This window comes from Virgibacillus sp. W0181, from assembly GCF_051846915.1.
Lineage (GTDB): Bacteria > Bacillota > Bacilli > Bacillales > Amphibacillaceae > JBPYCR01.
Map to the genome: position 1 here is coordinate 1 of NZ_JBPYCR010000001.1, position 57,671 is coordinate 57,671.

At 37.7% G+C, this 57,671-nt stretch carries 55 protein-coding genes and 1 rRNA gene (1 of these 56 running past the window's edge); 17 read left to right on the forward strand and 39 right to left on the reverse strand.

From position 1 onward, the window contains the following. Positions 1–351, reverse strand: a 16S ribosomal RNA gene (locus ACLIBG_RS00005); the annotation flags it as partial. Positions 352–1,352: 1,001 nt separating this feature from the next. On the opposite strand from ACLIBG_RS00005, the gene ACLIBG_RS00010 reads away from it, so the two are divergent. Beyond that, complete coding sequence (locus tag ACLIBG_RS00010; RefSeq protein ID WP_439310642.1) at positions 1,353–1,733, forward strand: YgzB family protein; 381 nt, start codon at positions 1,353–1,355, stop codon at positions 1,731–1,733. Positions 1,734–1,901: 168 nt separating this feature from the next. Beyond that, entirely contained in the window at positions 1,902–3,641 is a 1,740-nt protein-coding gene (locus ACLIBG_RS00015; protein WP_439310643.1) for a chorismate-binding protein, read from the forward strand. A gap of 169 nt (positions 3,642–3,810) precedes the next feature. Here ACLIBG_RS00015 and perR read toward each other — a convergent pair whose 3' ends face one another. From perR to mutY, 8 genes are all read right to left on the reverse strand, one after another. Next, on the reverse strand, positions 3,811–4,248 hold the full coding sequence (gene perR / locus ACLIBG_RS00020) for a peroxide-responsive transcriptional repressor PerR (RefSeq protein ID WP_439310644.1): 438 nt from the start codon (positions 4,246–4,248) through the stop codon (positions 3,811–3,813). Positions 4,249–4,413: 165 nt separating this feature from the next. Continuing rightward, positions 4,414–4,971: a cob(I)yrinic acid a,c-diamide adenosyltransferase gene (locus ACLIBG_RS00025; RefSeq protein ID WP_439310645.1), complete on the reverse strand. Its 558-nt coding sequence runs from the start codon at positions 4,969–4,971 to the stop codon at positions 4,414–4,416. 170 nt (positions 4,972–5,141) lie between these two features. Further along, positions 5,142–5,579 (reverse strand): ion channel, encoded by a 438-nt coding sequence (locus tag ACLIBG_RS00030; protein WP_439310646.1) that lies wholly within the window; start codon positions 5,577–5,579, stop codon positions 5,142–5,144. A gap of 518 nt (positions 5,580–6,097) precedes the next feature. After that, positions 6,098–7,072 carry a DNA/RNA non-specific endonuclease gene (locus ACLIBG_RS00035; RefSeq protein ID WP_439310647.1) on the reverse strand — a complete coding sequence of 325 codons (975 nt, stop codon included), beginning with the start codon at positions 7,070–7,072 and terminating at the stop codon, positions 6,098–6,100. A gap of 495 nt (positions 7,073–7,567) precedes the next feature. Next, positions 7,568–9,334 (reverse strand): ABC transporter ATP-binding protein, encoded by a 1,767-nt coding sequence (locus ACLIBG_RS00040; protein ID WP_439310648.1) that lies wholly within the window; start codon positions 9,332–9,334, stop codon positions 7,568–7,570. Between the two features lie 79 nt (positions 9,335–9,413). Beyond that, on the reverse strand, positions 9,414–9,941 hold the full coding sequence (locus tag ACLIBG_RS00045) for a DUF402 domain-containing protein (RefSeq protein ID WP_439310878.1): 528 nt from the start codon (positions 9,939–9,941) through the stop codon (positions 9,414–9,416). A gap of 320 nt (positions 9,942–10,261) precedes the next feature. Continuing rightward, the gene (locus tag ACLIBG_RS00050; protein WP_439310649.1) at positions 10,262–10,435 is read right to left on the reverse strand and encodes a gamma-type small acid-soluble spore protein; all 174 of its coding nucleotides are present in this window, start codon (positions 10,433–10,435) and stop codon (positions 10,262–10,264) included. Positions 10,436–10,538: 103 nt separating this feature from the next. Beyond that, complete coding sequence (gene mutY / locus ACLIBG_RS00055) at positions 10,539–11,606, reverse strand: A/G-specific adenine glycosylase (RefSeq protein ID WP_439310650.1); 1,068 nt, start codon at positions 11,604–11,606, stop codon at positions 10,539–10,541. Between the two features lie 97 nt (positions 11,607–11,703). Between mutY and ACLIBG_RS00060 the strand changes: the two genes are divergently transcribed. Further along, positions 11,704–12,690: a metal-dependent hydrolase gene (locus ACLIBG_RS00060; protein WP_439310651.1), complete on the forward strand. Its 987-nt coding sequence runs from the start codon at positions 11,704–11,706 to the stop codon at positions 12,688–12,690. A gap of 44 nt (positions 12,691–12,734) precedes the next feature. Here ACLIBG_RS00060 and ACLIBG_RS00065 read toward each other — a convergent pair whose 3' ends face one another. After that, positions 12,735–13,070, reverse strand: a complete 336-nt coding sequence (locus tag ACLIBG_RS00065; protein WP_439310652.1) for a YfhH family protein — start codon at positions 13,068–13,070, stop codon at positions 12,735–12,737. Between the two features lie 35 nt (positions 13,071–13,105). Further along, positions 13,106–13,915, reverse strand: coding sequence for a recombination regulator RecX (gene recX, locus ACLIBG_RS00070; protein WP_439310653.1), 810 nt, complete (start codon positions 13,913–13,915; stop codon positions 13,106–13,108). A 163-nt stretch (positions 13,916–14,078) separates the two neighbouring features. Here recX and ACLIBG_RS00075 point away from each other — a divergent pair, with 163 nt between their 5' ends. Together ACLIBG_RS00075 and ACLIBG_RS00080 are read left to right on the forward strand one after the other, a co-directional pair. After that, entirely contained in the window at positions 14,079–14,975 is an 897-nt protein-coding gene (locus tag ACLIBG_RS00075) for a TIGR01777 family oxidoreductase (RefSeq protein WP_439310654.1), read from the forward strand. A 305-nt stretch (positions 14,976–15,280) separates the two neighbouring features. After that, positions 15,281–15,838, forward strand: coding sequence for a GNAT family N-acetyltransferase (locus ACLIBG_RS00080; protein ID WP_439310655.1), 558 nt, complete (start codon positions 15,281–15,283; stop codon positions 15,836–15,838). A gap of 68 nt (positions 15,839–15,906) precedes the next feature. On the opposite strand, the gene ACLIBG_RS00085 is transcribed toward ACLIBG_RS00080, so the two are convergent. The 7 genes from ACLIBG_RS00085 to ACLIBG_RS00115 form a co-directional block, all read right to left on the reverse strand. Next, the gene (locus ACLIBG_RS00085) at positions 15,907–16,077 is read right to left on the reverse strand and encodes a hypothetical protein (protein ID WP_439310656.1); all 171 of its coding nucleotides are present in this window, start codon (positions 16,075–16,077) and stop codon (positions 15,907–15,909) included. A 315-nt stretch (positions 16,078–16,392) separates the two neighbouring features. Continuing rightward, entirely contained in the window at positions 16,393–17,139 is a 747-nt protein-coding gene (locus ACLIBG_RS00090; protein ID WP_439310657.1) for a hypothetical protein, read from the reverse strand. After that, a complete protein-coding gene (locus tag ACLIBG_RS00095; protein WP_439310658.1) occupies positions 17,140–17,994 on the reverse strand; it encodes an ABC transporter ATP-binding protein in 855 nt (284 codons plus the stop codon). Then, positions 17,991–18,359 carry a GntR family transcriptional regulator gene (locus tag ACLIBG_RS00100; RefSeq protein WP_439310659.1) on the reverse strand — a complete coding sequence of 123 codons (369 nt, stop codon included), beginning with the start codon at positions 18,357–18,359 and terminating at the stop codon, positions 17,991–17,993. Before ACLIBG_RS00100 ends, ACLIBG_RS00095 begins: the two co-directional genes overlap by 4 nt. A gap of 335 nt (positions 18,360–18,694) precedes the next feature. After that, positions 18,695–18,868, reverse strand: a complete 174-nt coding sequence (locus tag ACLIBG_RS00105) for a toxin-antitoxin system HicB family antitoxin (protein WP_439310660.1) — start codon at positions 18,866–18,868, stop codon at positions 18,695–18,697. A 30-nt stretch (positions 18,869–18,898) separates the two neighbouring features. Further along, positions 18,899–19,744, reverse strand: coding sequence for an SPFH domain-containing protein (locus ACLIBG_RS00110; protein ID WP_439310661.1), 846 nt, complete (start codon positions 19,742–19,744; stop codon positions 18,899–18,901). 95 nt (positions 19,745–19,839) lie between these two features. After that, positions 19,840–20,706 (reverse strand): ComEC/Rec2 family competence protein, encoded by an 867-nt coding sequence (locus ACLIBG_RS00115; RefSeq protein WP_439310662.1) that lies wholly within the window; start codon positions 20,704–20,706, stop codon positions 19,840–19,842. Between the two features lie 195 nt (positions 20,707–20,901). Here ACLIBG_RS00115 and ACLIBG_RS00120 point away from each other — a divergent pair, with 195 nt between their 5' ends. The 3 genes from ACLIBG_RS00120 (at position 20,902) to ACLIBG_RS00130 (ending at position 24,260) form a co-directional block, all read left to right on the forward strand. Continuing rightward, positions 20,902–22,779, forward strand: a complete 1,878-nt coding sequence (locus ACLIBG_RS00120) for an OPT family oligopeptide transporter (RefSeq protein ID WP_439310663.1) — start codon at positions 20,902–20,904, stop codon at positions 22,777–22,779. Between the two features lie 117 nt (positions 22,780–22,896). Next, positions 22,897–23,940: a beta-carotene 15,15'-monooxygenase gene (locus tag ACLIBG_RS00125; RefSeq protein WP_439310664.1), complete on the forward strand. Its 1,044-nt coding sequence runs from the start codon at positions 22,897–22,899 to the stop codon at positions 23,938–23,940. 188 nt (positions 23,941–24,128) lie between these two features. Next, positions 24,129–24,260, forward strand: coding sequence for a hypothetical protein (locus tag ACLIBG_RS00130; RefSeq protein ID WP_439310665.1), 132 nt, complete (start codon positions 24,129–24,131; stop codon positions 24,258–24,260). Positions 24,261–24,506: 246 nt separating this feature from the next. Here ACLIBG_RS00130 and ACLIBG_RS00135 read toward each other — a convergent pair whose 3' ends face one another. Beyond that, positions 24,507–26,630 carry an AAA family ATPase gene (locus tag ACLIBG_RS00135; protein WP_439310666.1) on the reverse strand — a complete coding sequence of 708 codons (2,124 nt, stop codon included), beginning with the start codon at positions 26,628–26,630 and terminating at the stop codon, positions 24,507–24,509. Positions 26,631–26,943: 313 nt separating this feature from the next. On the opposite strand from ACLIBG_RS00135, the gene ACLIBG_RS00140 reads away from it, so the two are divergent. From ACLIBG_RS00140 to ACLIBG_RS00150, 3 genes are all read left to right on the forward strand, one after another. Beyond that, positions 26,944–28,047: a Fe(3+) ABC transporter substrate-binding protein gene (locus ACLIBG_RS00140; RefSeq protein ID WP_439310667.1), complete on the forward strand. Its 1,104-nt coding sequence runs from the start codon at positions 26,944–26,946 to the stop codon at positions 28,045–28,047. A gap of 143 nt (positions 28,048–28,190) precedes the next feature. Further along, positions 28,191–29,831 (forward strand): ABC transporter permease, encoded by a 1,641-nt coding sequence (locus tag ACLIBG_RS00145; RefSeq protein WP_439310668.1) that lies wholly within the window; start codon positions 28,191–28,193, stop codon positions 29,829–29,831. Position 29,832: 1 nt separating this feature from the next. Then, positions 29,833–30,561, forward strand: coding sequence for an ABC transporter ATP-binding protein (locus ACLIBG_RS00150; RefSeq protein WP_439310669.1), 729 nt, complete (start codon positions 29,833–29,835; stop codon positions 30,559–30,561). A gap of 22 nt (positions 30,562–30,583) precedes the next feature. On the opposite strand, the gene ACLIBG_RS00155 is transcribed toward ACLIBG_RS00150, so the two are convergent. Together ACLIBG_RS00155 and pdaA are read right to left on the reverse strand one after the other, a co-directional pair. Beyond that, positions 30,584–31,153 carry a DUF4256 domain-containing protein gene (locus tag ACLIBG_RS00155; protein WP_439310670.1) on the reverse strand — a complete coding sequence of 190 codons (570 nt, stop codon included), beginning with the start codon at positions 31,151–31,153 and terminating at the stop codon, positions 30,584–30,586. Positions 31,154–31,258: 105 nt separating this feature from the next. Further along, entirely contained in the window at positions 31,259–32,056 is a 798-nt protein-coding gene (gene pdaA / locus ACLIBG_RS00160) for a delta-lactam-biosynthetic de-N-acetylase (RefSeq protein WP_439310671.1), read from the reverse strand. Positions 32,057–32,230: 174 nt separating this feature from the next. On the opposite strand from pdaA, the gene ACLIBG_RS00165 reads away from it, so the two are divergent. After that, positions 32,231–33,112 (forward strand): vanadium-dependent haloperoxidase, encoded by an 882-nt coding sequence (locus tag ACLIBG_RS00165; RefSeq protein WP_439310672.1) that lies wholly within the window; start codon positions 32,231–32,233, stop codon positions 33,110–33,112. Between the two features lie 62 nt (positions 33,113–33,174). On the opposite strand, the gene ACLIBG_RS00170 is transcribed toward ACLIBG_RS00165, so the two are convergent. The 3 genes from ACLIBG_RS00170 to speB all read right to left on the reverse strand — a co-directional run bounded on the left by ACLIBG_RS00170 (position 33,175) and on the right by speB (position 36,508). Then, positions 33,175–34,482, reverse strand: coding sequence for a Na+/H+ antiporter family protein (locus ACLIBG_RS00170; RefSeq protein ID WP_439310673.1), 1,308 nt, complete (start codon positions 34,480–34,482; stop codon positions 33,175–33,177). A gap of 144 nt (positions 34,483–34,626) precedes the next feature. Continuing rightward, positions 34,627–35,424, reverse strand: a complete 798-nt coding sequence (locus tag ACLIBG_RS00175) for a YfkD family protein (RefSeq protein ID WP_439310674.1) — start codon at positions 35,422–35,424, stop codon at positions 34,627–34,629. A gap of 133 nt (positions 35,425–35,557) precedes the next feature. Continuing rightward, a complete protein-coding gene (gene speB / locus ACLIBG_RS00180; RefSeq protein ID WP_439310675.1) occupies positions 35,558–36,508 on the reverse strand; it encodes an agmatinase in 951 nt (316 codons plus the stop codon). A gap of 264 nt (positions 36,509–36,772) precedes the next feature. Here speB and ACLIBG_RS00185 point away from each other — a divergent pair, with 264 nt between their 5' ends. Further along, positions 36,773–37,924 (forward strand): MFS transporter, encoded by a 1,152-nt coding sequence (locus ACLIBG_RS00185; RefSeq protein ID WP_439310676.1) that lies wholly within the window; start codon positions 36,773–36,775, stop codon positions 37,922–37,924. Positions 37,925–38,297: 373 nt separating this feature from the next. On the opposite strand, the gene ACLIBG_RS00190 is transcribed toward ACLIBG_RS00185, so the two are convergent. After that, complete coding sequence (locus tag ACLIBG_RS00190) at positions 38,298–38,990, reverse strand: amino acid ABC transporter permease (RefSeq protein ID WP_439310677.1); 693 nt, start codon at positions 38,988–38,990, stop codon at positions 38,298–38,300. Between the two features lie 12 nt (positions 38,991–39,002). Beyond that, positions 39,003–39,911 (reverse strand): transporter substrate-binding domain-containing protein, encoded by a 909-nt coding sequence (locus ACLIBG_RS00195; RefSeq protein ID WP_439310678.1) that lies wholly within the window; start codon positions 39,909–39,911, stop codon positions 39,003–39,005. A gap of 232 nt (positions 39,912–40,143) precedes the next feature. On the opposite strand from ACLIBG_RS00195, the gene ACLIBG_RS00200 reads away from it, so the two are divergent. Continuing rightward, positions 40,144–42,075: a heavy metal translocating P-type ATPase gene (locus tag ACLIBG_RS00200; RefSeq protein WP_439310679.1), complete on the forward strand. Its 1,932-nt coding sequence runs from the start codon at positions 40,144–40,146 to the stop codon at positions 42,073–42,075. 41 nt (positions 42,076–42,116) lie between these two features. Here ACLIBG_RS00200 and ACLIBG_RS00205 read toward each other — a convergent pair whose 3' ends face one another. From ACLIBG_RS00205 to ACLIBG_RS00235, 7 genes are all read right to left on the reverse strand, one after another. Beyond that, on the reverse strand, positions 42,117–42,929 hold the full coding sequence (locus ACLIBG_RS00205; RefSeq protein WP_439310680.1) for a YihY/virulence factor BrkB family protein: 813 nt from the start codon (positions 42,927–42,929) through the stop codon (positions 42,117–42,119). A gap of 20 nt (positions 42,930–42,949) precedes the next feature. Continuing rightward, positions 42,950–43,225, reverse strand: a complete 276-nt coding sequence (locus ACLIBG_RS00210) for a YtxH domain-containing protein (RefSeq protein WP_439310681.1) — start codon at positions 43,223–43,225, stop codon at positions 42,950–42,952. Positions 43,226–43,243: 18 nt separating this feature from the next. Continuing rightward, on the reverse strand, positions 43,244–43,714 hold the full coding sequence (locus tag ACLIBG_RS00215) for a low molecular weight protein-tyrosine-phosphatase (protein WP_439310682.1): 471 nt from the start codon (positions 43,712–43,714) through the stop codon (positions 43,244–43,246). Between the two features lie 65 nt (positions 43,715–43,779). Further along, positions 43,780–44,445, reverse strand: a complete 666-nt coding sequence (locus ACLIBG_RS00220) for an SOS response-associated peptidase (protein ID WP_439310683.1) — start codon at positions 44,443–44,445, stop codon at positions 43,780–43,782. Between the two features lie 198 nt (positions 44,446–44,643). Then, positions 44,644–45,144: an RDD family protein gene (locus ACLIBG_RS00225; protein ID WP_439310684.1), complete on the reverse strand. Its 501-nt coding sequence runs from the start codon at positions 45,142–45,144 to the stop codon at positions 44,644–44,646. 12 nt (positions 45,145–45,156) lie between these two features. Next, a complete protein-coding gene (gene sppA, locus ACLIBG_RS00230; protein WP_439310685.1) occupies positions 45,157–46,149 on the reverse strand; it encodes a signal peptide peptidase SppA in 993 nt (330 codons plus the stop codon). 426 nt (positions 46,150–46,575) lie between these two features. Continuing rightward, a complete protein-coding gene (locus ACLIBG_RS00235) occupies positions 46,576–47,352 on the reverse strand; it encodes a CAP domain-containing protein (protein WP_439310686.1) in 777 nt (258 codons plus the stop codon). Between the two features lie 491 nt (positions 47,353–47,843). On the opposite strand from ACLIBG_RS00235, the gene mreBH reads away from it, so the two are divergent. From mreBH to ACLIBG_RS00250, 3 genes are all read left to right on the forward strand, one after another. Further along, positions 47,844–48,851 (forward strand): rod-share determining protein MreBH, encoded by a 1,008-nt coding sequence (gene mreBH / locus ACLIBG_RS00240; protein ID WP_439310687.1) that lies wholly within the window; start codon positions 47,844–47,846, stop codon positions 48,849–48,851. Positions 48,852–49,315: 464 nt separating this feature from the next. After that, positions 49,316–50,482, forward strand: coding sequence for a CaiB/BaiF CoA transferase family protein (locus ACLIBG_RS00245; RefSeq protein ID WP_439310879.1), 1,167 nt, complete (start codon positions 49,316–49,318; stop codon positions 50,480–50,482). Beyond that, on the forward strand, positions 50,482–51,666 hold the full coding sequence (locus tag ACLIBG_RS00250; RefSeq protein ID WP_439310688.1) for an acyl-CoA dehydrogenase family protein: 1,185 nt from the start codon (positions 50,482–50,484) through the stop codon (positions 51,664–51,666). The genes ACLIBG_RS00245 and ACLIBG_RS00250 overlap by 1 nt, the downstream gene beginning before the upstream one ends. Before the next feature lie 101 nt (positions 51,667–51,767). On the opposite strand, the gene ACLIBG_RS00255 is transcribed toward ACLIBG_RS00250, so the two are convergent. The 6 genes from ACLIBG_RS00255 to ACLIBG_RS00280 all read right to left on the reverse strand — a co-directional run. Then, entirely contained in the window at positions 51,768–52,085 is a 318-nt protein-coding gene (locus ACLIBG_RS00255) for a DUF3870 domain-containing protein (RefSeq protein WP_439310689.1), read from the reverse strand. A 36-nt stretch (positions 52,086–52,121) separates the two neighbouring features. After that, entirely contained in the window at positions 52,122–52,895 is a 774-nt protein-coding gene (locus ACLIBG_RS00260; RefSeq protein WP_439310690.1) for an IclR family transcriptional regulator, read from the reverse strand. A 92-nt stretch (positions 52,896–52,987) separates the two neighbouring features. Then, on the reverse strand, positions 52,988–54,163 hold the full coding sequence (locus tag ACLIBG_RS00265) for a saccharopine dehydrogenase family protein (protein ID WP_439310691.1): 1,176 nt from the start codon (positions 54,161–54,163) through the stop codon (positions 52,988–52,990). A 91-nt stretch (positions 54,164–54,254) separates the two neighbouring features. Next, positions 54,255–55,751: an aldehyde dehydrogenase family protein gene (locus ACLIBG_RS00270; protein ID WP_439310692.1), complete on the reverse strand. Its 1,497-nt coding sequence runs from the start codon at positions 55,749–55,751 to the stop codon at positions 54,255–54,257. A 693-nt stretch (positions 55,752–56,444) separates the two neighbouring features. Continuing rightward, entirely contained in the window at positions 56,445–56,828 is a 384-nt protein-coding gene (locus ACLIBG_RS00275; RefSeq protein WP_439310693.1) for a hypothetical protein, read from the reverse strand. A 70-nt stretch (positions 56,829–56,898) separates the two neighbouring features. Further along, positions 56,899–57,671: the 3' portion of a DMT family transporter gene (locus ACLIBG_RS00280; RefSeq protein WP_439310694.1), read on the reverse strand. 160 nt of this gene lie beyond the right edge of the window; the window shows 773 of its 933 coding nt (coding positions 161–933); its start codon lies beyond the right edge, outside the window — the gene reads right to left on this strand; its stop codon occupies positions 56,899–56,901.

Here is a 57,671-nt window from a genome sequence, read left to right on the forward strand (position 1 = left end):
CGTGTCTCAGTCCCAGTGTGGCCGATCACCCTCTCAGGTCGGCTACGCATCGTTGCCTTGGTAGGCTGTTATCCTACCAACTAGCTAATGCGCCGCAGGCCCATCTGCAAGTGACAGCTAATGCCGCCTTTTACCGAGCAATCAGGAGATTACTCGGATCATCCGGTATTAGCTCGCGTTTCCGCGAGTTATCCCGGTCTTGCAGGCAGGTTGCCTACGTGTTACTCACCCATCCGCCGCTCGTTCCACAGGCTTCCTCCCGAAGGATTCCGCCTGCTTCCCGCGCTCGACTTGCATGTATTAGGCACGCCGCCAGCGTTCGTCCTGAGCCAAGATCAAACTCTCCATAAAAGTTTGTGCGATGATTAACACCGGTTAATCACCTTTATATCTTAGCTTGTTTCATTTATAGTCAGCTTCCTTAATAGAAAGATCTGACTTGTAGAGGAAAAACACGGAGGTGTTTTTCACTCTGACATACGAGTTGTTTTGTTCAGTTTTCAAGGAGCAAATTATGTCGACCACCAAAATGGCGACTTTTATAATATACCACAGCAATAAATAGAAAGTCAATCATTATTTCAGAAAAACTTTTTTCTTTTTTGCTGTGTACTTGGTTGTATTTTTACAACGCTAATAAATATAGCATGGCAAATAACTTAAGTCAACTGCAATTTTAAAAAGAACCGAAATATATCGACTTAATGTAGTGACTAAAACAGAGTATTGCTTTGTTTAACATTATTTATGCACACCATTTAAATAAGAGCATGTTCAACTAGGTGAATAAAAAACGAAAAGATATTTATGGGAGCGTACCACCAAAACATAATTTTATTCGATATATAATGTAACATGGTCTTTTTTAGCTGCTCCCTGTCTTAAAAAATACAAAAGTAACTTTGCTCACAGCTGTCCAGTTCGACGTAACAATTCTTCAAAACTTCCTTCAGCACTTTACAACAGCAATACGAATGCCGTATTTCCCCTTTTGATTATGATGAAGAGCCAGCTGATTACAGCCTTCCGACATATCCCCTTTTGCAAGTCTTTACCTTATGATGGCGGTAATCCGATATCTTTGGAAGAGTAAAAGCGCAATAATGAAACTCGATCAACATCATTTACCCAGTCACATCGAACATAAGAATTGTCCTTGCGTAGTCTTTATGAATCTAAATAAGGCGCTCGCTCCTTATTTTTAGAGAATTTATAGAATAGTTTAAGATAAGTACTTTTATCTTTTACGCTTTTTATTCTCATTTTTGAACTCGTACTTACTAGTATGCTTTTAATAAAATTCTATAAAAAGTTATGCTATAATACAATTGAATCTTTGGAGGAGGACAAGCATGGCACAATTAGTATACTCAAGTAAAATTAACAAAATCCGTGCATTCGCACTTATTTTAATATTTGCCGGCATTGCGATTATGTATCTAGGGCTTCTGTCCAAGAAAATTGAATGGTTAATGGTATTGTTTTTCATAATTGGGGTTTTATTCGTTCTAGCCAGTACAGTCGTTTACTTATGGATCGGGATGTTATCTGTCAAGGCCATCCCAATCATTTGTCCCAACTGTGAAAAACCAACGAAAATGCTAGGTCGTGTAGATGCATGTATGCACTGTAAACAACCGTTAACTATGGACAAAGATCTGGAAGGTAAAGATTTTGACGAGAAATACAATACCCGGAAATATAGAAAAGAAGCCAACAAAAATAAAATATAATAAAAATCCGTCTCTTAAGGACGGATTTTTTAAAACATGAAAAGAATCCTTCTTGTCTCTTATTATAAAACGCATTGCTAAACAATAGATTTATCTCGATATACAGTATAAAATTGTGCGGCCGATCCGATCATTTCAATCCCAATAACAATATAGAAGGAGTATACAATGGATACATTTGAAACAAACCCTTCACTTTATTTTAATTTTAAAAATCATTCAGGGAAAATTACTCCCCTTCTATTTAATAACGCTGAAAAAGTAATTACTGCCAATAAAGTAGAAGACGTTCTCCCCTGTCTCAAAAAGGTGCAGGAAGCAGTTAAGCAAGGATACTACGCCGCAGGATATGTCAGCTATGAAGCAGCACCTGCATTCGATGCAAACAATAAGGTTTTGCAAAACAATAAACTGCCTCTACTTTGGTTTGGCCTTTTCACGAAACCGTCTTCAGAAGTAATTGATCATAAAAAAACATTCCACCTTGACTCATGGGATCCATCGGTAACAAAGGAACATTATAATAAAAATGTTAATTGCATTTTGCAAGATATCGACTTAGGGAAAGCGACACAAGTTAACTATACTATCCCGTTTCATTCGGGATTGGAAGGGAGTGCCCTTGCTTATTACAAGCAACTCGAGAAGGCACAAGAGTCCAATTACTCCGCTTATTTAAATATTGGAGACTACTCAATACTGTCTGCATCCCCCGAACTTTTTTTTCATTCTTATAATGGAAAAATTACGTTAAAGCCGATGAAAGGAACAGTCGAACGAGGGAAAACATATGAACAAGACGTGACAAACAAACAATGGTTAAAAACTTCTCGAAAAAACCGCATGGAAAACAAGGTCATTGCAGATTTGATGTGTAAAGACTTGCAAAAAATTGCGAATGAACGTTCTATCCAGGTGGAAAATCCTTTCGAAATCGAAAAATATCCAACCGTGTTCCAAATGACCTCGACTGTTACAGGTGACCTTTTACCAGACGTGAATCTAATTGATATATTTCAATCACTATTTCCCAGCGGATCAATCACGGGGATGCCGAAAAAGGAGTCAATGGAAGTAATTCAAGCACTCGAAAATGAACCAAGAGAAGTGTATTGCGGAGCCATTGGCTATATTACACCCGATAATGAAGCAATATTTAATGTACCAATTCGTACTGTTCTTTTAGACAACAATACCGGAAAAGCTTCTTATCATGCTGGTGGTGGAATTACCGCTCACTCAAAAGTGGACGAAGAGTATAAAGAAGTTGTAGCTAAAGCAAAAATATTAAATAAAAAGCAAGTCGACTTCCAGCTTCTTGAATCGCTTTATTTAAATAATGGTGAGTATTTTATATTGAATCAACATTTTAAGCGTCTAAGTCAATCTGCCGAATATTTCAATTTCCAGCTCAATTTGGGAAAAGTCAGTGATGGTTTAAAAGATTTCGCCGCCAAAGCCGGCAGAAATAACAGAAAGGTTCGCTTGCTCGTTGATAAATCTGGTAAATACTCCATAGAATCCACTGAATTACAACCATTACAACCAAAATTAACTGTAACCTTATCCGACGAACCAATTAATAAAGAGAATGCGTTTTATTATCATAAAACGACAAAAAGAGAAATATATCATGCTCATCTTAATAATGAGACCTTTGATACGCTGATGTGGAATACAGACAATGAAATAACGGAATTCACCATTGGTAATATTGTTGTTGAATTACATAATGCCTTGCTCACACCTCCCGTTTATTCTGGCTTATTGGCAGGGACTTTTCGAGGGAAATTACTGGAGGATGGAGTAATAAAAGAACAAACCATTCATAAAAATGATTTGCAATCTTGTACGAACATTTGGCTTATAAATAGTGTAAGAGGTTGGGTTCCCGTTCACTTGATATAGGAAATTAAACGGACTTTTGAATCAAGTTCATGATTCTAAGACAAAATTATCCGCAGCTATTGCTAAAAAACGCCCGTTAATTAGGACATAAGAAAGCCCGGCCGGAGACATTCTCCATTGGCCGGGCTTACAGCTTATGATTATACACTTTTTACCACATAACAAAATCTTAATGACTCTTGACAGCCGTACAATCCGGGCAATTTCCATAAAGCTCCAACCGATGGTGACTTACGTTGAAGCCGGTTATCTGCTCAGCCAAGGACTCCACTTCATTAAGTGAAGGGTAGTCAAAGTCAACTATTTTTCCACATTCATTACAAATAATATGGTAATGGGCGTCTGTGTTACTATCAAATCGGCTGGAAGAATCTCCATAGGTTAGTTCCCGCACTAATCCGATTTCACGTAATATACGTAAATTATTATAAACAGTGGCTACACTCATATTCGGGAATTTACTTTCCAGCGCCTTATAAATTTCATCAGCTGTTGGATGGGTCATTGATGTTAAAAGATATTCAAGAACCGCATGACGTTGGGGCGTAATACGGACACCCGATTCCTTTAAAGTATCGATCGCCGATTCCAATCTATGATTCGACACCGTCATGCACCTCACTTTCACTATATTCAATCAAACATAAGTCATATTATTAAATTATAACCTTTATAATTAGTGTACCTGCTCCATATCGATTCTGTCAATGTTAGTATATTAAAGATGAACTGGCAATATGACTTTTATGGGAAAATCATTCATACATTTCATTTAAAGATCTGCATGTAATGTCTTTTCATCCCCACCAAGCTCATTGTTAATATAGCGCGATGCAACAAATAAAAAATCAGATAGGCGGTTTATATAAGTCAAGACGAGCGGGTTTATAGATTGTCTATCCAATCCAGCTGCAATACGTTCTGCCCGTCTTATGATCGTCCGTGCAACATGTAAAGCGCCGGAAACTTCATGACCCGAAGGTAGAATGAAATTTTGGAGCGCAGGCAGTTTTTCATCCCATTGATCAATTTGTTCTTCCAGTTCCTGAACATGCTCTTCTTTTAATTCCCATGCAACTTTACGATCTGTCGGTGTAGCAAGCTCGGAACCGACATGAAATAAAATCGTTTGCACTCGTTGCATTTTACTAATAAATACTTCTTTCTCATTCCAAGTCTCTTTTTGCAGTAAACCTATTGCAAAACCAATCATGGAATTTGCTTCATCACACGTGCCATATGCATCTACACGCAAATCATTTTTCGGAACACGTTGCCCATAAACAAGCGATGTCGTGCCTTTATCGCCGGACCTTGTATATATACGCATAAATAACCTCTTTTCATCGAATTGAATACTTTCATTTAAATACAAGTTTTTTTACTTTACACTTTATCGAATGACATTATTTGCATTTCTCCGTTTTAAAAAATAATAGAGCATCGTTCAATTTCATTTTACTTAACGCTGTTCATAGTTATAGTATAACAAAAAATCAGCTATTCTTCTTTTCTGTCTGTCGTCGTTTGTACAAGACGCAACACAAACGCTGTTGGTAAAATATATCCGATCAGTGCTTGTATCAATGCAATTAATCGTCCAATTCCAACCGGTGTGACATCTCCATAACCAATTGTTAATAAGGTAACCCCACTAAAATACAATGAATGGATTAATGTTCCGATGATACTTACATTTCTGAATTCACCATATTCAATAAGGACAACCCGGTGGAAGGACAGAATAAAGTAAATTAATCCAAAACCAATGATTACAATTGTATAAATAACAATTAACGTATAGAAAATTTCTATGGAAAAACGACTCTCTTTCATTTCCATTGTAAATTTAATTTTCCCACCTAATATAAATTCCATAATACTCTTTAAAATAATAAAGCAAATGATGCTTATAATAAGCGTCGATATGATATCCATGCCTATCCCCTGCCATTCATTTTTTTGCTATATTATTTATATGCTTATCCATTCATCCTTTAGTCTTTTTTCATGGCAGAAAAAACAAGCCGTATCGATTCGCCGTTTTATTTGTTATCTAACAAAAAATAAACTCACTCGCCGCATGATAACTGATTCGGTTTTGGAGTACAAAACAGTAAAAAGTGATAAACAGACACCCTTATTGGTTAGGTACCTACACTGTAAACGACACTGCCTTACGCATGTTTCTGTAAGTAGAGGGGGAAACAGTTTTATGGACGGAATCAATTCAAGTACCACTCCACGCTCCCGTTCGTATTCCTCAGGCCACCTCTATTAACCATTGTAAGGTCAATCAGAATTTATTTCTGATTGACCTTATAATACGATTGCGGCCGATTGTTTAATACCTAGTTATTCAATTTAGTCATTAAATATTTAGCATCTCTTCCAACACCACAAACAAGTGCAGAGCCACGTTTTCAACGAGGAATACGTTCTTTTGTTTATTGATTTTATTCCCCAACCATTCCATCTCCATCATTATCTCGCATAAAGGGGTATAACCAATGGTCGTCCCTTACAGGCATAGTGAAGCCTGCATCTTTCGCTTCTTTAATTGTTACTTGTCCATTACCATTAGCATCAACGCTAGAAACATCAGCTTTTTCATCAGAACTAGGAGATTTGTTACTACCTGTTAAACCTAACGACTCATTAACTTCGTCGGGATTTAAATTATCGAACGTATCTACAACTGCGTTACCGTTTATAGTATACGAATACTGATACTTTGATGGTATTTGTGTTTCCGTATCCGAGTAAGAAATGACTGCTTCAAAATTAGTAGCCCCACCTGCGTTACGTATTGCATCCACCATGTACGCTTGGTCACCATGCCGGTTAAGTGAGCTTTCTTGAGGTGTAATATTATAAGCATTTGATACCCCGCCTAAAGAGTCAGCGATAACATGACCTTCATCTAATACATCACTTTCGACACCCGGAACTTTAGCCTCGTCAGAGAAGTATCTACCCGACGATAGGACTGGTTCTGTACTATCATTTTGTAGAATAATTTCTTCAGTAACGACTTTCACTAACTGACCATACTCATTAGTGAATGCCCAGTATTCCCTGTCACCATATCCTATATCTACTACAACACTTGATTCTCGGTCTCCGCTTAAATCACCACCATCTACCTCAATTAGTTCGTATCCTGAAAAAAGGTCACCATTTGCTTCAGTTGGTGCTTCTTCTAACACTGGTTCATCAATAACTGTAGTGGTATCTTCTTCCTTTTCACTAATTGTATTAGATGTGTTTCCTTCTTGTGAACCTGTTTCATTATCCTTAGTAGAATTATCTGTAGTTACTTCTTGTAATTCTATTACTCCCTCGGTAATGCTTGCATCATCTATGTTGGTACAACCAACTATAAAGATAATCGATAAAAGTAAAGTTAAATAGTTCATTTTTTTGTTCATTTTAGGACTCTCCTACAAAAGTGTTATATTGTTCACTCTAAAAAATTTGAAATGTTAACTTATTGATACTTCCAATCACGTTACGAACATCGGGTTTATCAAATTTATCCTTTACTGCCAGCTAATAGATGATATAAACTTTTTCATTCTACTTTTATGCCGTTAGTTCTCGACAATTTTAGCGCTGACTTTAACAAGTATTTCATTCACCGGACAAATCAGCTCTATTGTTAGCAGATGTATTGATTAATAACATCGTCATCCTACTTATTCTAATGTCGTTTTGAATGCTAATACGTATGTAAATAATCGGTAAATGGTGTTGTAAAGGCAAAAGATAGAGGTCCAAACCATATGTGATTTAGACCTCTAACTTGTGTGTTATTTGACCTTTGCACCTCCAAAACCGAACCCGTTACGCGCATGAGTCTGTTCGTTTTTCTGAATGGCCTTGTTCCCGAAACGATTTTACTTTTTTTGCTTTCGCAAAGCTGTTTATATTTCTTTCACTAAAGCTCCGTCATCGAGATGCTGTACTTGATATAAATTATAATAGGTTCCTCTTTCCCTCATCAACTCTTCGTGAGAGCCGATTTCCACAACCTTCCCATGATCAATAACGACAATGCGATCGGCATGCGTAATCGTCGCCAGTCGATGCGCTACTATAAAAGTAGTCCGGTCATACGCCAGCTTCCCCATCGCTTCCTGTATATGATGTTCGCTTTCTAAGTCTAGGGAGGAAGTTGCCTCATCAAATATTAATATCGGCGGGTTCTTCAAAAACACACGTGCAATAGCTACACGCTGCTTTTGACCTCCTGACAGCTTCACTCCGCGTTCACCAACAAGCGTGTCATAACCATTTGGAAGATTTGTAATAAATTCATGGGCATTAGCAGCTTTTGCAGCTGCAATTACTTCTTCATCCGTTGCATAAGGATCTCCCATGCGAATGTTCATGGCAATCGATTCGCTAAATAGAATATTGTCTTGTAAAACCATTCCGATATTATCTCGCAGCGAGCGAGCTTTTACATCACGTATATCCATGCCATCTACTTTAATGGAACCACCCGTTACATCATAAAACCTTGGGATCAGACTGATTAATGTCGATTTTCCGCCGCCGCTCATTCCGACAAGGGCAATCGTTTCCCCTTTCCGAACGGATAAATTCACACCTTTTAATACATCTCCATCCTCTGCACTGTATTGAAACGAAACATTTTCAATAGATATTTCTCCTCTGACACGGTCTAGTTCAATCGCATCATCTTTATCTTGAATATCATATTTCTCATTGAAAAATTCAAATACCCGATCAATGGAAGCGATCGATTGGGTTAACATCGTTGAAGAGTTAATTAAACGGCGTAGCGGGCTATAGACCCTCTCCATATATCCGACAAATGCAACCATCGTTCCCATCGTTAGATCTCCTATAATTACTTGATATGCTGCATAAGCGATAACAAGCAATGGTGCCAAATCGGTAATTGTATTCGTCACAGCAAATGTTTTAGCATTCCAACCTGTGTGTACAAGTGCTCTATTTAAGAAATTCGCGTTTCGCTCGTCGAATTGCTCATGTTCATAATCTTCCAATGCAAACCCTCTGGTCACAGGCATTCCTTGAACACGTTCGTGCAGGTGTCCTTGTACTTCTGCAAGTGCTTGAGAGCGATCACGAGTTAATCGACGTAACCTCCCATAAAAATACTTTACAGCTAGACCAAAAAAAGGGAATAATATAATGGAAACAATCGTCAAACTAACATCCATTGTCATCATAATAACAACAGCAATCAATATAGTCATAATGTCGAGCCATACGTTCATTAAGCCAGTTATAACAAAGGTCTTCGTCTGCTCCACATCATGTATTACCCGGGAAATAATCTCCCCAGTTTTCGTCTCTGAATAAAATTTAAGACTTAGCTTTTGAATGTGATCGAATAGGCGGTCACGAATATCGTATAAAATATTGCTGCCTACCCACTGAGCTAAATATTGGCGATAGTATTCCACCGGTGGTCTTAAAACAAGAAAAACGAAAAAAGATATACCCATTAGCCAAAATAATTGATTTAACTTTTCTGATTGTGCCATATCCGCATTAATAATATTGTCGATAACGAACTTCAATATTAAAGGAATTAATAACGGTATGGCAAACTTCACTATACCGATGAGAACCGTTCCAAAAATCGACCATTTATAAGGTTTAACAAACTGCATATATTGTTTAATACTACTCATTTACTATCTTCCTCAAATTCATTTTAATTATCTTGCTCCAACAGAAAACCTTGCTACTTCATACTGTAACAAGGTGTTATTAACTGTATGTCAAAAAACGTTCATACCATTGATCAATAAATCCTGGCATAAAAGGACCTTTTCGCTGTCTGGACCAGCTTAATAAGTAATCTATATGCGTATATAGTATTTTATCCAGAATCTGCGGATAATCCATCATAACTTTATGATGTTCATATTCATCTTCGTCGACTAACTCGTAAGTCATATCTGGATATATTTTTATATCTAGATCGTAATCAATATACTTAAGTACGCTATTTTCAATTAAAAATGGCGATCCTATATTACAATAATAGTAAATATCATTGTCACGAAGCATCCCTATTACATTAAACCAATAATTTGAATGAAAATAAAAAATAGACGGTTCCCGTGTATTCCAAATTCGACCATCACTTTCTACTACCTTTGTTTTATCATTAGCTCCAATGATAACTTCCTCAGATCCATGTAAAACTGTATTTTCTTTCCATGTGCGATGACGGTTGCCATTATGTTTATAGCTTTCAATAACTATTTGTGAGCCAGCATTCGTAGCGTCCATACTATCGCCCTTTCCACTCATTCAACAACTTGCCGTTTACTATTAATTAGTATAATGGTATTGATATATATTTTAAAGTTATATGTTCAATATATGTAGTCTACTCTCATTTCATCTATAGATTTGTCTTGTTAGTAAGCTTAAATTCAGTCTAGTCAGCTGTTTTATGACATTTATAGAAAAGTGAAAAGTAAAAGAAGCATTCTTAACATATTTGCTAAGAATGCTCCTTTTTTATAGCAACGAAAAAGAAAAGATTCTTTTTGCTGCGAATGCGGAACTAGGCTAACGTCTTTTTATTTTTGACGAAAACCCGATACTTACTTTTTATTTTGCTTCGACTTTTGGTTTTGTTTTCTAACCTCTTGGGCATCTGTTTCGGATGCAAACTCCGTACCATATTGCCCTTGTGCAGCTTGTTGATTTTGTTTCTTCACTTTTTGAACGTTAGTGCCTGAAGCTGTTTGGTTTGGCTTTTTTGGATTTTTAGCCATTGGTATCACCTCCGCAATTATAACTTTTCCATTTTCATAAAAGTTATCCGTAAAAAATAATTGGAATTTTATACCGTATGCGTAAGGTCCATTCGGGGAAACGTTATGTAATATATTTTTTCACATTTAAATGAGAGACTGAAAAAGGAAGACGATCCATCTCCTCTTTTGATTTAAATTGGAGTCTTTCTACACCTCTTTGATTAATTAACGTCGCTTCAAATACATCCAATTGCCAAATTAAATGAGAGAATACATGCCTTAACGAGCTCTTTTTTTCAACGAGTTCAATCTCCAGTCCGTATTCTCCATACATCCAGTTTTCAATATGTTCCATTCCGATTTCATTAATTGGAACCATTGGAAATTGCCACATATTGGCCAATAACCCTTTATCATCTCGTTTTTCAACAGCATAATCATTATTTGCATTTTTTATTAACAAAACAACATATGGAACAACTTTTTGTTTTTTTGCCTTTGATTTAATCGGTAGCTCTTTTTCCATTCCCGTCGAAAATGCCTGACAGTGTTTTTGCACTGGGCAGAGCATACATTGAGGGGTTCTTGGGAGACATACGAGCGCACCAAGTTCCATAACAGCCTGATTAAATGACGAAGGATTATCAGCTGGAATAATATGTCTGATATAAACTTCGAATTGTTTTTTTACCTTTTGTAGAGCTATATCTTCTTCTATTTGAAGTATTCGGGAAAAAACACGCATAACATTCCCATCTACTGCCGGCTCCGGTTTATTAAAAGCAATGGAAAGAATAGCCCCTTTTGTGTACGGCCCAACCCCTTTTAAGGCACCTATTTGTTCAGGCACATCCGGGACACGTCCATCGTAGGATGAAACAACCTCCCGAACAGCATGGTGCAAATTTTTTGCCCGTGAATAATATCCAAGTCCTTCCCATTCTTTTAGCACGGTTTGTTCATCTGCTTGCGCCAGTGCTTGCGGCGTTGGGAATTGTGCAATGAATCGGTTGAAATAAGGGATAACTGTATCAACCTTTGTTTGTTGCAGCATTATTTCTGACACCCAGATTTTGTATGGGTCTGACGTCCGTCTCCACGGAAGATCCCGTTTATTTTCTTCATACCAATCGATTAAGTCTTTCTGGAATTTATGATTGTTAAAATCTTGTAACTCTTTTATGCTCATCTTATCACTCCATTGTGGTACAATAATATCGTAAAATGACATTAAATCTTTTCCAATTATATAAAAATTTCAGCATAAACCTTGGGAGGTTTTCTATATGGATACAGGTACCCATATCGTTATGGGTGTAGCGCTTGGTGGTTTGGCCACCTTGGATCCTGTCGTTCAAAATGACCCCGTATTGTTTCAAGCCGTATTTGCTGGGGCAATTGCAGGTTCACTCGCACCGGATTTTGACACGATATTAAAATTAAAAAACAATGCTACTTATATTCGCCATCACCGTGGTGTGACCCACTCGGTACCAGCTCTTATAATTTGGGGCATTTTAATTACGGCAATTATATACATGTTTGTGCCACAAGTTAATATTTGGCATTTATGGATTTGGACGTTTTTAGCCGTTATCATCCATGTGTTCGTCGATATATTTAACGCATATGGAACCCAGGCATACCGACCATTTACAAATAAATGGATAGCCCACGGCTTTATAAATACATTTGACCCATATATTTTCCTGCTTCATGTCGCCGGCATCATTGCTTGGATGCTTGGAGCAAATCCTGGTTTTACTTGGATCATCGTTTATATTGTCGTGTTCTTATATTATGTAAAGCGGTATTTCGATAAACAGGAAATCGTTAAAAAAATCCACGACTACTTTCCAAACACGGAGCAAATTGCGACATCGCCGACAATAAAACAAAATGAATGGCGAGTAGCAATTACGACAACCGATCGATTTTATGTTGGCACAGTAGAGCATGGACATATTCAAATTATTGATGAGTTTGAAAAAGTGCCACTACCTGATTCATCAATCATTAACGCAGCAAAGGAAGATAAAAATATATCCGCTTTTTTATCTTTTTCACCTGTATATCGATGGGAAATAAATGAATTTGACTATTTTACTGAAGTGCGACTTATTGATTTGCGTTATCGTTCAAAAGGACACTATCCTTTCGTAGCCGTGGCTCAAATTAACAAGCATATGCAAGTGGTAAATTCGTATACTGGCTGGATATTCTCCGAACGAAAATTGCAAAGAAAACTGTACTTTGGTGATAACCCAACCTAAAAAACAGCAAGGGATGCTTCCTTGCTGTTTTTTGATGTGAAGATTTACTCATCAGCAATTTGATCTCCCAGCATTGCAATTGGAATAGCTTCCTCCCTGTCATACATTTCGTTAAGCAAGTTAATACGATGTCCCCAGGCCATCACACCATTTATATAGTTTATTTTAAACGTGTGACCCGGATCGCTATTTAAATTATAAATTTTTCCGGATTGGAATTCATCCGGATTTAGCATATAAGACATGACGATTTGCATTTTCCGCTCATTAATAGCTACTTTACTTAACTGTCCAAGCTGTTCTGCCTTTTGTGCCTTCTCTTTTAGCTTCCCTACTTCTTCACGCAATTGTTCTATTGTATAATCACTATAACGTGTCATTACTATCATCCTTCCCCTAATTTTCACTCCATTTATTACTCGATAACTTTATCCAAAAATTTGTTGATTATGTTCAATGCGAATCCTTGCCGATATAGTCCTTCTTTCACTTTGTTCTTCAATTCATAGCCATCCAGTTTTTTTTCATGGCGCTGCAAAATTTTTTTTCCGTGATATAAAACAGCTTCCCACTCTTCAACATCTTTATCTTTTACTACGAGATCAGCCACCACATCCCGGATAACATCTTCTGCAAATCCTTTTTGGGCCAATGATGCCTTTATTGACTGCAGCCGTTTTTTAAAGGCGTTTTTTTTCTTTTGTTCAACCCTTTTTTCGGCCCACTTCATTGCAATATTATATTGTCTTTCATACGTATATTGTTCTATTGCTTGGGCTGCAATTCTGTTTGATACCCCTTTAGAAGTCAGCTCCTGCTTTACAAGCAACGGACCTTTTTGTGACATGTTTATCCGGTTACGGACAAAACTTTTGGAAAAAGCTTCATCATCAAGCAGATTTTCTTTTTCCAACTTATCAATAACACGTGGGATTTGTTCCGGTTCAACTTCTTTTTTTAATAAATAGTTCTCAATTTCCTGCTTCGTACGCATGCGATAACTTAAATAACGAATTGCCATTACGTAAGATTGGTGAAACGTTTCCTCATTAAGAATTTGTTGACGCACGGAATGTTCAAGCTTCATCCCTTTTTTAATATGATATTTAATTAAAATATCTTCGTCTATACCAAATCCGAATTTTTCTCCTTGGCCTTCATCAAAGTATATATTATACCGTTGCTTATTCTTCTTTTGCGTCGTAATTCGAGATATTATTGCCACATAATTCACCTCTTCCGTTATCATATCATGAACGAAATATTGTATGGTACACTTTATACAAGTAAACCTCGTTTTCTGAAACGTTCTTTAAATTAACAAAGTAACTAAAAACATTAACAAAAGTACAAGCATAGAAAATAAACATTAAGACGGAGGATTAATGATGAATATATTAGTAACTGGCGGAACAGGATTTGTCGGCCAAAGACTTGTGCATCAATTATGTAAACGTGGGTACCATACATTCATCCTGACACGATCTCCTGATAAACATACAAACAAAAATAGAATTACGTATATTGATTATTCCATACAACCGGAGGAACTGCCAATCATTCACGCCGTATTTAATCTTGCCGGAGATTCCTTATTCGGTTATTGGACAAAGGAAAAAAAGAAATCTATATTTACGAGCAGAATGCAAGTTACAGATAAAGTTGTTCAATTGATAAAACAATTGAAGCAAAAACCAGAGGTACTTATTAATGCTTCCGCAGTCGGTTATTATGGAATGTCGGATGAAATGATTTTTACCGAAAAAACAACTACTCCTGGAAACGACTTTCTCGCTAATGTAGTTGTTAACTGGGAAAAAGCTGCACAGAAGGCAGTAAATTTCGGCATACGAACGGCATATATACGTTTTGGCGTTATTTTAGGCCGAGATAGCGGAGCTCTTCCGCTTATGGCCCTTCCGGTAAAGTTTTTTGCAGGTGGAAAAGTTGGGAAAGGCTCCCAATGGATCTCCTGGATTCATATAGACGATGTGATTAATATTCTTTTATTTTGTCTCGATCATAAGCAAATAACGGGACCTGTTAACGCCACCGCTCCACAGCCAAAACGTAACAAAGATTTTACAAAGGAATTAAGTAACACATTACACAGGCCGTATTGGTTTCCTACGCCTGCACCGATTATCCAATTAGCACTAGGAGAAATGAGCGGACTGATTACTCACGGTCAATTTGTCTTACCTGACAAGCTGGAAAAGCACGGTTATTCCTTTCTTTTCCCTGAAATAAAAGGAGCATTAAATGACCTCTTTCAATCATCCTAAAACTTACAAAAAAATATTAAAATATATTTTCTTTTGAAATAAATCATTGTAAAATAGAAGTTAGTAAGGTCATCACGTACTGATAAAACAAATCTATAGCAAGTGATTTTAATATTAGTAAAAAACAAATAAAGACACTGTATTATTGGGAAGGCAAATGGTGCGCCACCAGATTTAACTGGTTCTAGTGGGTTCGATTCCCACCCCGAATTTTTGTTGCAATTCAAATAAAAATTCGTGGGTAACCTTGCCTTTTCTATATTTTTTAGGATACCCACCTTTTTCAACTAAAGGAGGGTATTTTTATGCTAAAAAAACGGGATTTACATGAGGTTCCAGAATTGTTTCAACTACTAGTACATCCAAGAGTTTTCCCTTACGTTCGGGAAAAGGCAGCGAATACAGATGAATATTATTTTATAACAAAACAAATAATCGAAGCCGAAAATAGCGGAACATTAATTTCGCGAACTATTTTAGACGACTATGAGCAGCCAATTGGAACAATCAATTTGTACGATATTAAAGGCAGTTATGGCTTTCTGGCAACGTGGGTCGGTGAACCGTATTTTGGAAAGGGGTACAACAAGCTGGCAAAAGAATTATTTCTAGATGAGTTATTTTTTGAAATAAATACGATTGAAACTGTGTTTATGAAAGTAAGAAGAACAAACACCCGATCCGCAAAAGCAGCATTAAAATTGCCCTTCGTTAATGGCGCAAATGAGTTGTATCCACACATTTATAATGAAATAAATAAGTATGGCGATATTTACGACTTATTTGTCATTTCGAAAGATGTATATGTAGCTTGTACCCAATTTGTAGTACAGGAGACTGTATCTTCTGTGGATGCCTCCTAATACGCACTTTTAAAAATAAACCATTTTTCGGTTTATTTTTTATTTTTCTTCTATTTTTTGATAGCTCATTAATCAAGTTCTGTTTGTAACAACCTATCCTCCAGTTTCTCCTCCGCTTTTCTTGCTGCTACTGTTTTATTACTACCATAACCATAACCGACTGAAATTTTTTCTTCTTCAAGAATAACCACTGACTGCCATAATTTCCTTTGTGTTACATTCCATAAAAATATTTGCACTGTGTGGCTTCCTAGCACATGAATCTCATAGTTTTCTTTATAAAACATTGCACGCAACATTCTACACTTTGTAAGGCTTAATATAACAGGCTCGTATAAGATAAGACAGCTAATCATTGACATTTCTCTCCTCTCTTGCATATTTTCTTATGCCTATAATAGAACAAACGTTCCATTAATGCAATTGTTTTCTTACTTTTTGCAAAAATTGTTTTTCTTACAAGCACAAAAAATATCACACACTGACCTCTTTACAAGATTGAGTGTGTGATATTTGTTATTGATAATGCCCTCTTGGCTTAGGTAGCGTCTTAATTAAGTCTTGACGGTTATTCGCTTCAACAGTAAAAATGATAATAAGTACAACACTACGCCGACTAAAAACAGCTGGACGAAGAAAAGTAAATCCACATTCCGGAATACTGCTATAAATAAATCCAGAAGCCATCCATTTGCCATTCCCATAATTGAAATTAAAACAATGACACCTATAAAACTAAATCCACCGATAAGTCCATATCGATAAAAAACAAGTCCAAGGAGAAACCCAATAGCAAGCAAGAAAAACGAGATGGATGCATCAATTACAAATCGATTAATCCAAGTGTCCTGAACAAAATATGCCAGATGATTAAAGGAAAAAGATTGCTCTCCACCAGTAAAAGTAAACACATTATTTGTATTATTACTCACTATTTCTCCACCCGATAACCGATAAAAATACATAACAATCGAATGAATAGTGTTTGCCAACAGTGCATTAAAAACAGCTACACTTAAAAAGTGAATACCAATACCGGCAAATAAATTTTTCCTTGTCGAACCCATTTTGATCAAGTATGGAATGTATCCTTTCACCGTTAATTGCCCTACAATTCCGGCAAATACGTAAATAGGAAATGATAAATTAAATGCAATTACAGAAGTATCATCATTCATGAAAATAAAATCGGCAGCAATCGTAACAATTAATATACTAATTAAAATCATCCAGAATATTTTAAGAGAATACAGTACATGTGTCGACAAGTAATACACCGAAGCATTTAGTTGACGGTCCATTTATGCTCCCTCCTTTTCCGTTAAATAAATCATTAATTCCTGTACAGGTACACCTTCTACCTTCAAACCGGCTTCTACGGCCTCTTGTGGGTTACCAAAGACGTAGGCAGTCATCATGCCAGCTAGTTTCTTTTCCTGAATCACTTTTTTATTAGCGACAAAAGGATTGATCTTTTCAATCGACCCAGAAACAGCGTACGTTTGCTCACGTAACGTATCCGCTTCTTCTTGCAAAACTAGCTCACCTTCCTGTAATATGAGCACTTCTTCAAATAGAAGACTAACCTCGTCAATTAAATGTGTGGAAAATATAATTGTTCGTTTTTCCTGTTCGTATTCTTCTAATAATATTTCATAGAATTTCTTCCGTGCCGCCGCATCCAGTCCAATATAAGGTTCGTCAAAAATCGTAATTGGCGCCTTGCTTGCCAACGCTACGATAATTCCAAGAGCGGATACCATTCCTTTTGATAACGTCTTTACTTTTGCATTCATATTCAAGTTGTATTGTGTAATTAATTCCAGCGCCAAGTCATTGTCCCATTTAGGATAGAATAACGAGTAAGTGCGCAGTATTTGTTTTATTTTTAAATCTTTATGAAAATTGTCTCCTTCTTTAATTAAACAAATTTTTTCTGTTAAATTCCGATTATCAAACGGCTCCTGGCCATCTATTAGAATTTCACCGCTTGTTGCAGTATTGTGTCCCGCTAAAATTTCCATAAATGTTGTCTTCCCTGCTCCGTTTCTGCCAAGCAATCCGTAAATTTTGGGTTCTTCCAGCGTAAAGGACACGCTATCCAATGCATATGCAGACTTATATTTTTTCGTTATATTTTTAACTTCAATCTTCATGAATGGTACCCCCTTCTCATCATTTCCATTAGTTGTTCTTCTGTAATATCTAGCTTTTTTGCCTCTTTATTAACTGGAAGAACATAATTCTCATAAAATTGATCTTTTCTTTTTTCAATTAAATTAGCCCGTGCACTATCCGTTACGAACATCCCTACTCCCCTCCGTTTAACTAAAACATTTTCGGTAACAAGCTCATTAATTCCCTTTGCAGCTGTAGCTGGATTTATCTTATAAAATTTTGCAAACTCATTAGTCGACGGTACACGTTCCCCCGCCTGCATCGACTCATTAATAATGGAATCCTCAATATATTCCTTTATTTGTATAAAAATTGGTTTGCTTTCATCAAAGTTAATTTTCATCGTTATCACTCCAACGTTGATTGGTTAGTTACTTGTGTAATTAACCATACAGCTATATTTTATGTTTGTCAACGATTATTTTTAAAATAAGACAAGCGCAAGCGCCCTCGCAGGCTAAAAGCGCAACATCCTGTTGCAACACCTGCACTAGCACGTCCTGTGCGTCGTAGAAACGTAGCAACTGCTGCAGACGGGAGCTAGTGGTTCGATGTTGCCCCCAAAGGGCGTATTTCGTACATCCTGTATGTCGCAACTAGACAACTATGCACAAAATTTTATGCTTTCTTACAAAAAATGAGTGCTGAACCTTAATGATTCAGCACTCATTTTTCACTTCACTCTCCTATTTTCTTGTTATCATTTTTCGGCAATCTTCCTGCACGCTTTGCTGACTCTCGCAACAAAAATTCCATGTGGCTGTTTACACTGCGGAATTCGTCTTTTGCCCAGCTTTCCAATATATTATATAATTTGGGGTCCATACGTAATGGGAATTGTTTTTTCTTCATATTACCCCTCTTTTTATCAATGTTTCCAACTTATTGATAGAGCGAACCGGTATTGATAACCGGTTGGGCGCCGTGATCCGAGACTATTGCCACAAGCAAATTATTGACCATAGCGACCCGCCTTTCGTCATCAAGCTCAAGAACCTCTTCTTTTTCCATTCGTTGGATGGCGTCCTGTACCATGCTAACTGCACCTTCCACAATTTTTTTGCGTGCAGCAATAATTGCACTTGCCTGCTGACGCTGAAGCATTGCCTGTGCAATTTCGGTGGAATATGCCAAATGAGTCAGTCGAGCTTCAATGATATCAACACCAGCTACCTTTAGACGGTCCTGCACCTGTTGTTTCAGCTCTTGAGAGACTTCTTCTGCATTTCCCCGCAGCGTCAATTCTTCGTTTTCAAATGTATCATAAGGATACTTTGTTGCAACCGCACGAATAGCTGTTTCACTTTGGATTTCGACAAATTGTTCGTACCGATCTACATCAAATACTGCCTTTGCTGAATCAACTACTTTAAAAACAATAACAGCAGCTATCTCAATTGGATTTCCATTCACGTCATTTACCTTCAGCCGGTTGCTGTTAAAATTACGTACACGAAGGGAAATCGTTCTTCTAATTGTAAAAGGGATCGTAATGACGATTCCTTCCTGACGAATACTTCCCATATATTTACCAAGAAAAATGACGACCACAGACTGATTCGGCTGCACAAGCGTAATCCCTGTTCCAAGTGTAATGGCAACAATTAAACAGATTGCAGCGATAATGATTTGACCTTCAAAAACACTAAAGACTGTCGCGGCTAATAAAATTGCAATAATTAAAATCCCTAAAAACCCATTCATTGACCATGCAGCTTTTTCCCGCATCAATAAACACCCCACTATTTTGTTTACTATACCATAATCATATTATTATGATATCACTTTTGTATATTAATGTAAATTACTTTCCGATTAAGGAACTAACTACTTTTCAATAAACCTTCTAATGGACTTTTTTCAGGCAAAACATAATAATCCTGTCCATTCGTTGTGATAACTACATTTCCAAATACCGCCGTGGAGTAAAGTTGCACATTCATTCTGTTTAAATTAGCAATCACTCGGTTAACTGGATGACCGTATTTGTTTCTTTTTTTATATGTAAGCATAGCAACAGAAGGATTTACGCGCTCCAAGAAGGCAAATGAACTGCTCGTCTTCGAGCCATGATGCCCTACTTTTACAATTTCAGCCTCGATATCATTTCTCTTTGCTAATCGTTTTTCCTGTTCATCTTCAGCATCTCCCATAAAAAGAAAATCAACCTCTCCATAAGTGATCTTTAGGACAATGGATGACTGATTATTATTTTTATTTTTACTAAAACTGTTTAACACGTTAATTTGAACCGCCGGGTCTACATACAGTTGATCGTGTTGTTGAACAAAATTTATTGGGATACTGTTTTTGCGAATTTGATTCATATACCGAAAGAAAGTTTTCGTCGTATGCAGCTTCCCAGAATCAACGACCTGGTCAATTTCAAATTCTTTTATAACTTCAATTAATCCTCCTATATGGTCATAGTCCGGATGTGTCGCAATAAGAAGATCTATTTTTTCAATTCGCTGCTTTTTAAGATAAGATACCACTTGATCCCCCGCTTTTGGTGGACCTCCGTCAATGAGAATTATTTTATTCGCCGGTGTTTCAATCAATATACTGTCACCTTGGCCAACATCTATAAAATGAACGTTCATGTCGGATGAAGTTTTACTTTTTATATTTTCAGGAAATAAACCAAGTAAAATGGCTAATAATATAAAGTAAATAAAATAATTTCTCATTCTTTTAAACCCATCCTTATACATATTTTTATTAGTTTTTACAAAAATGAACTTTATTATGATTTTTGTCTTATTGAAAAGGTGATTAAAAACTTATATATAAGGAAATAGAGAATGTAAAATACTTGTTTGATGGCTGTGAGTATTCTATACTATTTAACGTTTTGGATAATAATTTTGAGGAAGGTGATCTGTTTGGCAAATAAAAGCTCTGAATTTAAACCTTTTGTACCAGCTACGGAAAAACGATCGGAATTTACGGTTGTGGCGATGATTATTGGTGCAATTCTAGCCATTATCTTTGGTGCGGCAAACGCCTACCTAGGATTAATCGTGGGAATGACCGTTTCAGCTTCTATTCCGGCGGCGGTTATCTCTATGGCTATTTTACGTGTAATCATGAAACGAACTTCCATATTGGAAAATAACATCGTCCAAACGATTACATCTACTGGGGAATCACTTGCTGCAGGTGTCATTTTTACATTGCCCGCACTGTTCATTTGGCAGCTAAAGCCTAGCTTAACAACGATAGCAATTATAGCGCTAGCTGGAGGGATTTTAGGTGTTGTGCTCATGGTTCCACTTCGCAGGGCACTGATTGTAAAGGAACATGATACATTGCCTTATCCAGAAGGAACTGCATGTGCTGAAGTGCTGGTTGCCGGTGAGGAAGGTGGAAAAGGAGCAAAGCTTATTTTTGGCGGACTTGGAATTGGTGCGGGATTTAAATTTCTTGTCGATGCTGTTAAAGCCTTTCCGTCTTCCATCGAGTGGGAAATTTATAAATTTAAAAATGCGGCAATAGGAATGGACACATTACCTGCTTTATTAGGGGTCGGCTTTATTATCGGGCCTCGCATTGCGGGCATTATGTTTGCCGGCGCGGTTCTCGGCTGGCTTGGTATTATTCCGTTAATAAGTTACATCGGGGATTTTGCACCTACAGCTATTTATCCTGGTGAAGTACCAATAAGCGAAATGAATTATCACGATATTTGGGGAAATTATTTACGCTATATTGGCGCTGGCGCAGTAGCGTTCGGTGGTATAATAGGACTTATTAAAACCTTGCCAACAATATTCTCTTCATTTACAGGAGCGATCAAAGGTTTCCAAGGGGGAATATCGTCTGATGAAGATGCACTGCGTACGGATAAAGATATCCCTGTCTCCTGGATTATTGGCTTAATTGTAATTTTCTTAGGTATTCTCGTATTTTATCCACCAATAAAGGTTGGCATTATTGGAGCTATTTTACTTTTGATTTTCGGATTTTTCTTTGCAACGGTATCATCCAGAATTGTCGGGATTGTAGGTAGTTCATCTAATCCTGTTTCAGGGATGACAATCGCTGCACTAATTTTTATTACATTAGTTTTGTCCCTCGTTGGACAAACTGGTGAAGCCGGTATGGTTACTGCTATTATCATCGGTTCTGTCGTATGTATTGCAGCAGCAATTGCCGGAGATACGTCACAAGATTTAAAGACAGGTTACATCGTTGGCGCAACACCAAGATGGCAACAGATTGCTCAACTATATGGTGTTTTAGTTACAAGTATTGTCATCGGCTTTATATTAATTTTGCTTGATAACGCATATGGTTTCGGTTCTGCAGAATTACCTGCACCGCAAGCTGTATTAATGTCCATGATCGTGGATGGGATTATGAACGGCGATTTGCCATGGAACTTAATATTTATTGGGATGTCCGCAGCGGCAGTTGTTGAATTGTTTGGAATTGGATCTCTACCATTTGCTGTCGGATTATACTTACCAATTCACTTAACTTCTCCAATTATGGCTGGTGGTATTATTCGCGGAATAATTACACGCCGAAATAAAAATAAATCGGAAGAAGTTTTAAAAGAAAAAACAGAACGTGGCATTTTGCTTTCTTCCGGTTATATTGCCGGTGAAGCATTAATGGGAGTGATTGTAGCACTCGCCGTTACAGCAGGTGTTACCCTTCCGACTGAAGCAATATTCGGACCGATCGTAACGATAATCGCATTTATAGCTGTTGCTTGGTACTTGTACTATACTGCGAGCAGGAAAATAACGAAATAACCTTTTTTCAGCCACTTATTCTATAGGTGGCTTTTTTATGCACTTCACTTTTTCGTCAAATATATGGATGAAATTCTTTATTTTATTATGTAAAATAAAGGAAAGAGGGGGTTCTTTATGTCCATTGCTTACAATCGAAAGCTTTTTATTATTTTACCACTGCTCACTCTCGTGCTTGCTATTAATTATATGATTTACCATGTTTCACTTCCTTTCGAAATTCCAACTGAAGAAATGACATTTATAGCTATCGGTTCCTTATTTGACCTTCTCATTGTTGTCCCAATTCTTCTTTTAGTTATGACATCTAAAAAGAGACAAGTGAAATGGAAACAATACATTGCATGCTTTGCAACGGGCGCTGTTGTAGCCAGACTAATAATTCCACTGGCCTATTTCGATTCTTTCCATTTCGTTACTTACCCTGCAATTGTAATGGAAGGCATAATCCTATTAATGGAAATAGGGGTTGTTTTTCTTCTTTTTTGGCGCCTTCCAAAAATTATAAGCACTGTAAAAAGTACTAATTTATCCCCACTGTTTTCTTTATCAAAAGTTGTTTCCGAACAAGTAAACAAGCATTTTATCACTCAGGTGATTGCTCAAGAGTGTCTCATTTTTTACTATACATTTTTATCTTGGAAAAAGAATCCACCGACTGGAAGAAATATACTTACTCTTCACAAAAACACAAGCATGATTGCCTTTTATATCATGCTAATCCATGCGATTATTATTGAAACAATTGGATTGCATTGGTGGCTTCACCAAAAATCAGTCATTTTATCGATTATACTACTCATCTTAAATGTATATACTATTCTTTTCTTCATAGCGGATATACAAGCAATACGCCTGAATCCTTTAAGATTAATAAATGGGAATATCTATCTTTCTTTGGGCTTAACAAAGAGAATAACCATTCCACTAGAATCAATTAAAGCAGTTCAATGGGAAGAGTTTCCGGAAAAAGTTGATTCTAAAACGACCATCGAATTTATTGCAAAAGACATGGAAACATTGCCGCCACATTGTATTATTACATTTCATCAACCCATTAAAGCTGATTTGTTATTTGGTTTCACAAAAAAATATGAGAAACTTGCCATCCGTGTAGATGATCCTGGTAAATTAAAACAACTTCTCCATACTAAAAGTTAAAAGCAAAAACTAGATATCAAGAGAAAGGTCTCTCGGGCCACGAGTGAAACCGCCCGCGTGACCGAACACCGGAAAAGCAATCATTTGGGGTACGATGGAAGTCACCGCGTGACCGAAACACAGGAAAAGCAGTCGGTTGGGGTACGATGGATGACACCGCGTGACCGAAACACAGGAAAAGCAATCATTTGAGGCACGATGGAAGTCACCGCGTGACCGAAGCACAGGAGAAGCAATCATTTGAGGCACGATGGATGACACTGCGTGACCGAAACACAGGAAAAGCAGTCGGTTGGGGTACGATGGATGACACCGCGTGACCGAAACACAGGAAAAGCAATCATTTGAGGCACGATGGAAGTCGCCGCGTGACCGGAAAAGCAGTCATTCGGGGATCGCTGGATGCCGCCACGTGACCGAAATTCAGGAAAAGCAATCATTTGGGGTACGATGGATTCCGACATGTAACCGGAAAGCTAATGCACAAAAATGCCCTATAAGCATTTATATATCTAAATACTTATAGGGCAACATATCAATTTATGAGAATAGTTTCCCAACCATCTTTATTTTTGTTTCACAACAATTTCTTCATTCTCTACAACTACTTCTACGTTTTCAATCGAATTATCTTCCAAAATAAGATCGGTTAATTGATCTTCAATTTTATCTTGGATGACTCTGCGTAAAGGTCGTGCCCCAAATCGTGGGTCATAGCCAAGTCGAACAAGTTCTTGTTTCGCTTCATCCGTTATTGCAATCGCTATATCAATGTCTTCCATTGTTTCTTGCAAGTCATGCAGCATTAAGTCGACGATTTCAAGCAAATGCTCTTCTTTTAGTTCATTGAATGTGATGATTGAGTCAAATCGGTTTAAAAATTCCGGCTTGAAATAGTCACTTAAGTTATCCAATGTTGAAACCGCCTCATGTTCAGAGTTAAACCCGACATTTATCGGTTTTTCACCAGTACCGGCATTACTTGTCATAATAATGACTGTTTCTTTAAAACTAACGGTACGACCGTGAGAATCTGTCAAATGTCCATCCTCCATAATTTGCAGGAACATATTTTGGACGTCTGGGTGTGCTTTTTCAATTTCGTCAAGCAAAAGAATGGAATACGGATTGTGTCGAACTTGTTCCGTTAATTGTCCAGCTTCCTCGTGGCCAACATATCCAGGAGGTGAACCGATAATTTTAGAAACGGCGTGTCGTTCCATATATTCACTCATATCAAGACGAATTAGCGACTCACGTGTTCCGAATAATTCCTCGGCAAGTACTTTCGTAATTTCTGTTTTACCTACTCCAGTTGGGCCAACAAATAGGAATGAACCAATCGGGCGATATTTCGACTTTAATCCTGCTCTGCTACGACGAATTGCTTTTGCAATTTTTTCAACTGCTTGATCTTGACCAATTACTTTAGCAGCAAGATTACCTGATAAGTCTTGCATTTTTTCTTGTTCATCGGCTTGCAGTTTAGTTACAGGGATACCCGTTTTTTCTTCAACAATTTGTTCAATATCAGCGACAGACACTTCCACCGTCACTTCTTTTTTATTCGCATTCGCTTTTTCGAGTTGCTTTTGTAGCTGAATTTCCTGGTAGCGCAAATTCGCTGCCCGTTCATAATCCTCTTTTTCTGCAGCTGCTTCCTTTTCACGAACAATGTCTTCCATTTTTTGTTCAATGGAGTTGGAATCTTTGGCAGCATTGGCCAAGTTTAAACGTGATCCTACTTCATCCATTAAATCGATTGCTTTATCCGGCAAGAACCGATCTTGAATATATCGGTGTGATAATGTAACAAACGCCTGAACCGCTTCATCTGAGTATGATACTTCATGGAATGCTTCATAGCGATCTTTAATTCCATTTAAGATAAGAACAGCATCATCCATCGACGGCTCTTTGACAATAATTGGCTGAAAACGTCTTTCCAATGCTGCATCTTTTTCAATTTGTCGGTATTCTTTCAATGTGGTTGCACCAATAAGCTGTAAATCACCACGAGCAAGCGCGGGTTTTAAAATATTACCGGCATCCATTTGTGAACTTTCGGCTGTACCTGCACCAACAAGTAAATGAATTTCGTCCACAAAAAGAATAACATCTTTTCGCGATTGCAGTTCTTCAATCAATTGCTTCATTCTTTCTTCAAATTGTCCACGTATACCAGTGTTTGCAACAAGCGATGCAACGTCAAGTAAATAGACATTTTTATTCATTAATTTTGCCGGAACATCACCTTCAATTATTTTCACTGCTAGTCCTTCTGCAATTGCAGTTTTACCAACACCAGGTTCGCCAATTAGAACCGGATTGTTTTTATTTCTTCTGTTTAATGTTTCAATTACTCGCTTGATTTCATTGTCACGCCCAATAACCGGGTCAATGGATCCGCCTTTAGCTTCATCAGTTACATTTTTACCGAGTTGATCCAGCAATCCATTTCCTTGATTCGCTTGTTGTTCTTTTGTTCTCGTTCTTGATTGTCCTTGTCCGTTAGCTTGAGAAAAATGGTTTGCGAACATATCATCATTAAAGAAATTTCCTGGGTTGGACATTTGATTTTGAATTTGTTTAAAACATGTACCACAAACGTGCATTTGTATTTTTTCCTGATTTAATTGCATCGTCATGTTTACCGTTGCGTCATTTGTTCCACAGTGTTGACATTTCATAATTAATTTCCTCCCTTTAGTTGGTTGTTTATATCATTAATAAATATTAATTTGACTTTGACTATATTTGACCTTTGACTTTATTATACTTTGATCTATTTTGACTTTCAAGTGTTTTTGCTTATTTTATTACATTTTTTCATAAAATAATTTTTGACCAATGTATGAAGCACATATTTTTACGTACACTCTATAAGGGTAAAATAAAAAACAATCAATTTTTGATTGACATTTTTTAGTTATCCATTAAAATAGTAAATGCGATTGATATTCATTATCAATTATACATATACATGCGAAAGGGGTAAAATAAATGAGATTTAAAATTTTTATCGGTATGCTCGCCATACTTACAATTCTTACTTTAACCGCTTGCGGAGGAGAATCGGAGCAAGAGAATAATGATGCCTCCAATACGGATTCGGCTGCAAATGAGGATACAAATGCAGAAAGCAAAGAGGAACAAGGTGAAATAAATTTATATACCGGCCGTCATTATGATACGGACGATCAGTTGTATGAAAAGTTCACCGAGGAGACCGGAATTAAAGTAAATGTTATTAAAGGAAAAGACGATGAATTGATCGCCCGTCTGGAACGTGAAGGAGAGGCATCGGAAGCAGACTTATTCATTACTGCAGATGCAGGACGACTGCACCGCGCAAAAACAAAAGATTTACTTCAGGAAGTAAATAGCGATACATTAAACGAAAATATTCCTGATAAATACCGTGATGATGACGCTACGTGGTTCGGTTTAACGAAGCGTGCTCGTGTTATTGCCTACCATAAAGATCGCGTGAATCCGGAAGATATACAATCGTATGAAGATCTAACAAACGATTCATTAAAAGACAAAGTATTAATACGTTCTTCTGAAAATGTGTATAATCAATCATTGGTTGCATCTTTCATCGTTTTGAATGGTGAGGAAGAAGCGAAAAACTGGGCTGAAGGAATCGTGAACAACATGGCAAGAGATCCTAAAGGCGGAGATAGAGATCAGGCGATTGCTGTCGTTGCAGGTGAAGGTGATGTCGCTGTAATGAACACATACTATTTAGGTTTAATGCTAAAAGGCGAAGATGAAGAACAAGTAAAAGCTGCGGAACAACTAGGTGTTATTTTCCCTAATCAGGACACGACCGGAACACACGTTAACATAAGCGGTATCGGGTTAACCTCCAGCAGTAAAAACAAAGAAAATGCCATTAAATTCATGGAATTTCTAACAACAGAAGAAGCACAGAAAGTCTTTTCAGGGGCAAATTATGAATACCCGGTAAACCCGGCTGTAGAACCGGCAGAAGTACTAAAATCATGGGGAGAATTCAAGGAACAGGATATTGACCTGACAGAATTAGGAGAAAATAACGAAGACGCAATTAAAATTATGAATGAAGTTGGTTGGAAATAATATTTTTCAAGTGCTGAGCTAATTAATTATTAGTTCAGCACTTTTTTAAGTATACAATACGATTGAGAACTGTTATCATTAATGTGTACCTATCTTATAATATAAACAATCGTTTGTGGGACAGCTAAGGGAAGTGTACTTTGTTGAAGATTTTTCGAACGTTGCCTGGTTACTTAAATATTTGGACCATATGCAGTGTCATTATTGTTATACTGGTTCTTTTACCTAACGTTTCCATTTTGATTAGTTTTTTCACTGAAAAAACAGCTAATTGGCAACATATACAGGAATTTATTTTACCGACATTATTAAAAAACACATCCATTATTATTTTTTTTACAGGTGTTTTATCTATTTTAATCGGCACGAGTTTAGCTTGGATCGTTTCGGCTTATGACTTTCCAATGAAACGTTTTTTTAAATGGGCTTTAATTTTACCTTTAGCGATTCCACCTTATATAGCCGCATACACATATAACGGAATTTTAAATTATACGGGCGTTATTCAGTCTACATTGCGTAACGAATTCAACATCGAGGTAAACCAAGCCTATTTCGATATTATGACGCTTCCTGGGGCTATTTTTATTTTTACATTATTTTTATATCCTTATGTATATATGATCACGCGAGCTTTTTTGGCGAATCAATCTGCATCTTTAGTCGAAAATGCCCGTCTATTAGGAAGTAATCCATTTGAAATCTTCTTTAAAGTTGTGTTACCAATATCCCGGGGCGCTATTATCGGGGGAGTAAGTCTTGTCCTGTTGGAAGTGTTAAACGATTATGGTGTAGTGCAATATTTTGGTGTGCCGACCTTTAGTACAGCTATCTTCCAAACGTGGTTCGGGATGAGTGATTTAAATGCAGCAATTAAACTATCGGCTACATTAATGTTTATTGTTTTTATTATATTAATTTTGGAGCGCATTTTACGTGGAAGAAAAAAATATAGCTACTCTTCACCAAAGGTACGTCCGCTTTCCCCTATTCGATTAAGCGGCTCGCGTGCATGGATAGTATTCAGCTATTTTTTATTTATTTTTGTGCTAGGCTTTATTATTCCATTTACACAGCTTTTCAGTTGGATGTTGCTAACCTATGAAAAAATCGCCGATCCAATTTTCATATCGCTTATTTTCAATTCCTTGCTCGTTGCTTCTATCGGATCATTCATGATTGTATTATTTGCTGTGATCATTGCTAATTTTGCACGAATGCATAATAGCATTCTGTCGAAACTGGCTGCACGAAGCGTTATTCTCGGATATTCTATTCCAGGTGCAGTTATTGCAGTTGGAATAATTACTGTATTTATTGGAACGGATAATTTGCTCTTTTCTTTTTATGAAGCGATTGGTAAAGAGCCGATGCTATATTTGAGCACTAGTTTGTTTATGCTTGTTTCCGCTTATGTTATCCGATTTTTAGCTGTAGGTTTTAATGCGATCGAATCAGGATTTGATAAAATCGGAAATAAATATACCGAGGCCTCTCGTACACTTGGACTCGGAGTGACAAAAACTTTCTTTAAGGTTGATGTTCGATTGATTAAAGGCGCCATCTTAAGTGGATTTATTCTTTCTTTTATTGAAATACTAAAAGAGCTGCCACTTACACTTATCTTGCGTCCCTTTAATTTTGATACACTCTCGACAAAAGCTTTTCAATATGCCAGTGATGAGCAAATTCATGAAGCATCACTTGCTTCGATTGTCATCGTCATTGTTAGCGGTATAGCCATATACATTTTCCATCATCTTTTAGAAAAGGAGCCACATTAATATGTATATAACAATTGAGGATCTTCGTTTCTGTTATGGGAATAAAGAACATATTATAAATGAGTTTAATTTAACGATTAAAAAAGGCGAGATTGTATCGATTCTTGGGGAAAGCGGAAGTGGAAAAAGCACTGTTCTTCGTCTGCTATGCGGTCTTGAAACCCCTTGTTCCGGAACAATTAAAATAAATAACGAAATTATGGTTAATGATCAACAATTTATTTTGCCGGAAAAGCGCGGCATTGGGATGGTATTTCAAGATTACGCGCTCTTCCCCCATATGACTGTAGCGGAAAATGTGCAATTTGGCTTAAAACGTCTGTCTCGAACAGAAAAAAAACAGCGGGTTAAGGAAGTGCTTGAACTCGTTAAAATGGAAAATTATGCTAAACGATACCCGCATGAATTGAGCGGTGGTCAGCAGCAGCGAGTATCTTTGGCTCGGACGCTGGCACCAAAGCCAAAATTACTATTACTTGATGAACCGTTCAGCAACTTGGATGCTGACTTGCAAATAAAGATCCGGAATGAATTAAAAGAAATTATCAAATCAACCGGTATTACTTCCCTGTTTGTTACGCATGATCGGGAAGACTCGCGCGCACTTGCTGATCGCATTATTACAATGCGCGAAGGGGCAGCTTATGAATGGGAATCCATTTGTACAACAAATCCTACTCCGCCAATTGAAGAAAAAAGGTTTGAAGAGTTTGAAGTAACAATTCATTGATAACATATGATTCGTGCGAAATTTACACCCTCAACAAACCTCGGAATCCTCTGGCACCATAGTAGGATGATGCACCATTGTGATAAACAAAAACGTATCCGTAACGGCGATCACAAAAAAGAGCACCACCGAGGTTTCTAATATCAGAGGGGGTTTGCACCCAACTCGACGTTTTCATATCGACTTTTTCAATTTTTTGCAACGAGCGATATTGATCTTCCGTTAACATCTCAATGCCCATAGCAGTCGCCATGTCAATAGCGTTATTTTCGGGTTTATGTTTTTTTCTTGACTCCAGCCCTTCACGGTCATAACAGACACTTCTTCGACCTTTGGGACTCTCAACAGCAAAATCATAAAAAGTATATTCGTCCTTCTTTTTATCATAACTTACAATATCCGGCTCCCCGCCGGTTACTTCCATTGCATGGAGCGACCAAAGCTTCTCAGGATTCCCTTCTAATTTCTCTTGGACCTTATCCCATTTGATCCCTTTATGTCGGTTCATGTTTTGCTCGAAGCGATCTTTCAATACACTGATTAATTCTTCTTGTTGCTCTATTGATAATTTTTCTCTATTTTTCTTTGTCATCTTCGTATTCCCCCTTATTGTGTATTTTAACACAAATGTTCAAATTGCGTTTTATCATTATAGTTTGCAATCATCTGCTTAAATTCCGGCAGTAGTTTTCACGATTTAAAAACCGTGAATCATTTGATCCATTTTATCTCGTATTACAAGATTATCCAAGCTTTTAAATTCATAACCTTGTTTGCGCAATTCCACAATGATTCGTTCAAGTGCCTCCGCATTATCCGATGAAACGGTATGCAGCAGCACAATCGCTCCTGGATGTATTTGCTCCATCAATTGATCATATGCATACTTCCATCCTTTTTGTTTATCCGTTTCCCAATCTTTAAAAGCAAGCGACCAGAAGATATGGATATAACCAAGTTCGTTAGACCATTTTAATGTCTGTTCATTAAACATTCCCCTAGGTGGCCGTACATATTTTATCTCTTTTTGCTCGGAAACATTAGCTACAGCTTCCTTCAATGTTTCCAGTTCTTTTTGGATCGACTGCTTTGTCATAATTGTAAAGTCGGGGTGATGATAGGAGTGATTGCCTATAATATGTCCTTCATCAACCATCCGATTTACTAACTGCGGCTCTTCACTTACATAATGCCCGGTTACAAAAAATGTCGCCGGTACTTCTTCTTTTTTTAAGACATCTAAAATTGCTTCTGTGTGCCCTTGCTCGTATCCATTATCAAAAGTCAAATATATATTTTTTTCACCAGATTTATCCGCAAAATATGCCCCGTATGTGTCGAGAATTCCTTCATACTTCCCGATTTCAGGAATTTCGTGATCTTGATTTTTTTTATATCCCCAACCATATCCTTCTGCCTTTACATCTCCAACCTTTACAAAAATCACGATAAGAGTAAGCATAATCATTACAGTAAATTTAATTGTTTTTTGCATAACGACCCACCTAGTTTTTTCTTACTTTTTCCATTCGCTCTGGAAATATTCATGTTTGATTATGATTCAAGCTGGACCAGATAATCAAAAAATCTTAGACGCTTGGCTTATACAAAAATCAGATAATAGCATACATTAAGATATAAACTAATTTTTATGATGGGTGGAATAATAATGAGTTCATTTTTAAAATGGTCGGATGTACCATATGGAGGTGAAAAACACCCTCCTAACAATCCAGTTGATCAAACAGCTAGTTCTTGGCCAATGCATTATTTTACGTTTGAAAACAATAAATACCTCGGCCCAGATGGGGAAAATGTTCGTTTTACCATCCGACATCCAGATACAATTGATTGGCATCGACAATTACGCACTGTTCAGCGTACATTAAAAAATATAACACCTGATCAAATTAAAATTGCTACCTACTGGGGAACTGGTGCTGCTACAAAGCAATGGACACCAATTATTGACCGTTTAATAGACACGTATAATCTCACGCCTACACGAGCTGCAAGAGTTTTAGCGTCGGTACAGGCAGGAATTAATGATACCTTTGTAATCGTTTGGTATTATAAATTTCTATGGAATGTCGCACGACCTATTCAATACGATCCCTCTTTGCAGCCAATTATATATACTCCACGATTCCCAACCTATATTTCAGGTCACGCAGCAGTTTCAGGTTGTACACAAACCATTTTAAGTTACTTTTTTCCGGCTGAGGCAAGGCGACTTAAAGCTCTAGCAGAAGAGAATGCGCAGTCTCGATTATATGCTAGCGTACATTTTCCTGTAGATAATGAGGAAGGATTAAGTCTCGGGAGACAAATCGGAACAATCATTATAAATCAATTAAGGAAAGAAGAAACTGGGGATGGCACTCAAGTAGATGTTTATTATCGTAGTAGTAAACATGCTAATTTACAGCCACCGCCGTATAAGCAAGCAATACCTTTTGACTTTGATGAAGAAACTATCTCAAATACCGGCCATTCAAATAAACATTCAAAACATAAACATATACCAAAGCCAAAAATATTTTTTCATTAAAATAACAGTTAAGGTTAAAAAATCCCCCTTCATGCAACTGTTGACATGAAGAGGGTTTACATTTATAGAATGATGGATGCAATCCAGCCGAATAAAACTAATGGGATATTGTAATGCAAAAATGTTGGTACACATGTATCCCAAATGTGATTATGTCTTCCATCGGCATTCAAACCCGAAGTTGGTCCAAGTGTCGAATCCGATGCAGGTGAACCTGCGTCACCAAGTGCTCCCGCCGTCCCAATCAATGTTGCTGTTGCAAGTGGTGAAAAACCGGCTGCCAAGCAAATTGGCACATACAAAGCGGCGATTATCGGGATCGTTCCAAAAGAAGAACCAATTCCGATTGTGACCACTAGTCCGACAAGTAATAAAATAAGTGCAATTACAGCTTTACCATTATTATCGAGAAATCCGGAAGATGATTCTATCAATGCATCAACTGCACCTGTCTCTTTCAAAACATTACCGTAACCTGATGCGACAAGCATAACAAAGGCAATTAACCCCATCATTCCAATACCTTCAGAAACAGCATTTTCGCCCTTTCTAAATGGAACGACAAAGAAGCCAAACATTAATATAATACCGGTTAACGCTCCGGCAATTAAATTTTCAGTAACAAGCTGTACAACCAATGCCCCAATGATAGCCACAATTGTGAGTAAATGTTTACGATTAAACGTGACTTCTCTTTGTTCTATGGAAGCAGCCTTTTCTTCCTCTCCATTTGCCAATGGTACCCGGTCTTTACGATAGGAAATAAATACAGCGAACAACAACCCGATAACCATACTTGCACCTGGAATGAGCATAGCCATAGCTACTTCATTCATCGTGACAGCAACCCCATTTTCTTCCATACTTGAGAAAATAATACCGTGAAAAATAAGTCCAAATCCAGCAGGAATCATAATATAAGGAGCTTTTAGACCAAACGTTAATGCCGTAGCCACTGCACGACGATCCAATCGCATATTATCAAATAATTTAAGTAATGGTGGTATGAGAATCGGAATAAAAGCAATATGAACCGGAACTAAATTTTGTGATAACGACGCGACACCGGCTATTGCAAGTACCATCATTGTCTTTTTTCCCGTTAATACACGGATTAAATAATTTACAAGAATGGTCGTAATACCTGAGTAACTTATCGCAATCGCAAACACCCCGAGTAAAATATAACTTAGTGCCGTATTCGCTTGTCCACCCATACCTCCGACGAGCATTTCAATCGATTCAACAACAGACAAGCCTGCCATCAATCCGGCAACAATTGCAGCTGCTATAATTGCAAGCATTACGTTTACACGTAGTAAACTAAGTATGGTCATAACTAAAACTGATACAACGACAACCCATTCCATATTCGCTTCCCCTTTTATCACTTTTTTATTTTATTAGTACTCTACTAAGATAAAGTAAAATGGTACAAAAATCAACCTTTCATCGAATGAGAAGTTGTTTTTGCATACAAAAAAACCCTGTTATGCACAGAGTTTTTAAATAGTTTATTTTAATTGGAAGGAAAAGGATACATGGTCCTGAATAGGAATCCACGCGCCGATTCCCTGCTTCGTTACGTTTTTTACAACAATTGATTTATTTGAGCCTTTTAGCTCCAGGAATACTTCGCCGAATGTAACCTGACCTTTTTCATTTACTGCTGGGGCATAAGCCTGCAAAGCTCCATATTTCTTCGGTGGGACATTGTACGTGTTGTCCTTCTTCGTATTTTCGCCAACTACAGTATGAAAAGAAATTGGTAAACCAGTTTTTTCCTTAGCGGTCAATAACATCATCTTTTTTATATCTTCCGGAGTCATTATTTTATTTGTCAAAGCCCCTTTTATTTCTTTTTTACTTTGTTGGTTATAGTATATTTCCTCTGCTTGATCTCCACCCATGTTGTTTGCTTCATTTTTATTTATTTGCTGATATTCCCAATTAATCGTCGTCTCCGTTGACTTATAATTTATCGGCCACCTTCCAAGATAAATCATACCGCGATACCCGATCGCTAATGGAGAAGGCTTTAATGTTGTTTCATTAAGCATTTTTATTAAATCCGGATTTTTGATTGGTATATCAATTTCATCCATTAAACTTTTCGTTAGTTCACTCGGTTCAACCACTTCCTGATCCTCTGTTGAATTTGGAAAAGTATTTTCCTTTGAAATCGTTAAAACATGACTAGGGATTTCATATTCATTTTTCTCCTTCTTTTTATCCGCACTAAAGCCGCTATTCGGAAATATGAAAACAAAAGCTATTACAAGGATTGTAAGGGAAATCAATCGTTTATTCATCTGTCCAAAGTCCTCCTTTTTTACAGATGGAAAAGAGTAATACTTTCCTACTGTATAAGCGCATCTAAGGTTTCCGCCATCAGACTTGGCGAAAAGCCACGATTTCTAATTAGTTTTTTCAGACAGATGAAATTTATACATTTTTTCTCTTATGTACAGCGATTAACGCGATCATTTCAAACATGAGATTAGCCGCTAAAGATGTTGTAATCTCCCCTTTATCATACAGTGGTAATACTTCAACTAAATCAAATCCGACAAAATGAATATCTGTAAGCCCCCTCATCATTTGCAGTGCTTCACGCGACAACACACCGCCAACTTCAGGAGTACCTGTTCCCGGTGCAAATGCTGGATCAATAAAATCAATATCAAATGTCATGAACACAGGCGTATCCTTTACTCGATTTTTAATAGTTGAAATTAAATCATTCAATTCCATTGAAAACAACTCATCAGCTGTAATAACTTGAAAGCCAAGCTCTTTAGCTTCCTCAATTTCTTCCGGTCCGTCAAGTGAACCACGCATTCCGATTTGAATGGAATAATCCGGGTCAATTAATCCCTCTTCAACCGCCCGTCGAAAAGGTGTCCCATGAGTGTATTTTTGCCCTAAATGCACATCACCGACATCCGCATGGGAATCAAATTGCAATAAAGCTAGCTTACCATGTATTTTATTTGCAGCTCGAAGCTCACCCAGGGTAATGGAATGATCTCCGCCCATCACAATCGGGGTAATACCCGCTTCAAATAGTGGCGTCAATGTTCTTTCTATTCGATTATATGTTTCATGGATATCACCGGGAATAACGGGTACATCTCCATAATCAATCCCAGATACATATTCAAAAAGATGAATTTGGTGTTGATAAGAATATGTTCGAACGAGTGGCGATGCACTTCGTATCGCTTCAGGTCCATATCTTGCTCCTGGTCTGTACGATGCAGCATTATCAAATGGGACACCTAGAATTGCAACATCAACATTTTCCATGGATTTGTTATAAGGAAGACGCATAAACGTTCGAATTCCTGCAAAACGTGGATTTAAAGATGGATCCACTGGTCTAAAATTTGTCATTAAACCCTTCCTTTCAGTTTGCAACGTTAAGATGTGTAAAATTTATTAGACTCAGGCACATGTTTAAACATAAATAATTTCTAAAATTCCTTCTAGAGCCTTTGAAAAATAGACTATCATTTATTGTTACTATCCACAAGGTGATTTAATGTATTCTAATACTCACATACACGCTTTTTTCAAAAGCAAATTGTTGCTTTAACAAATAAAAACAATTAAATTGGCATAAGAGTAAAGTCTTAAAGGGAACGAGGAATGTGAAGAATGGTTTCCGACAAAATGCGCTATTGGATCTTAATTAGTCTAGTAACTATTTCCGGGTTCTCTCAAGGAATGCTCCTCCCTTTAATAGCCATCATATTGGAGCAATCCGGTGTTAGTTCCTCTGTTAATGGTATACATGCAACCGGCTTATATATCGGTATCTTGCTTGCTTCACCATTTATGGAAAAGTTAATGCATAGACTTGGGTTTAAACCAATTATAGTCGTGGGTGGAATGCTTGTATTTATTTCTTTATTTTTATTTCCATTATGGCATTCGCTTTGGTTTTGGTTTATATTGCGGATGATCATTGGTATAGGTGATCAAATGCTGCATTTTGGAACACAGACGTGGATAACGTCAACTGTCGAAGAAAAAACACGAGGTAAAAGTATAGCTATCTACGGATTGGCGTTCGGACTGGGATTCGCTGTTGGTCCATTAATGACAAAGTTACTTGCCATTAACACAGCTATGCCTTTTATTGTGTCAGCCATTATTAGTATGATTGTTTGGTCTACTATGTTTTTTATAAACAATCATTGGCCGGAACAAACAGATACACTTAATCGCGCAAGTGTAATCGGACGGTTTATTCAAACGGCAAAAATTGCTTGGGTTGCTTTGCTTCCTCCTTTTGGCTACGGATTTTTAGAAGCAACGTTACACGGTGTTTTCCCTGTTTATGGTTTGCGGATTGGCCATGATGTAGATTTACTTGCACTTATTATTCCGTGTTTTGCAATTGGCAGCATTATATTTCAGCTTCCTCTTGGAAGTCTCAGTGATCGATTTGGTCGTCGTAATATTCTTTTGCTTTCACTAACGCTCGGTACAATATTTTTTACATTTGCAGCCATCTTGGAACATTTTTCCTATGCATTAATTATACTATTTGTATTAGCAGGTATGTTTGTCGGCTCACTTTATTCATTAGGAATTACATATATGGTGGACGTTTTGCCTAAGGCGCTCTTACCGGCAGGAAATCTCATGATGGGCATCGCATTTAGCTTAGGAAGTATGACCGGTCCATTTTTTGGTGGATTGTTTATTCAAATTTTCCCGGGGATTTCCTTATTTTACGTTATCGTTACAATGATGGTACTCATCGGAATTGCTATTTATTTTAAAAAGGATCCAAGTAGGTAAAGTGAAACTTCATTCAGTGGGGGTTTCCTTTCCTCCCCCGCTGATAAGAAGAACAAAGGCTAAATTCGCGACGTCCTATCGCAACGCCTTTGTGACCTACATCCTGTAGGCCCGAACAGAATCAGGGATTTAGGCCCGCAGGAGGCGGGTCATACAGACGTTGTCACAGGATGTGACGGTTTTAGTCTGTATTCCTTTATCCCCCACCTTCACGTTTAAATTTTTTGCACGCATAGAGGTGGGGGTATTACAGCCCGTTAATGCGTCGTAAATTTAAATCTCTTAAGGCAGGGACACCTTAAGAGATTTATCGCTACCGTTATCTAGCGAATACTTCTAACTTTGCCTTCTACAATATACCAACACACCACTATCAACTAGACGATAAAAACCTGCTATATCGTGCTTCCAGCCAATCCTGTAAAAAGGAAATTATCGTACAGACCGGCCAATAAATAAGTGCTACTAAAATATATAATGTCATTGAATCAAATTCACGACCGGCGACAATTTGTGCCTTTTGAAAAAGCTCTGGAACGGTTATTACCGCAGCTAGTGAAGTAGCTTTTATGATATCCATAAACACATTTGTTAATGGAGGTACAGCAATTCTTGTTGCTTGAGGCAAGATAACTTTACGCATCGTCAGCCAATAACTTAAATTGAGCGCTTTTGCCGATTCCCATTGGCCTTTATCCACACTATTCAATGCCGAACGGTTGATTTCTGCGATGTATGCTGCACTATTTAAGCCAAACCCAAGGGAAGCAGCAACTAATGCGGAAAATTCAATTCCCACAATCGGTAAACCAAAATAGAGGATAAAAAGAAATACTAGCATCGGCGTACCACGCATAAACGAAATATACATACGTGCCGGAATGCGTAAAGCAAGCGTTGACGAACCGCGTGCTAAAGCCAAAAAAAGTCCGAGCACGAGTCCTAGCAACATCCCCGAAAAAGATACAATTAATGTCATTGGAAGCCCACCAAGTACGAATGGCAAGCTCCTTAACGCAAGTTCCACATCAAATAAACCACCAAAATTAAATCCATGAAAATCCATTGGCTGTCTCCTTTACAGGTCAAGACCTTCTATTTCCACAATATCTCCTTCCTGTTTCTGTGAAGCGTCTTCCTTATAAAATTTCTCCGCGAGTTCTGTTAATGTGCCGTCTTCCCGCATCGCTTCCAAAGCGTCATTGATCCGCTCACTCAATCCATCTGCACCTTTAGGCATTATGACAGCTGTTTCTGTTGGATTAAACTTCAATTCCGGATGTAACGTTATATCGAAATCAGGAAACGCACCGACTCCAAACTTGGATAAATAATAATCATTAATAACGACATCTGTTCTGCCATTATCGACATCGCGCAAATAAGCTTCATTTCCGGCGTTTCCATACGTAACTACTTCTGCTCCATAATGCTCCGCAATTTGACTATAAATTGTTGTTGCTCCTCCTCCGGCCTTCTTACCTGCTAAGTCTTCCAACGAATTAATTCCAGAATTATCTTTCTCTCGAACGACCATTGTAGAATATGAATACTTATACGGTTCACTAAAGTCAAATTCCTCCTCACGTTTAGGAGTTATTTCAATATCGTTTGCCGCTACATCAATTCTTCCACTTTTTATCGCCGGTAGCATGCCATCAATGCCCATTATTTCAAAAGACACGTCCACACCAAGCCTATTCGCTATTTCTCGCATTACTTCCACATCATAACCTGTTAATGCATCTGTATTCTCTTCTTCCCCATCATAATAGGAAGCAGCAATCAATGTCCCGGATGTACCAACTACAAGTTCTCCTGCATCTTGAACTCGTTCCCACTCTTCTCCTTTAGTCGTTGCTTCTTCTGTATTTTCGTTTTTTTCCTCAGTATTAGATCCATTTCCTTCTGATGTATTTTGCTCCCCACAAGCACTTACCAAAACAAAAATAAGTAATAATAAAATTGTGATAAAACTTTTTTTCAACTTGTTCTCCTCCTTGTTATATACAAAACACAATAGTGATTGTAACAGTAAATTACTATTATATCAACACAATTATGAACTGTTTTTCATCTAAATATCACTGTTTCACTAAATGCCAAGCCTTTGATACTACCTTGACTTTTCATTAAGTAATGATATTATAATAGTTACTAATTAATAACTATTATAATTAGTTGAAAGTGATTATTGTTATCGGTTAAGGAGGAGAACAATGAGTACAAAAACCGAAGTGCTCAACGAAAATCAACAAAAAGGCTTTAAATTAACGAATCTAAATAATAACTTATTGATACATGGAGAACTAATTGCAGCATTATTAAGTGGAGCAATTATCCTATCTGCATGGTTATTTGAAAACAATATCGCCCACTCCTTATTTGTAGCCATGCATATTATTGCTTTTGTGATAGGAGGTTTTGCCAAAGCGAAAGAAGGCATTACGGAAACGATTGAAAATAAAGAATTAAATGTTGAACTATTAATGATATTTGCAGCGATAGGTTCTGCAGCAATTGGCTTTTGGACAGAAGGGGCAATATTAATATTTATTTTTGCTCTTGCAGGGGCACTGGAAACATACACATTGAATAAAAGCAATAAAGAAATTTCTTCGCTTATGAAGCTTCAGCCGGAAGAAGCACTACGGATCAAAAATGGCGTGGAACAAATCGTTCCCGTTTCAGACCTTGTTGTTGGTGATAATATATTTGTTCGCGCCAGTGAGCGTATTCCCGCTGATGGAATCATTATAAAAGGCACAACTGCTGTTGACGAAAGTGCCATCACGGGGGAATCCGTTCCAGTCAATAAAGAATTGGACCATGAAGTATTCGCAGGAACCGTTGCAATGAATGGATCGATTTCAGTAAAAATTACGAAACAGACCGATGAAACCCTTTTTCAAAAGATTATTCAAATGGTTCAGGAGGCGCAAGAAGAAAAGTCGAAAACGCAATTATTCATTGAACGCTTTGAGGGAACATACGTAAATATCGTTATTACCGCTGTTATTGTGATGATGTTTTTACCATATCTACTTTTTGATTGGACTTTAACGGAAAGCATATACCGGGCAATGGTGTTGCTCGTTGTTGCTTCGCCATGTGCTCTTGTTGCCTCCATTATGCCTGCAACATTATCAGCTATATCTAACAGTGCAAAAAACGGCGTGCTTTTTAAGGGTGGTGTACATGTTGAAAACTTTATTAACATGAAAGTATTTGCCTTCGATAAAACCGGAACCCTAACAAATGGGGCTCCTGTTGTCACAGACATCCATGTTGATCCAGCTTATGATGTCAATAACTTAATATCAATTGTTGGAGCAATCGAAAAAGAATCCACTCACCCACTTGCCCGGGCTATTACTACTTTCAGCCTGGATAGAAAAGGGAATAGCTTAAAGAATGTCGTAGTAGAAAACATGCAAACAATCGGAGGAAATGGTGTAGAAGCAATCGTTAGTGAAGAAAAGTGGCAAATTGGCAAAGCAGATTTTGTTGGAGAAGAAGCGGCTTTTGGGTTCCAGCAAGGAATTGCAGCCAAATTGGCTAACGAGGGAAAAACAATTGTATTTGTCAAACACGAGAATAAAATTGTAGCGCTTTTGGCATTAAAGGATACCGTTCGAAAAGAAGCCAAACAAACGATAAACCAATTAAAAAAACGTGGCATCCATACCGTTATGCTCACAGGAGATAATGAAATTACAGCTAGAGCTGTTGCCGAAGAGGTTGGTGTCGATGATTATATTGCTGAGTGTTTACCGGAAGAAAAGGTGAACCATTTGAAGCTTTTAAAGGAAGCATACGGCCAAGTTGCCATGGTCGGTGACGGCATCAATGATGCTCCGGCGCTGGCAACAGCCAATGTAGGTGTTTCGATGGGCGAAGGGACGGATGTTGCACTTGAAACAGCAGATATTGTATTAATGAAAAACAATTTATCAAAAATCACTAGTGCCATCGATCGATCCAGCAAAATGAATCGCATCGTGAAACAAAATGTGTTTTTTTCATTGGCCATCATTGTTACCCTTATTTTCTCAAACTTTTTCCAGGTCATTGATTTACCACTTGGAGTCATTGGACATGAAGGAAGCACCATTTTAGTTATCCTAAACGGTCTACGGTTGCTTAAATAACCCACATGCATGCACCTAGCGTAACGGCAGCTGCATTGAAATTAATACTCATTGCGTATTATGGCATTTATTATACCACCGGCAATTATAATTAAACCGGATATATAAAACCAGATCATTAAAATAATGACCGTTCCTAAACTGCCATAGGTCGCCGAATAATTCCCGAGCGTGTTTACGTAGTAAGAAAAAGCCAACGAAACCAATTGCCAGCTGATTGTTGCAAAAAGAGCTCCCCAAACAACATTTTTAAAGTAGATCTTCTTGTTTGGAGCCAGCTTATATAATGCTAATAATACGATAAAAAACACTATCGAGGATACAACCCATCGCAATGTATTCCAGATTTGTAAAAAACTATCTGACAAATGAATAAATGAAAAAAGATATACACCAATCGTTTTCCCAAAAACTGGTAATAATAACGCCATTCCAATGATAGCGATCATGGCAATAGTCAAAGCGATGGCGATTAAGCGGGCAACAAGAAAGGAACGATCTTCTTCTACTTGATATGCTTGGTTAAACGCTTTCGTAATGGCATTAACGCCATTGGAAGCAGACCATAATGTTCCTATAATACTAACTGAAAGCAAACTGCCATTTTGTGTGTAAACAAGCTGAGTTATATTTGCTTCAATTAATGTCATCGCTTCAGCGGGAGCATACGTCTCCAAAAAATCAATGACCGCATGTTCATCGATTGGTAAATACCCGAGCAACGTAATTAAAAATAACAAAAAAGGGAACAGGGAGAGCAGAAAAAAATAAGCAAGCTGTGCAGACAATCCAAAAACGTCCACTCTGACTATTTGCTCGTACAATTGTTTAACAAATTCATATATTCTGCTCATCCATTACCCCTTCCTAACGTTTACTTTTTCCATACTTTCGCTAACGTATTTTCAACCTGTTCTAATGCGTTGATCGCATTTTGTGCTTCCTGTGACACTGCACTATTCAGTTGATCAACACTTTGTTTAACATTGCGGACAGCTTCTGTTGGATTACTAAAATAATAAGACGCAGTTGTTTTAGTCGAATCCCATTTATTTTTTGTATAGTTTCTTGTATCTTTGTTCAGTAATGAAACGAGCCCTCCCACTACTGCGCCAATTAATAACCCGGTACATAAATTGCGTTTTCCCATCAACGATCTCTCCTTTAATTATATGCTGTTGTTCTTTCGAATATAATCCAATAAATTGCTGCAACCTTTTGAAACAAGTTTATGTGTATAATCAAAATCACCGGTAAAGTATGGATCAGGCACATTGATTTCTTCCGGATCTTCTACAAATTCCATAAGTTTTTTTACAACAGGGCCTTCCTTTATATCAAAAAACGTTTTTAAGTTATCGATATTCTGTTCATCCATTGCAATAATATAATCAAAAGCATTCCAATCGTCTTTATGTACTTGCCTTGCTTTCATCCCATCATAAGAAATGTTTTCTCGTTCCAACACTTCTCTCGTGCCGTGATGCGGAGGATTTCCAGCGTGCCAGTCCCCAGTACCTGCAGAATCCACTTTTATTTTATCCTGTAATTGTGCTTCTATTACGTTATGACGAAATATTGCTTCTGCCATTGGCGATCTACAAATATTTCCAAGACAAACGAATAATACGCTTATCATTAATTAATCACCCTTTCCTTTCTCAGTATCCGATTGTTTCAAAAAATAGATTTTTTAACGAACCTTTACACAATGGATTCAATACACTTTTCATCATTGTTTTTTGCAGCATTTACATAATTGCTGACCGAATAGGCAGTTAAAGCTTCCGAATCTACCGATTGTAAAAACTGATAGGCCGCTTCAGGCTGCCACTTTTCCGGCTTAATCCAATCTTCTTCTTTATCTTCCGGTAAAATAATGGGCATCCGGTGATGGATCGGTTTCATAAAATCATTGGCAGGCATTGTTAGCATTGTACACGTAAATAATATGTTATCGTCCTCTACCCACTTATCCCAAAGCCCAGCAAAAGCAAATAACCGACGATCCTCTAGCTGAATGCGTTTCGGCTGTTTAGCTTGATCAGTTTTCTCCCATTCATAAAAACTGTCTGCAAGAATCAAGCACCTTTTTCGGGACATTAATTGTTTAAAGCTTGGCTTTTTGTGTGCTGTTTCACTTCTTGCATTAATCATTTTATAACCGATCTTTTTATCTTTTGCCCATGAGGGTACAAGCCCCCACCGTAAATATCCGGCTCGCTTTTCCTTTCCATTATGGATGACTGCAAGCACGTTTTGTCCGGGAGCTATATTATAACTTGGTTCATATTTTTCCAGTGGATGATTAATATGAAATGCTTCCCTAATTTCCAGTTCATCAGCTAGCAATGTGTAGCGACCGCACATTAGACTTCCCTCCTTGGTAAGAAAAGCGCAAGCGCCCTGGTAAGCCCCGACAAGCTTAAGCAAGAAATCGTAGTGGCGGTTTTGCCACGAAGAGTTATTGCTTAAGACCTCGAGGGGCTGGGCGCTTAAGCTAGAAAGCTATGCGCAAAATTTTTATACTTTCTGACCTTTTAAAAAAGATATACAATAAGAGTCCCTTTAATTAATATGGACAACTCTTGTGTTGGCAAACATATCATGGATTCCTTGTTTTTCAGGTGTAAATGCGACGACAATATATAAAATAAAGGTAATGGCTATTACCCGATGTATAAAACGCCCAATAATTTCCCTAAAGAACAAATCCGTCCATGTTAACGGCCCAGCATTCCCATTAATAACACGCAAACCAAAAATCATTTTCCCAAGTGTTTGCCCCAAGAACTTTGTCATTAACAAGAAGTAAGCATAAAAAACAATGCCGGCCAAGATACCATTTAATGTCCAAAATCCAATGCCTACACTTATTCCTTCATTAATAAATTTAAGTGGACTGAGCAGGATACCATTTACGCTGAACAAAATAATTAGATCCGTTATATAAGCCCAGAACCTCATCCAAAAACCGGCATAACGATAATCGTCATCTTGAAGGGAATGTGCTTCTTTAATGGATGAATCTGTTATTTCATTTTCATGATTGTTGTTCATTTGATCCATAGCAAACACCCCCTACCTTGAATATAAATACATTGCACGTGGACTTTCTGATTCCCTTAACAATGTTATAATCCCTGATAATTCTGCATCCGATTTTAAAATATTTTTCATGGAAACGCCTAGCATGTTTAAAAAAGCAGGTTCTGCATCATATTCGATGACTTTAGTATTTTTAAAGTCATTATCCGCAACCATCATATCAATCGTATCATCGAGTGTACCAAGTTCATCGACAAGACCATTTTCAACTGCCTGTTTCCCTGTATAGACCCGACCATCTCCAAGCTTTCTAACTTTTTCTTCCGACATGTCTCTCCCATCAACGATTACGTCGACAAAATCAGCATAAATATCATCAACCATCGTCTGCAGTATTTTTCTTTCTTCTTTTGTCATTTCCCGGGAAGAAGACATGATATCCTTAAATTCTCCACTTTTAATTGTATTAAAATTTACACCGTATTTATCTGCTAGCTCCGCAAAGTTAATACTTTCCATAATCACACCGATTGAACCGGTCAATGTTGCAGGATGGGCGACAATTTTATCTGCGGGAGCAGCAATGTAATAGCCACCAGAAGCCGCCGTGTTACCCATGGAAACGTAAATAGGTTTTTCATATTCTTCTTGAATTTCAGCGATTTTCTCATGGACTTCGTCGCTTTCAACAACGCCGCCACCGGGAGAGTTTATTTGTAAAATAATACCGTCTACTGAAGGATCTGTTCCGGCTTCTTCAACCATTTGCAAAAATTGTTGATGATTATATGTAAGTGTACTCATAAATGGGTTTTGTCCAAGATCCTGGATGACTCCATTCACATTCAATACAACAATTTTATCACCTATGCCTTCCTCAAGAACATTTTCCTTAAAGAGACTTTCTTGAGTAGCAAACAAATTCTCAAATTTATCCGAAGCTACACTTGTCGCAAATCGAAAGCCGATCGAAATAAATAACAATGCAGCGGCTAGCAACAGTGCTAACCATCTTTTCCCATTCATATGATGTTTCCTCCTTTATTCTTGCTGTTCTCCAATTACATACTACAAAAGCGTACACGAAAACGTACTCAAGTACTAATTATACCAATTCTTTTCCGAATTTAAAATGAAGAATGGTTTAAGATAGTATGTATAAAAAATTCAACTGTCAATTATCTCTCGACTTATCTTAAGTAGAGCGCAAGCGCCCTCGCAGGCTAAAAGCGCAACATCCTGGCACTGCGCTTAAATGCTTGCCCCACCGAAAAAATTTGTACGTCGAAGCTAGACAGCTATGCGCAAAAATTTATTCTTTCTTACCTCTCGATTAAAAACAAGTCCTGTGGAGTAGCTGATTGTAACGTTTTATCTAAATAAAGGGTGCACTAATCCAATTACGAATTAGTGCACCCTTTATTTTATATTTTTAGTTAATGCTCATGAATGTTATTTCCCAATAAATTGTTGTGTCCAATGATTACCTTGCTTCACATAACCAACACCAATGTGTGTGAAGTCTCCATTTAGGATGTTTGCACGGTGTCCGGAGCTGTTCATCCATCCATTGACAACTTCTTGTGGAGTACGCTGCCCTTTAGCGATGTTTTCACCAGCTGTCCGATAGCTGATACCGTAGCTCTTCATCATATCAAAAGGTGAACCATATGTCGGGCTATTATGAGCAAAGTAGCCATTTACTGACATATCGCGAGATTTCTCACGTGCCACTCTGCTTAATTCCGCGTCAATTTTTAATGGAGCCAATCCTTGTTGTGTTCTTTCATTATTTGTAAGTTCAACTACTTCACGTTCAAATTGACTTAACTGACCTTGCTCGTGATTATTCGTTTGCTCTTGTTGAGGCTGCTCTGGCTTTTGTTGAGGTGCAGGTGCCTCAGGTTTCGTCTGTTCTGGTTTCGGTTGAGGTGCCGGTTTCTCTTGCTTCGGTTGTTCCGGTTTTGGCTGTTGTGGTTCTTGCTGCTTCTCTGTTGAATCAGCATTCCCCTGATTCCATTTCCAATTACTAAAGTACTTATTAAATAATTTATCCCAAGAACCTTCTTGCCAATTTCCATTAATAGAATAATAGACTTTTTTGCTGTATATAGGATTCTGTGACTGATCTGCATTTGAATTTGCAGAAGCATCTACAGATTGTTGAAAAGCTCCACCGAACAATAAAGCTGTTGATAATGCTGTTACAATACCAATTTTCTTAAACATGTTTGAAACACGCTCCTTTGTTTTTGTTTTGCAAAGTAATCATAGCATACGTTTTTTGTAATATTTAAGGAGATATCTTCCATATTGACTAAATAGACTTTATAAATAGTAGCACCATTAAAAAACCGTTATATATTAATAGTTTTCCGCTACCCTGATAATGGACACGGTGGATAAATATTAACTTAATGTATAAAACTACCAGAATAATACGGTTGACAATTGTTTGAAAGCGTGGATATGTTACAAACTCGCCTTTATTTGTAACGAATTTGTTACTTGATTTCTGAATACTACCTAAACTAACTTGTTAATAGATAGTAGTTTCAAACAACCGAAATAAGTGATAAGTTCTTCGTTTACCCCCAAAAAGAAAAGGGTAAATAAGAAATACTGTTATTGTACGGACTTGGACTTGCTATTTTTCCATATTCGGTATACCTGTAAAACAGATAAATACTATCGGCTTATACATAACTGGAGGGAATCACATGTTATCTCATGCGGAAATAGGCATTGATCTCGGAACGGCAAACGTTCTCGTTTATACAAAACAAAAAGGCATAGTCTACAATGAACCATCTGTAGTAGCAATGAATATGAACACAAAAGAAGTAATCGCAGTCGGATTAGAGGCAAAGGAAATGGTTGGAAAAACACCAAAAGACATTATTCCGATACGCCCTCTAAAAGATGGTGTAATCGCAGACTACGATATTACTGCACAAATGTTAAAAGTAGTCTTAAAGAAAGTAAGTAAAATAGTTGGCTTATCGATGAGAAAACCTACCGTCGTTGTATGTACACCATCCGGAAGTACAACTGTAGAACGACGCGCAATCCATGATGCTATTTCAAGCTATGGTGCTAAAGTAGTGCATCTTATCGAAGAACCAGTCGCAGCAGCAATCGGTTCCGACTTGCCTGTTGATGAACCGATGGCGAATGTTATCGTCGATATTGGAGGTGGCACATCAGAAATAGGAATCATTTCCTTTGGCGGTGTAGTTTCTTGTCGCTCTGTCCGAAACGGCGGCGATAAGATGAATAATGAAATTATCCAATATATACGAAAAAAACATAACGTGTTCATTGGTGAACGAACAGCAGAAAATGTGTTAATGGAAATTGGATACGCTCATCCGAATCATACGGAACAAACGATGGAAGTACGTGGACGTGACTTAGTTACCGGCCTACCTAAAACAGTAGTAATTACTTCTTTAGAGGTGTATGGCGCATTAAAGGAATCGTTAGAACAAATTTTAGAGGCCATTCGGGCGACATTGGAGGACTGCCCACCGGAACTTAGCGGAGATATTGTCGATCATGGTATTGTTCTTACCGGGGGCGGAGCTTTGTTAAATGGAATGCAAGAATGGCTTTCGGATGAAATATTCGTACCAGTTCATATCGCCTCAAATCCACTAGAATCCGTCGCAATTGGAACAGGAAAAGCACTAAAAATGATTTCCAAATTGCAAAAAGCCGCAAAATAAATAACAATATTTTAGAAATGATGATTTACAATATTTTCTGAATACGCTATACTAAGTATAGAATCTATTTTCTGCAGAAATTAAATAAAAAAATATATTAACTGCCTAGCTTGTTTACAGTTCTATGCCAGTACTGTCCCAGCAAGTAAAAGCCAGTTCTGATTAATTACAGAAATATCTGTAGTTAGTTTGAATTGGCTTTTTTATATTTTTAAGAAAAGCGCCCTAGTAAGCCTTAGGCATAGCTTAAGCAAGAAATCGTAGTGGCGGACTATACCACGAAGAGTTATTGCTTAAGACCTCGAGGGGCTGGGCGTTTAAGCTAGACAGTTATGAGCAAAATTTTATACTTTCTGACCTTGTTAGAAAACTAGGCTTATCGTCAAGCATTTATGGCACAAGTCTCAGTTTCATTTATACATTGAGAGAGTTTTGTATTATCTGCCAACGAAAGGGGTGATCTTATCACAGGAGCGTTAAGCAATATTAAAATATTGGATCTATCACGTGTATTGGCAGGACCTTATTGTACGATGATTTTAGGTGACCTAGGTGCGGAAGTAATAAAAGTTGAATCTCCAGGTGGAAGTGATGACACACGCAAATGGGGACCACCTTTTAAAAATGGAGTAAGTGCCTACTACTTATGTGCCAACCGTAACAAGAAAAGTATTACAATTGACTTGAAGTCACCTGAAGGTATTCAAATGATTAAAGAACTCGTCAAGGAAAGTGATGTGGTTGTTAATAATTTCAAAGTCGGAAAAATGAAGGAATTCGGTATTGATTACGATACCTTGGCCGAAATAAATCCGCAAATTGTTTATTGTTCGATTACCGGGTTTGGCGAAACTGGTCTTTATCAAGATTTACCAGGGTACGATTTTATTATCCAGGCAATGAGTGGACTTATGAGTATTACAGGCAATGAACAGTCCGGACCACAAAAAGTCGGTGTAGCGATTACGGATGTACTTACCGGTATGTATGCATGTATCGGAATTCAAGGCGCATTACTGGAAAGAACAAAATCAGGAAAAGGGCAAAAACTCGATATTTCCCTTTATGATTCCGCAGTCAGTGCTTTAATTAACGTAGGCAGCAATTATTTAATGTCTGAGAACATACCAACGCCACTCGGCAATGAGCATGCCAATATCGTTCCGTACCAAACGTTTGACACTGAAGACGGTCAACTTGTTATTGCAATCGGAAATGACAAGCAGTTTCGTTTATTCTGCCATTTAATTCAGCAACCGGAACTTGCTGATGATAGTCGATTTCGGACAAATCCGGACCGGGTTAAATATCGAGATGAATTGATACCTCTCATACAGTCAGCTCTTTTACAACGGCCAATAGCCTACTGGCAAGAAGAATGCAATTCGTTAAATATTCCTTGTGGACCAATTCAAAATATCGAAGAAGTTGTTCATGATCCACACTTAAAAGAAAGAGACATGTTAATTGACTATGAACATCCTGATGCTGGGCCAATTAAAATGATCGGCAGTCCACTGAAACTGTCCCGCACACCAACAACTGTTAGACATCATCCGCCGAATCCGGGCGAACACAATAAAGAAATATTGTCCAATTTTAAAAAACAAAAATACGAGGAGATGAACTGATGAATTTTAATTTTTCAGAGGAACAGAATATGTTAAGACAAACTGTAAGAAGTTTTGTTGACAAAGAGATCATGCCCCACATTGCTCAATGGGATCGTGAAGGAAGTTTTGACCCAGCAATCACTCAAAAACTTGCCGAACTTGGCTTAATGGGAGTTTGTATTCCGGAAGAATATGGTGGAAGTGGAATGGATTACAATTCACTTGCCATTGTTTGTGAAGAACTGGAACGCGGCGACACCGCATTTCGTACGGCCGTTTCCGTGCACACAGGATTAAACAGTATGTCGCTTCTGCAATGGGCGAATGAAGAGCAAAAACAAAAATACCTTGTCCCGCAGGCAAAAGGGGAAAAAATTGGTGCATTTGGTTTAACTGAACCAGGGGCAGGTTCCGATGTAGTTGCTCTCCAATCATCTGCTGTGAAAGAGGGAGACTATTACATTTTAAATGGACAAAAAACGTGGATTTCTTTATGCGATACCGCAGACCATTTTTTAGTCTTTGCCTATACCGATAAAGCCAAAAAACATAAAGGAATATCCGCTTTTATCGTTGAAAGAACGTGGGAAGGCTTTTCATCCAAAGCTACAAAAGGAAAACTTGGTATCCGTGCAGGAAATACAGGTGAGATATTTTTTGAAAATGTTAAAGTCCCTAAAGAAAACTTACTCGGTGAAGAAGGAGAAGGATTTAAAATTGCAATGGGGTCACTGGATAACGGAAGATTTACAGTTGCTGCCGGTGCGGTAGGTCAAATTATGGCCTGTCTAGAAGCAAGCGTTGATTATTGTAATGAGCGTGAGACTTTCGGTAAACCAATTGGTCAGCATCAACTTGTCCAACAGATGATCGCCAACATGGAAGCGGGCATGCAAATGAGCCGTTTGCTTGTATATCGTGCAGGGGAATTAAAAAATGAAGGAAAACGAAATACGAGGGAAACTTCGCTAGCGAAATGGCAAGCGTGCGATTTTGCCAATAAAGCAGCTGATGATGCTGTCCAAATTCACGGTGCGTATGGGTTTTCTGATGAATATCCGGTTGAACGATTTTTACGAAATTCAAAAGCACCGGTAATTTATGAAGGAACTCGCGAGATTCATACAATTATGCAAGCGGAATATGTGTTAGGTTATCGGAAGGATAAACCACTCGATAAAATGCTTCCGGCTTGGAAATAATAAAATAAATAGCCGTACACATTGATAGATGGCAAGTTACAAGTTTATCAACGTGTGCGGCTAATTTTCATTTCAAACAATTGTTTACGTTTTTTTTAATGTTATTCTTGCGCGCTATAATACGCTTCATATTGTTTATATAAATCTTTTAATGCTGATTCTATTGCACTTCCTGCTTTACCTAAATAATGCTTACGTACTTCTTTCACAGGCTTATCGATTCCATCTTGTAAACTATAACCTTTCAGCAAATGCTCAACAAACTCTCTACCGTGCATTGTCGCCAACGTACAGCTTGTTGAGACGATAACACCGTATTTTTTATCAATTTCCGCTGTGATCGTTAATGTTTCATAAATGCTTTTCGCCGCCATTCCGGATGGAAGCCTAGCATGACCGGCAATAAAGACCGTATTCATTGTATCAACTCCAATGGTTTAAATTCATCCGTAAATTTACTGAACATGATTGCTTAAATAACCTAGTTTTCCAGAAATCATACTCGCTGTTTTATGCGTTTCCTTTTTAATTTCTCTCAATCTTTCACCTTCAAAATAACTGGATAAACCGCTAACAGCAAGTGAAGCAATGACCTCTCCCTGATAGTCAAATACCGGATAGGAAATACCGGTTGTATCTGCATCTTGCTCTCCTTCACTATAGGCATAACCATTTGACCGTATTAGATCCAGTTCTTTCAAAATCGTTTTTTTATGAACTTTTCGGTTATTGGCGAATGTGTACAGATCCTCTTTTAAGACTTCTTCCTGTTGCTTTTTCGGTAAATGAGCAAGCAACATTTTTGGCCCTGACCCAATATAAAGCGGGGAGGTTTTCCCTATTCTTGTATTTAATCGCAGCGTTCGTGTACTGTCCACCTTTTCAATATAAATTGCTTTATGCTGATTAACAATAACTAAATGTATTGCCTCATTTATTAATTTAGACAACTCTTCCATCATAGGCCGCGCTACTTCTCTTAACTCGAGCCGCTCAGAGACAAGCTGACCCAATTCCAGCAATCGCAAGCCTAATCCATAACGGCTATCATGGACAGATTCTTTTGTTTTGTATATAAAGCCACCTTTTTCAAGTGTCGTCAGCAAACGATATGCCGTCGGTTTAGGAATATCAGCTTTAATAGATATATCCTGTAACGTTAGTTCTCTTTGTTCTTCTTTTGTAAATAGCTCCAGCAACTGGAGTGCCTTCGTAACGCTTTGGTTCATGAAATAACTCCTTGTATTAACAACTATTTATCTCGGCTGACTCACAAGGTAATATGCAGCGTTATGCTACCTGCACCATTTCTGTGAATTATCTAAGACTCAGGCTGCGAGTTAAGTTTTCTGTTTTGTACTGTTTGAATCATTACACCCCTTTGTTTCATTTCCTGAATATAGGAAGCACCGGGAACGATCTGCTCCGGAGGGTATACTCCTCGCTTGTTAATTGTTCCATTTCCAATCATCTGGGCGACAACGGAGATTGTATTCGCCGTAGCTCGAGCCATTGCTGTAACATTATTCGTTCGATCTTTATGAGTGATCATTTCAAATTCATAAGTTGTAGGTGTATGTTCTTTTTTACCGGAAACTATTACGCGTAATAAGACGGCATCATCTTTATCTTTAAGATCAACAATTGGATCAAGTACTTTTAGCAATACTTCACGTGGATTAACTTTTTGACCGTTTAATTTAATTTCATAATCTTTATTTGTTAAATTTAAGTCAACGAGCAATTTAAATTTTTCTGCATGCCCGGGATAACGGATCGTCTTATATTCGAGTGTATGCAAATCTGGATAAGATAGAGATAGCGTAGAGGTACCTCCGGATGTATGAAATGCTTCTAATGGTCCAAACTTTTCAAAATAAATTCGTTCTACCTCTGATAAGGAAGGTATTTCTTGTTTGACCCCATTCCGAACAATAAGCGATGAGTCTGTGTAATGATCAAATACACCTTCCATGGAAAAAACATGATTATATTCAAGTGGCGGCTCCGGTTTTAACGGGATCCCTCCAACATATAACTTGATAGAATCGAGTTGATCGAGCTTACTTTCACCATAACCGGACAATATATTAATCATGCCGGGAGCTACTCCAAGATCAGGAATAATCGTCACATTCGCTGCTTTCGCTTCTTCCTTCAATTGTAATACTTTGTCTGTCATATGTCCGATATGTCCACCCAAGTCAATGGAGTGAACACCTGTTTTAATTGCTGTTTTTGCAACAATTTCATTAAATGAATAAAACAATGCATTAATGATGACATCGAATCTCCCCATAAAATCTGACAGCGCTTGTTCATCGCTTGCATTGACCGTGTAAGGAATCAATTTATCCGATTGCAGTTGATCACATACATTTTTGGCTCGCTCATAATCAATATCTGCCAAGCCAACAGTTGAAACCCCTTCACTCCATACTAAATCTCTAGCCGCTTCTTTTCCCATCAATCCCGAGCCCAATACACCTACTTTCATACTATCCTCTCCTTCTAGTTATATATGTTTCTATCATGTTCATGCATTTGCTATTATCCTTTCTATCGTCTACATTTTTATCGGTAAATCCTTATTCCACATCGATTTGTGCTCGTTGTAGTTTCCCGCTGTAATCCACATATACTGCCTTCCATTCTGTAAATACATCAAGTGCTTGCACACCCGAGTCACGATGCCCATTTCCTGTTCCTTTGGATCCGCCAAACGGCAGATGAATTTCCGCTCCAGTCGTACCGGCATTTACATAAACAATTCCTGTATCCAAATCACGTTGTGCTTTAAAAACTTGGTTAACATCTTTTGTAAAGATGGAGCTAGATAGCCCATATTTCACACCATTATTCGCTTTAATAGCTTCATCAAAGCTACTCACAGGAATCAGAGATACAACCGGGCCGAAAATTTCTTCTTGCGCAATGCGCATATCAACCGTTGTGTCAGTAAAAAGCGTCGGAGCAAAGTAATTTCCTTTTGAAAACTTCCCGTCCGTCAGTTCATGTCCACCGGCAAGCATTTTTGCTCCCTCATTTTTCCCAATTTCAATGTACTTTTTAATTTTATCCATTCCTGCATCGTTAATAATCGGACCAACTTTTACGGTCTCATCCATTCCGTTTCCGATCGTTAATTGCTTCATTTCTTTTAATAACCGTTGTTCAAGTTCTTCTTTTACCTTTTCATGAACAATAACCCTGCTGCAGGCAGTACATCTTTGTCCGCTCGTTCCAAATGCACTCCATAAAATTCCTTCCACTGCAAGATTTAAATCAGCATCATCCATCACGATTACGGCATTTTTTCCACCCATTTCCAAGGAAACCTTTTTCAACTGCCGCCCGCATTCTCCAGCAATATGACTCCCCGTCTCATTGGATCCGGTAAATGAAATGACGCGAATATCATCATGATGAACCATCGCATCCCCGACCGAAGAACCAGTTCCAAACACAACGTTAACGACTCCTTTTGGTAATCCTGCTTCTTCATAAATTTTCGCCAATTCGTAAGCCATAATCGGTGTTTCAGTAGCTGGTTTCCACACGACGGCATTTCCTGCTACAATTGCCGGGAAAGACTTCCATGTTGCAATAGCAATCGGAAAATTCCATGGTGTAATAATACCAACAACACCAATGGGAGCACGAACGCTCATGGCAAATTTATCTTTCAATTCAGCAGGTGTTGTTTGCCCGAAAAGACGTCGCCCTTCCCCAGCCATGTAAAACGCCATATCTATTCCTTCTTGCACTTCACCACGTGCTTCTTCCAATACTTTTCCATTTTCTAAGGTTAATAGTTTAGAAAGATGCTCCTTTCGACCTTTCATAATATTCCCAACTTGGTAAAGTACTTCTGCACGTTGTGGAGCTGGTACAAGTGACCATTCTTTTTGTGCTGCTTTTGCAGCCTCTACTGCATCGTTGATATTTCTTTCCGATGATAATGGTACCTTAACTACCTCTTCACCTGTCGCCGGATTAATGACAGCTGTCGTTTCGTCAACTTCTTTCCATTCCCCATTAATATAATTTTTCAATGTTTTTACATCCAATAATGTTTCTGTCATCATTTTTTCCTCCTAAATTTAGATATATTATTCGGGTACAAGTTAGTTCAATTGCCCAATTTTTCCTCATTCGCTCGGCATCTTTCAATTACTTCAGCTCCCCATTTCGATATCGGTTGGATGAATTGATCCAAATCCACTTATTGAGAACGCTTTCATCGTGAAACTTGCTATGTGCTTGATAAAACCGAATGTGCTAGGTCTAGAGCACTTATGCCAAGATCGATGACAGCCACTACTTCTTTTTGAAACATCTTCTTTCACCTTTGAAGCTCCGCCAACAAATATACGGGCATCTTATTCACCTTTTGAGAGACGAAAGCAATTTGCAAGCCTATGATTTCATTTAATGAAACGTCATTTCATATCTATAATATATAGTGTATAGGAAAATTTCAAAATATTCAATTGTATTTTTTAAGTGTATTTTAAACGGGAACCGAGAATGTATTAATTTTCTCAGTATAGATAGAAGGTTAATAACGTTTGGTCCAGAGCTGTTTTAACTCTTTTTTTACATTAAATACGGTCAGGATGCCACCAAAATCTAGATAATAACGATAGTAAGCTTAAAGACACCAAGCTGCACGAGGCCCTTTAAGCTTACTGTGGAGTATTAAATCATGCACAGGGGAATTGACTGATTGGAGTATTATTACAAGTTAGAGGATGTATTTTGGTCCAATTGATAGTTTAGCCCATTCCCATTGTGTTTTTAATCCGATATAAATCCTGCTTTTGAACCCAAAGTTCATCGCGGAACATTTCCGTGTTCAATTTTATTTGTTCTTTCAGATTACCAAATTCTTTTGCATCGGAGATTTTCATTCCTTCAATTTCCGCTTTCAAATGTTCCTGACCTGAACGAAGCGCCGTTAGTAATTGACCATGTTCTTTTAGCGTGGATTCATGATTATCATGTTTGCGGGAATGTTCGTCTAATATTTCGGAGTGTCTGCTTAATATTTGTGTGTGCTCGTCTAGCTTTTTTGAATGATTGTCTAATATTTGTGAATGCTCACCTTGTGTGTCCATAATCTGTTCCAGCATACCGATAATTTTTTCTTCCATTTGCATCTATATCACCTCCTTCTATTAAAAATAGTATAGCATAAAAACGCTGAAGAAAATATGAGACTTTCTGATTTTACTGATTTCCCTCATCTGATTTAGGTTTATAGTTTACTGCCATAACACCAAGTACTACTAGAAGTAATGCGGCGATAATAAATATGGTAAACCGCTCTCCGGGAATAAAAATAACCGATAAAACGGCACCTGATAAAGGTGTAACAAACTGATATATACTAATTTCTCCCGCCTTATTATATTTCAACAAAGAAAACCAAAGCGCAAATGCAACAATAGACAAAAAGGACGAATAAATCAATAACCCCCAACCAATTGGGGTAAAGGTCATTGCATCCTGCCCCATAAGTGGATAACCTACAAGCAACATTAATGCTCCACCAATCGTTAACTGCCAACCGGTCAAAGCAAAAGGGTGTATACCAACAGCAAGTTCCTTAGCCATAATGGTACCGATCGCTCCTGTTAAAGTCGATAAAATAATAAAACCTTCACCTGTAAACTGAAAACTGAATTCAAACTCTTGCCCCCAATTAGCAAATACAATCCCTGTGAATCCGGCGATTAGGCCGATCGTTTTTTGCCAATTCATCCGATCATTAACGTAAAAATAATGCGCTAAAATTACGGTGAAAAAGGTTAAACCTGACACTAATATTGCACCTTGCATGCCTGACGTTTTTGATAGTCCGTTATAAAGAAAGAAATACTGTAAGCCGGTTTGAACAATTCCAAAAATAACTAATACCGGAACCTGTTTTTTTGTCACAAATAAAGCTTTTCTATTTATAAATATCATACCGAAGACTAATATAATCCCAGCCAAAAAGA

Bases quoted from the DNA above. Each gene is read 5' to 3' on its own strand.
- ACLIBG_RS00010 (WP_439310642.1), top strand. From the start codon at position 1,353: ATGGCACAATTAGTATACTCAAGTAAAATTAACAAAATCCGTGCATTC.
- ACLIBG_RS00015 (WP_439310643.1), top strand. From the start codon at position 1,902: ATGGATACATTTGAAACAAACCCTTCACTTTATTTTAATTTTAAAAAT.
- ACLIBG_RS00025 (WP_439310645.1), bottom strand. From the start codon at position 4,971: ATGCGTATATATACAAGGTCCGGCGATAAAGGCACGACATCGCTTGTT.
- ACLIBG_RS00030 (WP_439310646.1), bottom strand. From the start codon at position 5,579: ATGGATATCATATCGACGCTTATTATAAGCATCATTTGCTTTATTATT.
- ACLIBG_RS00035 (WP_439310647.1), bottom strand. From the start codon at position 7,072: ATGAACAAAAAAATGAACTATTTAACTTTACTTTTATCGATTATCTTT.
- ACLIBG_RS00040 (WP_439310648.1), bottom strand. From the start codon at position 9,334: ATGAGTAGTATTAAACAATATATGCAGTTTGTTAAACCTTATAAATGG.
- ACLIBG_RS00045 (WP_439310878.1), bottom strand. From the start codon at position 9,941: ATGGACGCTACGAATGCTGGCTCACAAATAGTTATTGAAAGCTATAAA.
- ACLIBG_RS00050 (WP_439310649.1), bottom strand. From the start codon at position 10,435: ATGGCTAAAAATCCAAAAAAGCCAAACCAAACAGCTTCAGGCACTAAC.
- mutY (WP_439310650.1), bottom strand. From the start codon at position 11,606: ATGAGCATAAAAGAGTTACAAGATTTTAACAATCATAAATTCCAGAAA.
- ACLIBG_RS00060 (WP_439310651.1), top strand. From the start codon at position 11,704: ATGGATACAGGTACCCATATCGTTATGGGTGTAGCGCTTGGTGGTTTG.
- ACLIBG_RS00065 (WP_439310652.1), bottom strand. From the start codon at position 13,070: ATGACACGTTATAGTGATTATACAATAGAACAATTGCGTGAAGAAGTA.
- ACLIBG_RS00075 (WP_439310654.1), top strand. From the start codon at position 14,079: ATGAATATATTAGTAACTGGCGGAACAGGATTTGTCGGCCAAAGACTT.
- ACLIBG_RS00080 (WP_439310655.1), top strand. From the start codon at position 15,281: ATGCTAAAAAAACGGGATTTACATGAGGTTCCAGAATTGTTTCAACTA.
- ACLIBG_RS00090 (WP_439310657.1), bottom strand. From the start codon at position 17,139: ATGGACCGTCAACTAAATGCTTCGGTGTATTACTTGTCGACACATGTA.
- ACLIBG_RS00095 (WP_439310658.1), bottom strand. From the start codon at position 17,994: ATGAAGATTGAAGTTAAAAATATAACGAAAAAATATAAGTCTGCATAT.
- ACLIBG_RS00100 (WP_439310659.1), bottom strand. From the start codon at position 18,359: ATGAAAATTAACTTTGATGAAAGCAAACCAATTTTTATACAAATAAAG.
- ACLIBG_RS00105 (WP_439310660.1), bottom strand. From the start codon at position 18,868: ATGAAGAAAAAACAATTCCCATTACGTATGGACCCCAAATTATATAAT.
- ACLIBG_RS00110 (WP_439310661.1), bottom strand. From the start codon at position 19,744: ATGCGGGAAAAAGCTGCATGGTCAATGAATGGGTTTTTAGGGATTTTA.
- ACLIBG_RS00115 (WP_439310662.1), bottom strand. From the start codon at position 20,706: ATGAGAAATTATTTTATTTACTTTATATTATTAGCCATTTTACTTGGT.
- ACLIBG_RS00125 (WP_439310664.1), top strand. From the start codon at position 22,897: ATGTCCATTGCTTACAATCGAAAGCTTTTTATTATTTTACCACTGCTC.
- ACLIBG_RS00135 (WP_439310666.1), bottom strand. From the start codon at position 26,630: ATGAAATGTCAACACTGTGGAACAAATGACGCAACGGTAAACATGACG.
- ACLIBG_RS00140 (WP_439310667.1), top strand. From the start codon at position 26,944: ATGAGATTTAAAATTTTTATCGGTATGCTCGCCATACTTACAATTCTT.
- ACLIBG_RS00150 (WP_439310669.1), top strand. From the start codon at position 29,833: ATGTATATAACAATTGAGGATCTTCGTTTCTGTTATGGGAATAAAGAA.
- ACLIBG_RS00155 (WP_439310670.1), bottom strand. From the start codon at position 31,153: ATGACAAAGAAAAATAGAGAAAAATTATCAATAGAGCAACAAGAAGAA.
- pdaA (WP_439310671.1), bottom strand. From the start codon at position 32,056: ATGCAAAAAACAATTAAATTTACTGTAATGATTATGCTTACTCTTATC.
- ACLIBG_RS00165 (WP_439310672.1), top strand. From the start codon at position 32,231: ATGAGTTCATTTTTAAAATGGTCGGATGTACCATATGGAGGTGAAAAA.
- ACLIBG_RS00170 (WP_439310673.1), bottom strand. From the start codon at position 34,482: ATGGAATGGGTTGTCGTTGTATCAGTTTTAGTTATGACCATACTTAGT.
- ACLIBG_RS00175 (WP_439310674.1), bottom strand. From the start codon at position 35,424: ATGAATAAACGATTGATTTCCCTTACAATCCTTGTAATAGCTTTTGTT.
- speB (WP_439310675.1), bottom strand. From the start codon at position 36,508: ATGACAAATTTTAGACCAGTGGATCCATCTTTAAATCCACGTTTTGCA.
- ACLIBG_RS00185 (WP_439310676.1), top strand. From the start codon at position 36,773: ATGGTTTCCGACAAAATGCGCTATTGGATCTTAATTAGTCTAGTAACT.
- ACLIBG_RS00190 (WP_439310677.1), bottom strand. From the start codon at position 38,990: ATGGATTTTCATGGATTTAATTTTGGTGGTTTATTTGATGTGGAACTT.
- ACLIBG_RS00200 (WP_439310679.1), top strand. From the start codon at position 40,144: ATGAGTACAAAAACCGAAGTGCTCAACGAAAATCAACAAAAAGGCTTT.
- ACLIBG_RS00205 (WP_439310680.1), bottom strand. From the start codon at position 42,929: ATGAGCAGAATATATGAATTTGTTAAACAATTGTACGAGCAAATAGTC.
- ACLIBG_RS00210 (WP_439310681.1), bottom strand. From the start codon at position 43,225: ATGGGAAAACGCAATTTATGTACCGGGTTATTAATTGGCGCAGTAGTG.
- ACLIBG_RS00215 (WP_439310682.1), bottom strand. From the start codon at position 43,714: ATGATAAGCGTATTATTCGTTTGTCTTGGAAATATTTGTAGATCGCCA.
- ACLIBG_RS00220 (WP_439310683.1), bottom strand. From the start codon at position 44,445: ATGTGCGGTCGCTACACATTGCTAGCTGATGAACTGGAAATTAGGGAA.
- ACLIBG_RS00225 (WP_439310684.1), bottom strand. From the start codon at position 45,144: ATGGATCAAATGAACAACAATCATGAAAATGAAATAACAGATTCATCC.
- sppA (WP_439310685.1), bottom strand. From the start codon at position 46,149: ATGAATGGGAAAAGATGGTTAGCACTGTTGCTAGCCGCTGCATTGTTA.
- ACLIBG_RS00235 (WP_439310686.1), bottom strand. From the start codon at position 47,352: ATGTTTAAGAAAATTGGTATTGTAACAGCATTATCAACAGCTTTATTG.
- mreBH (WP_439310687.1), top strand. From the start codon at position 47,844: ATGTTATCTCATGCGGAAATAGGCATTGATCTCGGAACGGCAAACGTT.
- ACLIBG_RS00250 (WP_439310688.1), top strand. From the start codon at position 50,482: ATGAATTTTAATTTTTCAGAGGAACAGAATATGTTAAGACAAACTGTA.
- ACLIBG_RS00255 (WP_439310689.1), bottom strand. From the start codon at position 52,085: ATGAATACGGTCTTTATTGCCGGTCATGCTAGGCTTCCATCCGGAATG.
- ACLIBG_RS00260 (WP_439310690.1), bottom strand. From the start codon at position 52,895: ATGAACCAAAGCGTTACGAAGGCACTCCAGTTGCTGGAGCTATTTACA.
- ACLIBG_RS00265 (WP_439310691.1), bottom strand. From the start codon at position 54,163: ATGAAAGTAGGTGTATTGGGCTCGGGATTGATGGGAAAAGAAGCGGCT.
- ACLIBG_RS00270 (WP_439310692.1), bottom strand. From the start codon at position 55,751: ATGACAGAAACATTATTGGATGTAAAAACATTGAAAAATTATATTAAT.
- ACLIBG_RS00275 (WP_439310693.1), bottom strand. From the start codon at position 56,828: ATGCAAATGGAAGAAAAAATTATCGGTATGCTGGAACAGATTATGGAC.